Consider the following 52,998-nt stretch of genomic DNA (forward strand, 5'->3'; position numbering starts at 1 on the left):
TCTTCAACACCGACGAGTTCGTGCGTCACGGCGTGACAGCCGAATCGCTTGCTGGCCTGAAACCTGCTTTCTCGAAGGAAGGCACGGTGACGGCGGCCAATGCTTCGGGCCTGAACGACGGCGCGGCAGCGGTGCTGGTGATGTCGGCGCAGAAGGCCGAGGCGCTGGGCCTCACGCCGCTCGCGCGCATCAAGGCATATGCGACCGGCGGCGTGGATCCTAAGGTAATGGGCATGGGCCCGGTGCCGGCCTCGAAGCGCTGCCTCGAGCGCGCGGGTTGGTCGGTGGGCGACCTCGATCTCATGGAGATCAACGAAGCGTTCGCGGCGCAGGCGCTGGCCGTGAACAAGCAGATGGGCTGGGACACGTCGAAGATCAACGTGAACGGTGGGGCGATTGCAATCGGTCACCCGATCGGTGCATCGGGCTGCCGCATTTTGGTGACGCTGCTGCATGAAATGCACCGTCGCGATGCCAAGCGCGGTCTGGCCTCGCTGTGCATCGGCGGCGGCATGGGCGTGGCGCTCGCGCTTGAACGCGCCTGAATTCAGCCGGGTTCGGCTGTCCAGGTAGTACCAGGGCCCGTTCACGCGCCTGTTATTGACGTGAACAGGCCCTAAGGAAAAGCGGTTTGCCCGCGAGGCACGAAACGTGCGTTAGTGGGTGAGCCGAACAAGTTTCGCGCAAGACAAGACGGACACTATAAGCCGCGCGATCTTGCCCGAGCGGTCTTCGCCTCGCGTGCGAGGACGCCGGGTGATGCAAGAGGTGGTGCTCCAATCACGGCGTGCCACACGGTTCATTGAAATTTTATCTCGCGGATAGATAGCATGACTAAGCGTATTGCATTGGTAACGGGTGGTATGGGCGGTCTCGGTGAGGCAATCAGCGTACGGCTGTACGACGCAGGCTATCAGGTCGTCGTCACGCACTCGCCGGACAACGCAGGCGCAAAGGACTGGCTGGCCAGAATGAAGGAGACGGGCCGCGATTTCCACGCGTATTCCATTGACGTCGCCGACTACGATTCGTGCCAGCGCGGCTCGCAGAAGATCAAGAACGAAATCGGCCCTGTCGACATTCTGATCAACAATGCCGGCATCACGCGCGACATGACCTTCAAGAAGATGGACAAGGTCAATTGGGATGCGGTCCTGCGCACGAACCTGGACTCCATCTTCAACATCGCGAAGCCGCTGTGCGATAGCATGGTCGAGAACGGCTGGGGCCGCATCATCAATATTTCGTCGGTGAACGGCTCCAAGGGCGCCGTGGGCCAGACGAACTATGCGGCGGCAAAGGCCGGCATGCACGGCTTCACGAAATCGCTCGCACTAGAAGTCGCCCGTAAGGGTGTGACGGTGAACACGATTTCGCCGGGCTATCTCGCGACGAAGATGGTCACCGCCATTCCGCAGGAGATTCTCGATTCGAAGATCCTGCCGCAGATCCCGATGGGCCGTCTCGGCAATCCGGATGAAGTCGCCGCGCTCATCTTGTTCCTGTGCTCGGACGACGCGAGCTTCGTCACCGGCGCGAACATCCCCATCAACGGCGGTCAGCACATGCAGTAACGCGCTGCAGCGAGGGCCTGTTATGAGAGTGAGCCGGCCCTCACCTTGCTTCGCTGCAACCGGCGCCGGCTTTCATGGCCGGCGTCGTTCGTTGCGCGCGCCGCGCGGCGGTCTATGCAGCTCTGCGCTCGAGGCCGAACGCAAACAGCAGCACGCCTATCCCTAGCGCGGCGAGAATCGCGCCGACCCAGCCCGTAGCGACCCATCCGAATCCGGCGGCAATCACGAGCCCGCCCAACCATGCGCCCAATGCGTTGGCAATATTGAACGCGCTGTGATTGAGCGCTGCCGCCAGCGACTGCGCATCCCCCGCCACATCCATCAGCCGCGACTGGAACGCCGGCGTGCAGGCCGACCCCGCACCCACGCAAAAGAGAATCGCCAGCATCGCCCAGAGATGAGGCGCGGCCACCACGAACACCAGCAAGACCGCCGCCGTGAATGCGTACATGCCGAGCATGGTCCGCTTGAGCCAGCGGTCTGCAAGCCATCCGCAGGCCGTATTGCCGGCAATCATCCCGAGCCCGATCAGCGCCAATGCCCAGGGCACGTGATAACTGGCGATTTGCGTCACGTGGGTGAGTGTGGACGCGACATAGCTATAGACGGAAAAGATGCCGCCAAAGCCGACCGCCGAAGCGAGCAGCGTCAACAGCACCTGAGGGCGGCCGAGCGCGCCGAGCTCGGTGAGCGGGCTCGCCTTGCCCGAGATCGGCAGGCGCGGCACCGACCAGGCGATCATGCCCGCCGTGATCAGCGCAATGACGGCGACCGCCGCAAAGCAGGCTTGCCAGCCCAGTGCCTGGCCGAGCCACGTGGCCGCCGGCACGCCTATGACGTTGGCGACGCTCAAGCCCAGCATCACCTTGCCGATGGCGGCGCCGCGTTTGTGCGGAGGCACGAGCGCGGCCGCAGCGAGCGCCGCAAGCCCGAAATAGGCGCCATGCGGAAGCCCTGCGATGAAGCGGCTGGCAAGCGCAAACGTATAGCTGTGGAAGATCGCCGTCGCGCCATCGCCAATGGCGTAAAGCAGCATCAGGACGATCAGCAGCGCGCGCTTGGGCATTCTCGCGAGCGCAACCGTGATGAGCGGCGCGCCGACGACAACGCCGGCCGCATAGGCGCTGATCATGTGCCCCGCTTGCGGGATCGACACGTGGAGGTCGCCGGCCATCTCCGGCAGGATGCCCATGGCCGCGAATTCCGCGGTGCCGATGGCAAACCCGCCGAGCGCGAGGGACAGCTCGGCAAGAGCGAGTCCGTGCGGCGGCTCGACGAGGGGCGCCGCGACAGCAGCGTTGCGCGAAGCAGCATCGGGTGCGCGGCTTGCGGGGCGAATGGGAGATTCGACGGGTGCACTCATGTCTATCGTTCAAAAAACTGAGCCGCGAATCGCGCGGCGTGCTGGATGTTATCGGTAACAGGCTACGTGCATTCGTCACCCGCCGCGCCTGCGCCACGCGTATTGCGAGACGTGGCTCGCGGCGCATCGTCTATGCGTGTACGCACATGCGAGGCCGGTTGGTATCGGAAAGGGGCAAGCCGGTCTTTAAAGCAGGGCCCTGAGCGCACGCATGGCGTGCAAGGTTCGGAAAGGATCCGCACGGTGAGCCGCATGTTGAGCAAACCGGAGGCTGGCGGCGGCGGTATCGCAGGAATGCGTCGGCATCGAAACACGGATAGCGCACCCGACGCCGGACCGTCAGCTTGCGCATTCTAGATGATCTGACGTATTCGCGCCGGGCGGAGCGCAAATGATGGTTTGACCTCGTGCTTCTCGATCCCGGCGTCAACGCGCAATGGTTCGATCGGGACGAGTGCGCCATTGCAATTGTCCAGGGCGGCTGCTGTTCCTGAAATGACGTGTAATCATTCGCGCGCGCGAAAGCCAATCGTTTGCCCTTGCAATTGGCTAAAAGCACCACATGTCATTCGCCGAAGCTGGATTGTCTCGCGGCAAGCTCGACTTTTTCAAAGGTAGTATCGTGAATCTCAAATGTGCCGCGTGCGGACCGGGTTCCGGCAATCGCCCCGATCCGTGTCATCGAATGAAAGGATTCGGAAGAATTCGGCTTCGAAATCGTCGCGATTGATCTGCGAATGAGCGCGCTAATAGCCGCCAATTTGCATGTATTGCCGTTTTGCGTTCATAATTGTGTGTGGCATGACGGCATTGCCTAAATGGGCCAAGCCAAACTTCGACATGCAAACGAAGTTTAAACGGTTGCTTGGGGGTGAATTCCTGACAGGGAGAGTAAGTATGGTTACGTTGGACGCGATCACCCAAAAGATCGCAAAGCTGCAGAAACAGGCGGAAGCGATTGCCGAAAAGCAATCGTCCATCGGGCTCGCAAAAATTCGCGATCTGATGCACAAGCACGGTTTGAACCTTGCCGATATCGAGAGCTTCGTCGGGAAAAGGCGTGGCCGCAAGCCGGGCGCCAAGGCCGCAAATGGCGCAGCGAAAGCGCTGCATCCCAATGCGCATCCGGTCGCGCCGAAATACGCCGATCCGAAAACCGGCGCGACCTGGACCGGGCGCGGACGTGCGCCGGCCTGGATTCGCGACGTCAAGGACCGCTCGAAATTCCTGATCGAGGCAGGTGCGGCGCCCAAGGCTGCATCGGGTAAAACCGCCGGCGCGAAGAAGACCGCGGCTGCGAAAAAGGCCGGCGCAAAAACCGCCGCCGCGAAAAAGACGACGGCCGGCCGTGCCGCCACTCCCGTAGCCGCCAAGCGCGGTCGCAAGCAAGGCGCACTCGCGAAGAAGGCTGCTGCGCCGCGCAAGACGGCAGCACGAAAGCCACGTGCCGCCGCAGCGCCCGCCCCTGCTGCGCCAGCGGCAGCCGCAGCCGCAGCCTGATAGAAGTGTGTTCGATCCGGCGGCCCGATAAAGCCGCCTGGCCACAGCCGGCGTTGCGCTGACTCCCACGAGGAGCGGCGCAACGCCGGCTACGGTTCTCACCGCAAAGCATTCGCCTGCCGGCGTTTTTCATTGCAGCCGTTTAAGAATCCTCGCTTTACATTTTCCGCAATGGCGGGCCTGATTATTTCAGCCGGCCTTTCTGTCATTTCGAGGTGAGCCAGACACCGGTAATGATTGCGCCCACTCCCAGGACGCGCGTCATTTCGAGCGGGCGTGCGGTGGCGCCAAGCCAGCCGAAGTGATCGAGCATCACCGACACGGCAAACTGCGTGGCCACGATGATGGTAAACGCCGTTGTCAGCCCGAGCCGCGAAGCGGTATAGCCAATCGATCCTGCAATGACGAGGCCGAGCGCGCCAGCCGAAAGCGCATACCACGGCACCTCGGTCCATGCCTTGAGACTGCCGCCTTGAGCCGCGGCCAGCAGCACGATCGCCAGCACGGCGCCACTGATGTAATTCACGAAAATGCCGCCGGTCGTGCCAATGCTCTTTGCCATTAGTCCCATGAATTGCCCTTGCAGGGCGACCGCGCAGCCACCGAGCGCCGCTATGGCGCCAAGTCCTATTACGTTGTTTGCCATAATTCCTCCACTCTAAAAAACGCGTTGTTGTTCAAATACTGCCCGTAACAGTATCGATCTGCGCGGATCGAACGTGAAACGGTATATTTTCACGCGTGCCTTCAAAGGAATTCACAGCAAGGAGACGTGAAGTGCTGTCTATCGAGTCGCTCCAGCTCATCGAGCTGATCGCACGAACCGGCAGCTTTACCGCCGCAGCGAGGACGCTGCATCGGGTGCCCTCGGCCGTGAGCTACGCGGTCCGGAACATTGAAGAAGAACTGGGCGTCGTGTTGTTCCGGCGCTTGCATCGCAACGTGGTGCCCACCGAGGCCGGGCAGCATTTCGTGAACGAAGCGCGGGGCCTGCTGAACAAAATAGAGGAGATTCGCCGCGAAACGCTGCGCGTGGCCAACGGCTGGCAACCGAGTCTTTCGATTGCGTTAGACAATATCGTGTCGAGTCATCGCATCAATGCGTTGATGGCCGATTTTTATCGGCACTTCGACAACGTCGAGCTGATCGTGCGCATCGAGGTGTTCAACGGCGTGTGGGAGGCGCTCGCCACGGGGCGCGCCGACATTGCGATCGGTGCGACAACGGCGGTGCCGGTTGGCGGGGAATTCTGCTTTCGCGACATGGGCGCGATCGAGTGGGCGTTTCTCGTGAGTCCGAATCATCCGCTGGCTGCTGCCCAGTCGCCGCTGACCAATGAGGTGCTCGCCACGTTTCCGGCGATTTGTCTGGAAGATACCGCGCGAGAAATTCCGCGCCGCGACACCTGGCTGCTGCTCAACCAGCGGCGGCTCGTGGTGCCGGACTGGCAGCGCGCCATCAACTGCTTCGTGGAGGGGCTGGGCGTCGGCTATATGCCCGTGCATCTTGCGCGGCCTTTCGTCGAGTCCGGCCGCCTGATCGAGAAGCAGATCGCACACCCCAAGACGCCTAGCCCATGCTGCGTTGCATGGTACGGCCAGAAAACGCCGCCCGTGCTGCGCTGGGTGCTCGACTATCTAGGCGATAGCGACAAGCTGCACGCCGAATGGATTTCTTGACTGCAGACGGTGCGCGGCGTGAGCGGCGCACCGTCTGGCATCAGAACGTATAAGTGAGCTTGCCGAACGCTGTCCGGCCCAGCGTGTTGTAGCCGTAGACGGTCATGTATTGCCGGTTGAACAGATTCGAGATCGACGCGGACAGCATGAGGTGCGTATTCACCTTATACGAGGCTCGCAGGCTCACCGTCGTATACGACGGTAAATAGAGCGTATTGAACTGATCGTCGTAGGTCGAGCCGCCGTATAACAGCGAGACGCCGGTGCTCAACGCATGGAGGTGGAATTCGTCCCACGTGTGGTCGACGCTGAGGCTCACGGTCTGCCGCGGACGGCGGTTCAGCCAGGTCTGGTCGGTCACGTCCTGCGGATTGAGAATGCCGACCGCGAGACTCACGGGCGTGGACTGCCCGAGCGTGCCCTTGTACGAGAGGTCGATCCCCTGGATGTGCGCCCGCCCGACGTTGATCGGCAAAAAGGTCTGCGCATCGTAGGTGATGAGATCGTGCACGCGCGTGGCGTACACCGCCGCCGTGAAGGTGCCGAACGACGTGTTGGCGTCGAGCGCCGCCTCGACACTGTCGCTGCGCTCGGGCTGCAGGTTCGGGTTCGCGTAGCTGGGGTAGTAGAGGTCGTTGAATGTCGGCAGGCGGAATGCGTTGCCGTACGAAACGCGCGCCGTGTAGACCGGCGTGATCGCCCACGAGAGCGCGGCGTTACCGGTATTGACGCTCTGCCCCTGGACGATCTCGTGGCGCCCGGCGAGAAACAGCGTCACGTCGCCAAGCGTGGCCGACTGGTGCAGCGAGACGGCGGAGTCGTTGCGGGCGGGCAGGCCGCTCGGGACATCGACGGGCAGAAACGCCAGCTCGCGCGAGAAGTCGTAGGCGAGCTTGGTTTCGCCCGAAAGCGGCTGCCCGAACAGCGCGTGTCCGGTCTCCTGATGCGTGATCGAGCTCGAGGTGGAAAAGCGCGTCGAGTTGAATTCGTCAGTCGGTATCGTGGGATCGTTCGAGTAGATGAATTGCCGATCGGTCGCGTAGCCGACGGACTGGTCGAATTGCGTAAACGGCGTGATGTCGAGGTGGAACGCGACGCCGGTCGTCAATTGATAATCGGCCTGCCGGTCGTTGCCGCCCGCATTGTCGTAGGAAAGGTCGGAGCGGTGATACAGCGCGAACGTGGAAATCGACCAGTTGTCGCGCGCGTAGCCGAGCCGCCCGTTCACGTCCTGTGCGTGATACGGATTGCGGCCGTCCTCGTGGCCGTAGGCCCAGGGGCGTGTCGCGTCGATGCCCGCCGTGTTGTAGTCGTGCAGCCCGAGCGCGTACGTGAGGCCGCCTAGCGCCGCGAGCGGTCCGGTCGATGGCACGGTGCCGGAGGTGCGCAACTGCGTGTCGAAGGTCTTGTTGGACCCGCCGCCGAACGACACCGTCGTCTGATTCGGCAGGTTCGACGCGTGACGCGTGAAAAGCTGCACGACGCCGCCCACGGCGTCGGCGCCGAACGAGGCGGCGGCCGGCCCCGAGATCACCTCGACACGGTCGAACGCGGCAGTTGGCAGGTCGGCCCACTCGGCCTCGCCGGTCGTGACGGAGCCTACGCGGATGCCGTCGATGAAGACCGCGACCTGATTGCCCGCCGAGCCGCGAATGCTCACCGAGGTCAGCGAGCCCGGGCCGCCGCTTTGCGAGACGGTCACGCCCGGCAGCGTCGCGAGTGCTTCCGTGATGCTGGGGTCGGCGGGAGAGAGGCGGTCGAGGTCCTCGCGCGTGAGCACCTGCGTGCTCGCGTAGCGCTGGTCGAACGATTGCGGCAGATGCTGCGTGTCGCCCACCACGAGAATGTTCGGCAGCGTGGTGCCGGTGTCGTCTTCGGAAGCGGTGGAAGCTGCGGCGGGCGAAAGCGGCGCCGCTGGCGCGCCGTCGGCGGCGTACGCGCCGTGCCATGCGCATGCAGCGAAGGTGCAGGCGGCCGCGAGCGGGCGCAGCGTGGTCCGGCGGGCTTGCTGGTTGGCGGGGCCGGAAATCGGGCTCATGCCGGCGATGCGGCGGCGACGGGCTCCCTGCGCGGAAACCGTTTCAATCATGGTGGACATGCGACTGATCCTGAGGTCGGGCTGTCCATGCAACGGCGACCGCGTGCGTGCGGTGCTGGCGCTTCGGGACACCCCGCCCCTTGCGGCTGCTTGGACCTCGGTCGATGGCAGGTCTCCTGGCTCGCGGGTCGACGCCCCTTGCCGGCCTTCCCGGTTTCCCAGTGGCGCTTTTGGCATGGACTTGCCGCTCACAGTTGCGGGGGCAGCCGCAGACTCGTGGCGCGTGTGCGCCCACTGCGTTCCCTTTTGATCCCGTCGCCGGGAACCATCAGGGCGCAAGGGTAAGGGCCGCGCCTGGCAAGCGTCAACTCAATGCGCATCGGGCGTTGCGAAAACGCCCGTCGAGCCTGCGCGGCTCATCGCATGCCGGCATCGCGCGCGGCTACTGGCTGCCTTTCATTTCGCCGTCGCTGCGCACCTCGAGCTTGCTGGCGATCGTGCGTACGCCCTGCACGCCCTGGGCCACTGAAATCGCGAGCGCGATCTGATCCTGGTCGGCCACGACGCCGGTGAGCGTGATGGCGCCGTCGCGCGCATGCACGCGGATAAAGGTCGATTTCAATCCGCGCTTGCGCGTCGCGTGCAAGGCGTGGCGCACGGCGGCGGCGAGCTGGTGGTCGGTTGGCGCGGGCGAGCTTGCGGCGGGCGGCGCGGCGGCGGTTTGCGAGCTGGCCGTGGGCTTGCCGCCTTGCGCGAGAGCGCTGGCGCAGGCGCTCATCAGCAGCGCCATGGCGGCTATCCGGATGCCGATTCGATGCGACATGCTTTCTCCTCCTGGGGTTGGCCCAAAGTGTGGGCCTGATGTGTGGGCCTGATGTGCAGGTCCGAGGCTCAGAACTTGTGATACATGCCCACGAGCACGACGTGTGGCGAACGATAGTTCTGCATCACACCGCCTGGGCCCGTATAGGCGTTCCCGATGTTGTCGACGGTGGGCTGTTGCGTCGCCTCGTTGCCGTAGACCGGAGCGCTGCCGGTGTTGTGCACGAGCGAGCCGCGCACGTAGAGGGCCGTGCGCGCGGAGAGGTTGTAGTCGTAGCCGAGCGTGAGGCCGAGCGAGCGGTCGTTGAAGCCGCTCACCGTGCGGTACGCGAGCTCGACGCGAAAATCGTTGCGCTGCCGGTAGCGGTAGATCGCGCCGACCGAATAGACCGAGGCCGTGCGGTCGCCATCGAGCCGCGGCGCGAGAAAGCTGTAGCCCGCGGAGAGCACGTAGTGGCCGCCGTCGTAGAACACGCCGGCGGCGTAGTTGTCGGTGCGCACGTATTGCGAAGGCACGAGCGCGTTTTGGCCGTAATTGCCGATATAGGCGAGCGTGGCGAACAGGTGGCCGTCGAAATAATTGAGCGCGGCGCTGCGCGTCGCGAACGTGGGCGCCGCTGGCTGCGCGCCGTGCAGCACCACGGCGAACTGGGCGTTGAGCGGCCCGAACCATGGCGACGCGTAGCTGATCGCGCTCGGCAGGCGCCCCGGCTCGTAGCTCGCGCCCGGCCCGAGGTCGCTGGTCCACTGCAGCAGATAGCCCACGGCGGACACCGAGCCTACTTCGCCGAACACGTCGACGAAGAGCGGCACGCCCACGTCGTCCTGCAAGCCGAACTTGAGCTCGCCGGTGCGCTTGGAGCCGAGGCCGATCCACGCCTCGCGGTTGAACAGCGTGCCGGGACTGCCCTGTTGTCCGGTGGCCGTGTTGAAGCCGCTTTCGAGCGCGAAGCGCACCCAATAGCCGTCGCCCAGATCCTCGACGCCGTAGAGGCCGACCTTGGAGGTCCACTCGCCGCCGCTTTGCTGCACGAACGCGCTGTGCGCGCCCTTGGTGTAGCCGATGGAGTCGTCCACCACGCCGTAGAGCGTGACGCCCGGCGAGTAGGCGGCGCTCGTCGCGTAGGGCAGGCCTTGCAGGTAGTCGAACAGGAACAGGTTGCTCGTGTCGGCGCGCGCCGTGAAGCTGGCGGCGCCCAGCGTGACCGCGGCAACGGTGCAGGCAAGGTGCGCGGGGCGCAGGCCGGTGGAGAAGGTGCGGATGCGCGTACGGCCGGACTCCGGCGACCGTCGCATCGAAAGGCGGCTGGCTGACATTTATTGCTCTAGGGATGGGTCAGAAAGGTCGTAAGGGGCGAGCGCGGCGGCGGTTGAATTTGCGCGAGAAGAACTCGCCGCCGGCTTCGGGGCGCCGCGGCTATCCCTCGCCACGCGGCCCACGGGCGTGCGTGTGCATGAGCGGGAAAGACGGCAATGTCGAATTGGCCTGGTCGATCCAGTCGATATGGATTCCTGAGTAATGGTTGAGCGGTGTTCCTGTTTTGCGGCGGTTATGGGCGTTTTACCGGGCGGCGTACCAGCCGCCCGCGTGCCGCCCAGCTCACGCGCCGCATCGCGTTCAATGAACGATGCGGCGCGCCAGGGTTTAGCGGCGCGTCTCGCGCTCGAACGGCAGCGCGACGTCCTCCGGAATCGGGCAGACGTATGGCTTGCCGCCGCGCCGCTCGAGCAGTTCCTCCTTCGCCTGCGCCAGCGTGTCAGGCGCGCCAAGGAGTTCGATGGCGGTTGCGGCGAGCGTCTTGCTCGCGAGCAGCATGCCCTTGTGCGCGAGCGCGGTCTTGCCTTGCGCCACCCATTGCCACGAATGCGGCGGCGTGCCGAACGCATAGCAGGCGGTATGGCACTGCGCCGTGGGGGTGATCCAGCTCACGTCGCCCACGTCGGTCGAGCCGGCGATCGGGCGGCCCTTGTTCGGCACGTACGGATCGACGCGGTCGAACAGTGGCTTCGGATTGCGCCAAGCCTGGTTGAGCGAGCGCGCAGACGCTTCCACGTCTTCGGCGGACAAGGTCTCGTTCTGGTACACGCCGGCAAGAGCGAATTCTTCGGCCGTGAAGGGCGGCGTGCCGAGTCGCTCCAGGTGCTCGTACATCAGCTGGCTCAGCACCGCGTTCTCGAGCAGGTTGGAGCAGGCCTTGTCGAAGACGATTTCGACCGCGCAGCCGGTCATCTGCGCCGCGCCGCGCGCTACGTTCTTCACGCGCTCGAAGAGCTCGGCGGCCTGGTCGTTGCGCGGTGCGCGCACGAGATAGAGCACTTCGGCGTTGGCCTGCACGACGTTGGGCGAGAGGCCGCCCGTGTGGGTGACCGCATAGTGCACGCGCGCCTCGGGCAGCATGTGCTCGCGCAGATAGTTGACGCCCACGTTCATCAGCTCGACGGCGTCCAGCGCGCTACGGCCGAGGTGCGGGGCCGCTGCGGCGTGCGAGGCCTTGCCGGTAAAGCGGAAATAGGCCTGGATGTTGGCGAGCGAGCCGCCCGGGAAAATGCCCGTATAGACGTGCGGATGCCACGAAAGCGCAGCATCGAGGTCGTCGAACAGGCCCGCGCGCGCCATGAAGGTTTTGCCCGAGCCGCCTTCCTCGGCGGGGCAGCCGTAGAAGCGCACCGTGCCGGGCTGGCCGCTGTTCGCGAGATGATGGCTGACCGCGGCGGCGGCCAGGTGCGCGGCGCTGCCGAGCAGGTGGTGGCCGCAGCCGTGCCCGTTGCCGTTGGTGATTTCGCTGGAAGGCTGGCAGGTCAGCGCGCCGGCTTCCTGGCTCAAGCCCGAGAGGGCGTCGTATTCGCCGAGGATGCCGATCGTCGGGCCGCCTTGTCCTGCCTCGGCGACGAACGCGGTGGGAATGCCGGCCACGCCGCGCGTGACGCGAAAGCCGTTCGCTTCGAGCAGCTTCACGTGCAGGTCGGCGGAAGCATGCTCTTCGTAGCGCAGCTCGGCGAGATTCCAGATCTGGTCCGAGAGCGCGGTGAAGTTCGCGCTCTGGCGGTCGATGAATTCGAGTACGGGCGCAAGGGCTGTCATGATGTTCTCCGTGGGCATGAAGGGCCACGGGGCCGGGCGTATGCCCGGGACCCGCAGGCGAAGGGGGGCGGGCGCATGCGCAGCGCGCATGGCCGGGGTCAAGCGTGGGCCGTCTGGCCGAATATCTGGACTGCCAGGCAAATCGTCTGGTGGCGCAAAGAACGGACGCGCCGCGTGGGTCGAATCAGGCGCGCTGAGTGGGCGTCCCGGAAGGTCCGGGCGGTCCCGAGGGCGCGGCGCTGTCGCTCACGCGTTGTTCCGGGAAGCGCCAGAGCGCGAGCAGGCTCAGGGTGCCGCTTGCGAGCAGATACCAGGCGGGCGACATCGGGTCGCCGGTGCGATGCAGCAGCCAGGTGACGTTGAACTGGGCGAAGCCGCCAAAGAGGCTCACGCCCACGCTGTAGATCACGGCCAGCGCGGTCACGCGCACGCGTGCCGGGAAGGCTTCCATGACGAGCAGGAAGAACGCCAGCGAACCGAGGGTGGCCAGACCCATCACCACGGTGACGATGACGACCATCGTCGTGACCGAGGGCGCGGCGATCAGGATGCGAAAGGCCGGATAGACGCAGACGAGCGACGCGAGCGACGTCGCGGCAAACAGCGGCTTGCGCCGCGAGACGCGGTCGATGATCCAGCGGCCGGAGATGAGCGCCGCCACGATCATCGCGAGACCCGATGCGCAGCCCGCGAGAAACGAGGTCGCCATCGGCAGATGCAGCGTGCGCACCGCGTAGGCGGGCATGTAGAACACGAGGATATAGAGCATGGAGGTGCTGCCGACCAGCATCAGCGAGCCCAGCACGGTGCGGCCCAGATAGTGGTCGACGATCTCGCGGAACGCGCTGCCCTCGCGGCGTGACTCGACATGTGTCTCATCGAGCCGACGGCGGATATAGAAGCCCACCGGACCCAGCGCGAGCCCGAGCACGAAAGGCACGCGCCAGCCCCAGCTCGCGAGCGCATCGGGCGAGAGCGTCGCCGAGAGCACGGCGCCGCTGAGCGCGCCCAGCACGGCGGCGACGCCCTGGCTCACCGCCTGCCAGCTCACCATGTAGCCGCGCCGCGCGAGCGGGCCGGACTCCATCAGAAAGGTGGTGGAGGCGCCAATCTCGCCGCCCGCCGAGAGGCCCTGCAGCAGGCGGCCGATCACCACGAGCACGGGCGCCGCCACGCCGATCTGCGCATAGCCCGGCGTGAGCGCGATGGCGGCGGTGCCGATCATCATCAGCACGATGGTGAGCGTGAGCGCCGCGCGGCGGCCCGCGCGATCCGCGTAGTTGCCGATCAGCACGCCGCCGAGCGGGCGCATCACGAAGCCCACGCCGAAGGTCGCCATGGCGAGCAACAGTGGCCCCGCGCCCGAATCGACCGGAAAGAAGGTCTTGCCGATCAGCCCGGCGAAATAGCTGAACACGGTGAAGTCGAACATCTCCAGCGCGTTGCCCGCCGAAGTGGCGACGATCGTCCGGGTCTGGGCCGACGCGTGCCGCGCTTGCGGCAGGGCTTGGGCCAGCGGAGGGGCGGCTTCTTGCATCGAGGGTGTCTCCGGGTGGATATCGTTGTCGTGCGCCCGGCGAGGCGCCGGAGGGCCCGATCGATGCGAGCCCATTGCGGATGGCATGAATGGTAAAGTCGCGGCAATAAACGCGATACGCGTAAATTCTTATCCTGATAACGGGGGCTTATTGGGGTAATCACTTAAGCGGGCGGCGCTGCCGTCTCGCCGTCTGGTCAGGTACGCATGAAGCTCAATCAACTCCGCGCGCTGCTGGCTGTCGCGCAAGCCGGCAGCATTCACGAGGCAGCCCGCACGCTGCACCTGACCCAGCCCGCCGTGACGCGCGCGCTGCGCGATCTCGAAGACGAACTGGGCCTGACGCTGCTGGTGCGCAGCTCGTCGGGCGTGACGCTGACCGCACCCGGGCAGACGCTCTTGCAGCGCGCGGAACTGGTCGTGAACGAGATGGCGCGCACCGCCGAGGAAATGGCGCGGCTGCGCGACAACCGCCAGGGCCGTGTGGTGATCGGCATGACGCCGCTGGCGGGCATCACGGTGCTGCCGCGCGCCTACAACCATTTCCGGCGCGTCATGCCCGACGTGCAACTGGAATTCGCGGAGTTCAGCCCGTCGCAACTCATCGAGCGGTTGAAGAACGGCGCACTCGATTTCGCGTTGGGCGCGGCGGCGGACGCGCGCGATTTCGCCTCCGCGCGCTGTGTGCATCTCGCCACCTACCCGATGTGGTTCGCGGTGAGCCGCCACGGCGATCTGGCGGGCGCCACGCGCCTCGCCGATCTTCAGGATGCCGAATGGCTTCATACGGGGCCATCGGTGGAGTTTCGCGCCTTCCTTGACGATCTGTTCGGGCGCGCGGGACTGCCGGTGCCGCGCCGCGTGACGCGTTGCGCCTCGCAGACACTCTTCTACAGCCTCGCGGTCAATAGCAACGTGGTGACGTCATGGACGCATCTCGCCTTGCGCAGCGCAGGGCCGTCGACCGAGCTCAAGACGCTGGACCTGCTCGAGCAGCCGCCCGCGCGCAAGCTGTATCTGCTGCATCGCGAGGGTGCCGTGCTGACCGCGTCGGCGGAGCACTTCGTGCAGTGCATCGAGACCGTGGTGCAGGCCGAGCGCGAGGCGCTCGGCCTGCAGTCGGACGGCAGGACTTGAGCGTGGCGCCGTAAGCCCATGACGCGAGGGAAAATAACCCAAAGTCGCGCGGGTAGAAAAATACGCGGGACTGTATCGCTGAACGTCGCAAGACGAATCACACTCTTCTTTGTTCGAAAAGCTCTAGTTCGCTGAAAATAGGCACGCCATGTATTGATTCGGATTACTCCGATCCTGCTGGAACAGGCCTCAACCTAACATCGCGCTTCAGTCAACTCCAGGAGCGTGATTGATGAAGCGAACAATGAGACCCTCCGGCGGGGCACGGCAAGCGCTGCGCTTTTCGCTTTGCGCGTTGTCCGCCGCCGTTCTGGCGGCGTGCGGCGGCGGCTCGAACGACACCTCGAATGCGGGCACCACACCCGGTGTCACGGGCAAAATCTCCTACGACTACGTTCCAACCGCCTATACGGTCCAAGCGGACGGCACGGCCACCGGAGGCCTGGATTACGCGAAGACCGAAAAGCGTCCGGTGCGCCATGCGCTCGTCGAGCTCGTCTCCGAAGACGGCACGACCGTGCTCGGCAAGACCACCACGGACGACTACGGCGCATATTCCATCGAGGCACCGGCCGGCAAGCGCGCTTACGTGCGCGTCACGGCGCAGGCTTCGCAGGGGGCGGACAACGCGCCCGACTATTCGGTGAAGATTCGCGACAACACTTCGCCCGAATACAAGCGCGCGCCCGATACCGCAGCGCTCTACTCGATGCGTGGCAGTGCCTTCTCGACCACATCGGCCTCCATGAAGCTCGATTTGAACGCCGGCTCCGGCTGGACCGGCGCGGGCTACGGCGCACCGCGCACGGCTGCGCCTTTCGCGATTCTCGATCAGATCGTGAATGCCGCGCAGCAACTGCATGCTGCCGCACCGAGCGTGCTGCTGCCCGAGCTGAATGTGTACTGGAGCGTCAATAACCGGCCGACTGGGGGGGATCAGAGCAGCGGTTTCATCTGGACGAGCCACTACGAGAACGTGGCCCCGAGCAAGGGTCTGTATATTCTGGGCGCGGAAAACGTGGATACCGACGAATACGACACCAGCGTGATCGTGCACGAGTTCGGACACTATGTGGAGGCGAACGTCTCGCGCTCCGATAGCATCGGCGGAAATCACTCGTCCACCGATGTGCTCGACATGCGGCTTGCGTTCGGGGAGGCCTGGGGCAACGCGTTTTCTTCGATGATGCGAGGCACCCCCGTCTACACGGACACCTTTGGCCCCAGGCAGGCGCAGATCGCGATCTACATGCGCCTCGACCAGGTGCCGCCGGACGAAGCCCCGACGTGGTTCAATGAAGCGGCGGTCGGCAATTTCCTGTATTCGCTCCAGCAGTCGCCCGACATTGGTTTCACGCAGCTGTATCGGACCATGCTCACGGGCGAGAAAACCACGCCTGCGCTGACCAGTGTTTTCTCGTTCGCGACAGCGCTGCGGCCCGGCCTCACCGATGCGGGCAAGCGCAAGCTGGACACGTCGCTCGGTGCCATCCACGTGCAGGGAGGCAATCTGCTGGACGCATGGGGAACCCAGACGAAGTACACGGGCGATCCGGCCGCCGCGAATCCTGCGGTGTTCCCGATCTACGTGCCGCTGCGCGTCGGCCAGACCGTGACGGCATGCTCGACCACGCAGTTCGGCGGCGGCAACAAGCTCGGCAACAGGCGGCATTTGCGTGTCACGGTGCCGGCCGCCGGTCAATACCGGCTTACGATCGCGCCCGTGGCAGCCGGGAGCACTGCGAACGATTACGCTATGGAGGCATACGTCGTGGGTCAAGCGGTGCCGGACCAGGATGCAGGCAATGGCGTCACGACCGTCGCCTTCCCGGCCGCCGGCGATTTCCCCGTTGACGTGGCGTCGGCTGCCGACCTCGATCCTTCAGCACCGATCGGCACGGCGCCGCACTGCGCCACCGTATCGCTGCAATCGGCCAACCCATAATTAGGAGCACACAATGAAAACGACTTCGCTCATGATGCTTGGCGCCGCATTGTTGCTGGGCGCGCAAGTGAGCTCGGCCTGCGCCGTGGAGAAAAACGCGTCGCAAAACGCGTCCGGAACCTCTGTCTCCAGCGAGCAAAAGAACTATAGCGGCGTTGCCATCCAGGCCACGGCCGCGCGCGGAGCAGCGGGCAGCCCGATCAGCGTGGAGGTTCGATATAAGGGCCTGCCGGTGTCGGGCGCGGCCGAGGTGACTTACACGACGGAAGGGGCGCTGCAGCTCTTCGGCTCGGCCCAGAAGGCGCTCACGCCCGATCGCAAGGGCGCCAGCCAGGATACGGTTGTCGTGCAGGCCGCATCCGATGGTGCGTACTTCCTGAATGTGTTCGTCAGCACGGTGTCCGGAACCAGTGTGGTTTCGATTCCGGTGACCGTCGGGACCGCGGCGTTCAAGCCGCGTGCCGCGGCGGCATCCACGGTATCCGCGCCGGGCGGGCAGCGTGTGATCGAAATGCCGGCGCAGGAAACGCGGCACTGAGTATCGATCGAATGTAGAACGGGAGCGCCGGGCGCTCCCGTTTTACTTTTATACCTCTTTATGTCCTCACGGCCCGCCTAGTTCCAGTCCAGCGCGCCGCCCGTCTGATACTCCGTCACGCGCGTTTCGAAGAAATTCTTCTCCTTGCGCAGATTCGCCTGTTCGTCGAGCCACGGCAGCACGTTCTCCGCGCCGGGAAACGGTGCGGGCATCCCCAGTTGGCCCGCGCGCCGGTTCGCGATGTGGCGGAACTGGGCGCAGTGCAGCTCGGCCGAGTAGCCCAATATCGGCTCGCGCAGGATGTAGCCCGCGTAGGCCGCTTCGGCCGCATCGGCTTCCTCCCAGATCTGCTGCACGGCGCGCGGATCGAGCTGCAGATTTTCCTCTTCCAGCAATTGCCGGATGACGCGGATACCGAAGCCGCAATGCAGCACCTCGTCGCGCATGATGTACTGGAACTGCTGCGCGGTCGCTTTCATCAAGCCCCGTCTCTGGAGCGCGAATACCGGCGTGAAGCCGTTGTAGAACCAGCAGCCCTCGAACACGGCCGCGAAGAACAGGTAGGCAAGCGCGAATTCGTGAAGCGTGTCGCGGTCCGTGAGGTCGAGGCCGGGAGCCATGATGCGTTCCAGCCGCCTGTTTGCCATCGCGATCTTCGCGTGGATTTCCGGCACGACGCGATAGCGGTTATAGATCTCCTGCTGGTCCAGCCCGAGGGTTTCGATGCAGTGCTGGTAAGTCCAGGTGTGCAACGCCTCTTCGTAGACCTGGCGCGCCTGGTAGATCTGCAATTCGGGCGCGGTCATCTTCTCCATCACCGCGAGCCCGATATTGCGCATGGCCAGAATGTCGGACGTGGTGAGGTAGGCGAGCACGTTTTCGAAAACGTGCCGCTCCGTGGCGGTGAGGTGCTGCTGGTAGTCGTGCACGTCGTCGCTCATGGAAATCTCGAGCGGCGTCCAGTGATTGCGGTTCGCGCTCAGAAAGCATTCCCATGCCCACGGATAGCGGAATGGCGCGAGCTGGTTGATATCCCCGCGGCCGTTCACGACGCGCTTGTCTTCGGCGCGCGTGGCGTGTTGTTGCGAATCCGTCTTGCAGGCGATCATCGCTTAGAGCCCTCCCGCCAGGTAAGCGGCAACGCCTCGCTTGAAGGGGCGCAGATGCTCGCCCGCGCGCAACAGGACGTCGCGGGCCAGCCGCGCCGGCAGATGATCGCGCGTATAGATCGAGGCGATCATGCCGGTCAGCAGATAGAGCGGTCGCGTGGTCAGCCGGTGCTTGTGCTCGTAGCGCCGCAAGAGCGCATCGGACGCATAGTCGCGCCCGGCGAGGCAGGCTTCGCGAATGGAGCCGCTGAGACTGTCCACACCCGACAGCCCGAAGTTGAAGCCGTGCGCGGTGACCGGATGCATGCCCACCGCCGCATCGCCTACCGCCGCGAACCGCTTTGCCACGAAGCGCTCTGGATAGACCGCGACCAGCGGATACGCGTGACGCGTCGTGACCAGTTCCATGCTGCCAAGCCGATGGTCGAAGCGGCGCTCGATCTCGTCGGCGAACGTGCGCGCGTCCACCTGCTTGAGCCGCTCGATCTCGCGGCCCGTGAGCGTGAGCACCACGGAAGAACGGAATGCGCCGGACTCGGGGTGCGGATTCATCGGCAGCAACGCCAGCGTCTGGCCATAGCCGAACCATTCCCACGCGGCGTGATGATGCGGCTGTTCGTGCGTCATGCCGCAAACCAGCATGGTCTTGCCGAAGTCGCGCATCTGGGCGGAGATGCCCATCATCCGCCGGGTCGCCGAGAATCGGCTATCGGCGGCAACGATCAGGCGCGTGGCGATGGACTGTCCGCTTTCGAGCTCCACGCTGGCGCAGTCGTCGTCGGACTTGACGCCGACAACGCGCTCGGATGCCAGAATTTCGATGTCGACGCCGTCTTCTCTCGCGCATTGCACCGCTTCAAAGGCAGCCTTGCGAATATGGTGATTGGAGACCAGCCAGCCGAGTTCATCATGCGGGCTCAGTTCGCGCCCGATTTCGAGTGCATACGACGACTTCCCGTTGTAAATCCGGGCGTCGAGCAGACGCGACTTCGACGGGCTCTCGATCCGGTCCCAAAGGCCCAGCCGTTTCAGTATTCCAACGGATTTATGCGTGAGTGCAATTTCGCGGCCGTCAAATTCAGGATTGCGAATTTCATCCGTGCCCTGCTGGTCCACGACGACGACTTTCAGGCCCGTTCCAGCGAGTGAACGGGCGAAGCACAGACCCGCCGGGCCCGCACCCACAACGACGATATCGGCTTTCACCGGGATTTCCTTGATCGATAGTCACTTCACCAACGTTGCTTCCGCTGCCGTGCGCGAACGTCATGCGGCGAGCGGCGAACGTCACCATGCCCTCATGCGGGTCCGGTCGTAACGGTTGCGACGGCCGCAAATGCGGGCACGCAGACCTTAGAGAGCGCCCGCGCCGCTGTCCATCCCGCGTGAGGAGGGGACGAGGGCGCGTGTTTGCTTCTTTTGGACTAGTCCTTCTTGCGTATTCCAGCTGCAAGCGGATGCGGCTTGGGGCGTGCGGCGGATGCTCCCGACCGCCATGCCGCCATGCCGCCACACGGCCACACCGCCACACAGCTGCGGCCAGGCGCTGCCGCCACGCTCGATGCCCGCATGGGCGACCGGCAATCTATCCCCGAAAGCCACACGTCCGCCAGCGACCGATTGCCCTGTTTCCCCGGGGTTCCAGGCATGGCGCGCGTCTCGATTATTCACGATTCGTGTTCAATGCCTCCACGCCTCGGGGGCTTATTTCCGGCGTCCTTTGAGGCATCCTTGCAGTCATCGAGAGCGCGCCAATCCAGGCGTGCGAGGCAACGGAGAACGAGACATGAGCAAGACCTTCAAGATCGCGGCGATCCCCGGTGACGGCATCGGCCTGGAAGTGATGCCCGAGGGCGTGCGCGTGGTGGAGGCGGCGGCAGCGAAGTTCGGCCTGAAGATCGAATTCACGCATTTCGACTGGGCGAGCTGCGACTACTACCTCGAACACGGCAAGATGATGCCCGACGACTGGTTCGCCACGCTCAAGGGCTTCGACGCCATTTACTTCGGCGCCGTGGGCTGGCCCGACAAGGTGCCCGATCACATCTCGCTGTGGGGGTCGCTCCTCAAGTTCCGCCGCGAATTCGACCAGTACGTGAACCTGCGCCCGGTGCGCCTGTTGCCCGGCGTGCCGTGCCCGCTCGCCAACCGCAAGCCCGGCGACATCGACTTCTTCGTGGTGCGCGAGAACACCGAAGGCGAGTACAGCTCGGTGGGCGGCAAGATGTTCGAGGGCACCGAGCGCGAGTTCGTGCTGCAAGAGTCGGTGTTCACGCGTCATGGCGTGGACCGCATCCTGAAATACGCGTTCGAGCTCGCGAACCAGCGTGGCCGCAAGAAGCTCACGGCGGCCACCAAGTCCAACGGCATCTCGATCAGCATGCCGTACTGGGACGAGCGCGTGGCCGCGATGGGCGAAGCCTACCCGGACGTGAAGTGGGACAAGCAGCACATCGACATCCTGTGCGCGCGCTTCGTGCTGCAGCCGGACCGCTTCGACGTGGTGGTGGCATCGAACCTGTTCGGTGACATTCTTTCCGACCTCGGCCCCGCCTGCACGGGCACGATCGGCCTCGCGGCATCGGCGAACCTGAACCCGGAGCGCAAGTTCCCGTCGCTGTTCGAGCCGGTGCACGGCTCGGCGCCCGACATCTTCGGCAAGGAGATCGCCAACCCGATCGCGATGATCTGGTCGGGCGCGATGATGCTCGAGTTCCTCGGCAACGGCGACGCGCAGTTCAAGGCCGCCCACGACGCGATCATGCAGGCGATCGAGAAGGTGCTCGTGGAAGGCCCGCGCACGCCGGACATGGGCGGTGCGGCGAAGACCGCGGACGTGGGCAAGGCCGTGGCCGCCGCGCTGTGAGGCGAATTTGAGCCTGACTTGAGCGGGTGTTGAGCGCAAGTCAGCGCGCTTGACGCACGTTTTTGAAGGTGCCGAGGCGCCCGGTGTTCCGAAAAGGAACCCGGGCGTTTTTTTACGAATGGCTTACCTGGGATAAACCCTTGTCTCAATGAAAACGAATTTTCAGATGGGGTTTGGCGTGTAATTATATTTACATCGTTATGCTGACACGCCCAGGTTCCACATGGCCGCACGGTCGCCCAATCCGCTTACATCCGAGACGTCCGCTTCACCCGATGCCGAGATCGTCGCCCGCCTGAACGCGGCGATGCCGGACCTCACGCCTGGCCATCGGCGCATGGCCGAGTATGTGCTCGCGAATCTGTTCCAGTCGGCCACCATGCGCATCGACGAGCTGGCGCACGCCGTGGGCGCGTCGGTGGCAACGGCCAACCGCTTTGCGCGCGCGCTGGGCTTCGACGGCTATCCCGCGTTTCGCGAAGCGCTCGTGCGCGGCTTCGAGGCCACGCTCGCGCCGGTCGAGCGGCTGCGCACGGCGCAGGAATCGCCCACGAGCGGCGCCGAGCTGTTCGGCGCCTCGCTGGAGCAGGCCGAAGTCAACCTCCGTGCTTCGCGCCAGTCGATCGACAGCGCGGCGGCGGCCGCCGCCGTCGACGCCATCATGAAGGCGCGGCGCGTCTTTATCGTGGGCTCCGGCACGAGCGCGTTTCTGGCGGGGCTCATGGAGCTCGCGCTGCTGCCTTATCTCGACAACGTGCAGACACTCTCCACCATCGGCGGCCCGACGCACGCCGCGCGCCGGCTCTTTGGCGCGGGCAGCGAAGACCTGCTGATCGGCATTGCCTTTCCCCGTTACGTCGACGACACCATCAAGCTCTCGCGCCGCGCAGCGCATCTCGGCGTGCGCGTGCTCGCGCTCACCGACAGCAGCGATTCGCCGCTCGCGCGCTTTGCCGATCTGACGCTGCTGGTGCGCGCGGAACGCCGGCTTGCGGCGAACTCGGAGGCCGCGGTGCTGGCCGTGATCGAAGCGCTGTGCGACGCCGTGGCGTTGCGCGCGAAACATTCCGTCGAGGCGGCGGCCAGCATCACCGAGTCGGTGCTGCCCTGGCTAACGCCGGAGTCCGCCGTGTCGGCGGCCGCGAGCCTGCCGGCAGCGGCGCCTTCGAACTCATCCTCCCGCGAATCTTCCCGTCCCAAGAGCAAGTCATGAATTCCAGCGCAGTCATTGCCATTCACGGCGGAGCGGGCACGATCCTGCGTGCCGCGATGGCTCCCGAAGTCGAAGCCCAATACCTCGCCGCGCTGAGCCGCATTCTGGAGGCGGGGCAACAGATTCTCGCCGAGGGCGGCAGCGCGCTCGACGCGGTCACCGAAGCCGTGCGCCTGCTCGAGGACTGCCCGCTCTTCAACGCGGGCCACGGCTCGGTATTCACGGCGGCGGGCACGCACGAGCTGGACGCGTCGATCATGGACGGCCGCACGCTCGAAGCCGGCGCGGTGTGCTGCGTGAAGCGCGTGCGCAATCCCGTGCTTGCCGCGCGCCGCGTGCTCGAGCACAGCGAGCACGTGCTGTTCACGGGCGAGGGCGCGGAAGCGTTCGCCGCGGCGCAGGGGCTCGAATGCGTCGAGCCGGGCTACTTTCATACCGATGCGCGCCACCGTCAGTGGCTGCTCGCGCGCGGCGAGCAGCGCGCGATGCTCGACCATGACGGCGCGACGCTCGCGGCTGGGGTGGACAAAGCGGCGGACCACGCCACGAACAAGGCCACGGACCCGGCGGTCGGCGAGGCCAACGCCGGCGAAGGCGCCCTGCCGCACGAGCCGATCGATCCGAACCGCAAGCACGGCACGGTGGGCGCGGTCGCGCTCGACGCCCACGGGCATCTCGCCGCCGCCACCTCGACGGGCGGCATCACCAACAAGCAGCCCGGCCGCGTGGGCGACTCGCCGCTGATCGGCGCGGGCTGCTATGCCGATGACGCCACCTGCGCCGTTTCCACGACCGGCTCGGGCGAGATGTTCATGCGCATGGTCGCGGCCTACGACGTTGCCGCGCAGATGCGCTATGGCGGCGCGACACTCGCCGACGCCGCGGCCAACGTCGTGATGGAGCGGCTCCCGCGCATCGATGGCCGGGGCGGTTTGATCGCGGTCGATGTACGCGGCAATGTCACGCTGCCCTTCAATACCGAGGGCATGTATCGTGGCTATGCCCGCGTGGGAGACGCGCCCGTCGTGGCGATTTATCGATAAAGCCGCGGCTGGAGTGGCAATCGAGGTAGCAGCGGTTCTTGCGCCGTAAAGGAAGGAGTCCAAATCGTGCAGATGCATTCAGGCGCTGAGGCGAGCGTGCGTGCCAGCGCTGAGGCAGGTATCGCCTTGCCGTCCGGCCGCGTGATCGAGGTCCGCGATCTCAACGTGGCCTTCAGGCGCGGCGCGGGCACGTTCAACGCCGTGCGCAACCTGTCGTTCCATGTCGACCGCGGCGAGACGCTGGCCATTGTCGGTGAATCGGGGTCGGGCAAGTCGGTGACTTCGCTCGCGCTCATGCGCCTCGTCGAGCATGGCGGCGGCCGCGACATCTTCAGCCGCGTCGTCGCGGGCACGCGCATTTCGCTCGCGGCGGGCTTTCTTTCGGTGGCGCTGGGCGCCGTGGTGGGCACGTTCTTCGGCCTGCTGGCGGGCTACTACGAAGGCTGGTGGGACCGCATCACGATGCGTATCGCCGACGTGCTGTTCGCATTCCCAGGCATTCTGCTCGCGATCGGCGTGGTGGCCATCCTCGGCAATGGCATGATCAACGTGATCTGCGCAGTGGCGGTCTTCAGCATTCCCGCGTTCGCGCGCCTCGTGCGCGGCAACACGCTGATGCTCAAGCACCTCACGTATGTGGAGGCGGCACGCAGCATTGGCGCGTCGGACTGGGTCATCATCATGCGGCACATTCTGCCCGGCACGGTTTCCTCGGTGGTGGTCTATCTGACGATGCGCATCGGCACTTCGATCATCACCGCAGCGAGCCTCTCGTTTCTGGGCCTCGGCGCGCAGCCGCCCACGCCCGAGTGGGGTGCGATGCTCAACGAGGCGCGCGCCGACATGGTGAGCTCGCCGCACATCGCGCTGTTCCCGAGCCTCGCCATCTTCTTCACGGTGCTGGCGTTCAACCTGCTCGGCGACGGCCTGCGCGACGCGCTCGATCCGAAACTGGACCGCCCATGAGCACGACGCACCCGGCCGATCCGCCGCATATCGGCACATTGAATAGCGGCGCTACCGGCACGATTGCCGATGTGGCCGGCGTGCGCGTGGGCCATTGCACGCTCGACGCGGGCCCGGTGCAAACCGGTGTGACCGTCGTGATGCCACATGCGGGCGATCCGTATCGCGAGAAGGTGCCCGCCGCGGTGGCGGTGATCAATGGCTTCGGTAAGAGCATTGGGCTCACGCAGGTCGATGAGTTGGGCGTGCTCGAAACGCCCATTGCGCTCACCAACACGTTCGGCGTGGCTGCGCTCGCGCAGGCGCAGATCCGTGAGGCAATCGCCGCCAATCCACGCATCGGGCGCGAATGGCCGACCGTCAATCCGCTCGTGTTCGAATGCAACGACGGCTATTTGAACGATATTCAGGCGCTGGCCGTCACGGGCGAGCACTACCGCGCCGCCTGCGATGCGGCGAGCCATACGTTCGCGCGTGGCAGCGTGGGGGCGGGGCGCGGCATGTCGAGCTTCGACCTCAAGGGTGGCATAGGCACGGCCTCGCGAGTCGTCGACGTAGCGGGCATGCGCTGCACGGTGGGCGCGCTCGTGCTTGCCAACTTCGGCCGCCTGCCCACGCTCACCGTGGCGGGCGTGCCGCTTGGGCGCATGCTGGCGGAGCGTCACACGAGCGGCGGCAGGCAACCCGAGCCTGAGAAAGGATCGATCATCATGCTGATCGCGCTCGACGTGCCGCTGGATGCGCGGCAGTTGCGCCGCGTAGCGATGCGTGCCGCCGCCGGGTTCGCGCGCACGGGGTCCAGCTATGGCCACGGCAGCGGCGACATTGCCATGGCGTTCAGCACGGCTTACACGTTGCCGCACGAGGCGTCCGTGTTCCGCCTGCCGCCGCTTCTCGCAGACGCCCATCTCGATCCGCTGTTCCAGGCAAGCGCCGACTGCGTCGAGCAGGCAATCCTCGACGCCTTATGGCAAGCCACGACGGTGCATGGCCGCAACGGCCACGTCCGTCTCGCGTTGCGCGACGCGGCTCCGTAAGACGGATTGCGACGCCTGGAATAGGCGTCATGGGGCGTCTTTCCACTACAAAGCGCTGAACAGGTGGAGGCGGCATTGAAAGATGCGCGCCAATAGTGACACACGCCATTTTTATCTCACCCGAGTTGCGCGGCGCCAGTGAGCCATCAAAACGCAATTGACACCGCGTGCGTGCGTCGTATATCAAATGTGCTGTTCCGCAAGCACCAGCCGGGGCTCTATCAGGCTGGGTAGCATGGCGTGTACGTCGAGTTCTGACAGGACGCGTGCGCAAATCCGCTCGGTGGCGCGGTGAATCCGTTCAATATCTGGATAAATCAGCAGGAGTTATATCAGGGAGACATCAATGCTGGGTATTACATTGGAAGGTGCGTTGGGGCTCGGTGATCAGTTGCAGTTTTCATCATTTCCTGAGAATCATTATCGAAACACGGGGCAGAAAATTGTCGATGTCGATCGCGCCTGGATATTCGACCATAATCCCTACGTGGTCAGAAACGAGCAATCGGAGAGGGTGCTGAACCTTTGGTCGAAACAATGGCCATGGGCAGAACTCGTACCGGCGCCGGAATACGAAAAGAAGCCCGTATATTCATCCATAGCAGAGCGGACCGGCACGATTTTCGGTCACGTTGCCTATTTGCGGCACCCGAGACTTTACCGGTTCGAAGAGCTTCCGACGCTTGAGAGACGAATCGTCATTCATACGACGGGTAAGCGCGTTCCGGTTCAGTCCGCGTATGGTGAGGATCACGCGCGCTGTTTATCCGAGGAAATTATCGATCACATCCGCAAGACCTACGCTGGGTATGAAATCATCCAGGTGGGTTCATTGGACGATATTGATGCACAGGTTGTTGACTGCCGGGGTATCGGGGATATCTGGGAGGTTGTTCGCCTGATCGCACAAGCGCGCATATATATCGGTGTCGATAGTGGGCCGTACTGGATTGCTTCATGTTTCCCGAAAATTTTCAGGAAGAAGGTGTTGATGCAGTACCCCCCGGAATTCTTGCGAGACGGTTTTGTTCCGATGCACGCTCTAAATGCACACACGCATTGGCACGATCACTCCTGTTTATATTTTAATAGGACGGTCGATGACGCAGGCATCACATACGGGTATCTAAAGCTCTAGCGGGCGGTTGCGGTGTTCACGCTGCCGGTTTCCGTGACGAGCTTGCCCACCTGCAGGCGGACGTATTCAGTGCTGGAATTGAAGTTTGATCTGGGCTTGGTTGTGTTCGCCCGGGCCAGTGCGCGCCATCAAAACAGAATCGACACCGCCCGCGCGTGCTGCGGATATTGCGGAAAGCTAAAGGAATGTGTCCTTTTGAGACGCTTGGCGGGCCTTTGCGGTTAGCGTTGCCCCACGCGCACCCGATTAAAAATACGATCGCGCGCGCCGGCCGGGGAACCTATCGAGAACGCCTGCCATCCCCGGCCTCGAGGCAGGTACTCGAATGGAGACCAGCATGCGTGAGAAAGGGGAGGTCGCTGCACGCTTGATCGATGTGATGCAAGAGGGGACCTGCGGTACGGCAACGGAACTGGCGATGCGGGTCAAGGCCGATGCCCGTAGCGTGCGCGCGGTTCTGCGCCTCTGGCTTGAAGCGGGGATTGTTCACGTGGCCGAGGAGATCGTGCCCGGCCGCGCGCGCGTATTTCGCTATGGCAGCACATCGTCGCCGCCCGCCGGCCTGGCCGGCGCAATGCCCCACAAGCCTCGCCGCGGTCCTGCGGTTCCCGTGGATCGATGGCCGCAGCTCGATTCCGACCTTGCGGCTGCGGTTGACGCAATGGTCCGCGTACGGGTGCGCGAGCCTGTGCGAGCTCGTTGAGCATCGTCGCCGGGAGCGCTTCGTGCGAAGCGCTCCTTAGGGCCGCTCGCGACGGGTATTCGTTAAGGCGTCCGACCGATCGCTAATCGTTAACTTTCGGCGGCCGGCTGCGCCGCCGCCGTCGCGCTCGGCGCCATATCGGCGGGCTGCGCCGCGCGGCACAGCGCCGTGAGCCATACGTCTTCGCCGTGCGGCGCCACGCGCGCGTGGCCTTGCTCCACCACGAGCCGCCATGTGTCGTCGGGCAGCGAGGCGCGATACAGCACGCGATAGTCCGTGCGGCGCGCGAGCGCATCGTTCACGGCCGCCTCGCGCGCCGCGCGGTCGTCGGGATGGATATGCTGCGAGAGCTCGACGTAATGGCGCGGCGCCTGCGCCGGATCGACGCCGAACAGACGGCACCACTCGTCCGACACAATCAGCTCGTCTTGCGCGCGCAGCCAGCGCCATGCGCCGAAGCCCGCGATGCGCGCGGCGTCGTTGAGCAGTTGCAAATTCCGCTGCAGCACGAACTCCTCCTGCTTGCGCGCGCTGATGTCGATGGTGGTGCCCACCACGCGCACGGGGCGCCCCGCGTCGTCGAGCAGCGTGGCGACGCGCGATTCGATCCAGCGGATGTGCCCGTCCGGCAAAATGATGCGGAAGTCCCACACGCGCGGGGCCTTGCTGGCGACCAGTTCCTTGAGGGCCTCGTCGTTCAGCCAGATCGAGTCTTCGGGGTGCAGGATCTCCCAGAATTCCTCGTTGCTGCGGATCTCGCGGCCGTAGACTTGCGCGCAATTGCTCGAGTAGATCAGCTCGTCGGCCACGAGATTCCATTCCCATGTGACGATGCCGGCCGACTCCTGGGCGTGCTTCATGCGCGCTTCGTTCGACATGATCTCGGCCGTGTAGCGGCGGCGCAGGTCGGTCATGGGCAGCTCGGTCGTGCCCGCGAGGCCGAGGTCCTTCACGGCATCGTCGCCGTAGCGCAGCCAGACCCAGTTCACGTCGAGGAACGCCGCGAGGCGGCGCAGGTTCGAATAGTCGATCTCGCCGCCGCGCGTCCACTTGTGCACGGCGGGGCGCGAAATACCGACGGCATCGGCCACTTGCTGCAGGCTCAGCTTCTTGTGCTCGAGCAGCACTTTAAGGCGGAACGCGAACGTATCCTCGGACATCCATTTCCCTCTATGACGAATCGCGCGGTTGAACGGATTGATCGGTTCAAGCGGTTCAAGCGGATCGATCGGTTCAAGCGGATCAAAAGAAAACGGCGGCATATGCCCCAAGCCGCAGATCGGGCAGGGCATATGCCGCCGGTGATCTCCTGGGCGCGCGGCCCGAATGTCGTTCATCGAGCCGCGTATCAGCCGCTAGTTTAACGGATCGGGGCCATCGCCGTGACGCAGGGCACGCTCGCGGCCTCGCGTCGCGGGAGGCCGTTGCGCCGGGCTCGATTTACAGGTCGATCACGAGGCGCGGCGTGCGCGAGCGCGACACGCACAGCAGGATGGTCTTTTGCGCGGCCTTTTCGTCGTCGTCGAGATACTGGTCGCGATGGTCGGCCTCGCCTTCGAGGATTGCCACCTCGCAGGTGCCGCACACGCCTTCGCGGCACAGCGACTCCACGGTCACGCCAGCGCGCTCGATGGCTTTGAGAATGGTCTCGTCCTCGCCCACTTCGAGTTCGATGCCCGACTTCGCGAGCACGACGGTGAAGGCCTTGCCGGCCGTGTCGGTGGCGGCGAACTGCTCCGAGTGCAGCTGCGCCTTCGGCCAGCCGAGCAGCGCGGCATTCGCATAGACGGCGTCGTTCAGGCCCTGCGGGCCGCACACGTAGACGTGCGCATCGGCGGGCAGGTTCTTGAAGAGCTTGAGCAGGTCGAGGCGCTGGCCCTCGCTGTCCACATAGCAGTGCACGTTGGCCGCGTGCGGGCCGGCCTTCAGTTCTTCGACGAAGGCGCCGTGCTCGGGGCTGCGGTACGCGTAATGGAGCTCGAGCTCGAGATGCTCGGGGCGATGCTCGGCGAGCTGCGCGAGAAACGGCGTGATGCCGATGCCGCCCGCGATGAACACGTGACGCTTCGCGCCCGCCGCAAGCTCGAACAGATTGGCGGGCGAGCCGATGGCGAGGCGCGTGCCGGCCGCCACCTTCTCGTGCATGAACGCTGAGCCGCCGCGCGAAGCCTCTTCGCGGCGCACGGCAATCTGGTACTGGCGCGTGTCGTGCGGCGAGCTCAACAGCGAGTACGCGTTGTGGTGCCACGCATCGCCTTCCTGCATCGAGACGAGCACGTGGGCGCCGCCGTTGAACGAGGGCAGCGGCGCGCCATCGGGCAGCGCGAGCGTGAAGCGCTTGATGAGCGGAGTGAGTTGCTCGACGGCGACTACGTCGACAGTGATCGATTCGCGGGCGTTCATGGTGCCTTCCTTTACCGCAGGCCGCGCTCTTGCCTTGAGGGCCGGCGCGCGCCTGGGGATGCTTCGTTATTGCCCGTACGGGTATTTCGGGCGGTTGATTCTGAATCCGGAAAAAAGAGCGGATGCGGCGCGGACCGCATCCGCCCGAACGTCAGCGCGCTTTAGCGCGCCACGCCTGCCATGCAGAGGTACTTGATCGACAGAAAGTCTTCGATGCCGTACTTCGAGCCTTCGCGGCCAATGCCCGACTGCTTCACGCCGCCGAACGGCGCGACTTCGTTCGAGATCAGCCCCGTGTTGATGCCGACGATGCCGTACTCGAGCTGCTCGGCCACGCGCCAGATGCGGCCGATGTCGCGGCTGTAGAAGTACGCCGCGAGCCCGTAGATCGAATCGTTCGCGAATTGCACGACTTCGGCGTCGCTCGAAAAGCGCACGATGGGCGCGACCGGCCCGAAGATTTCTTCGGAGAGCACGGCCATGCCGGGCTTCGCGTCGGCGAGCACGGTGGGCGCGTAGAAGTTGCCGCCGCGTGCGTGCGGCGCGCCGCCCGTGACCACGCGTGCGCCTTGTTTGACCGCGTCGCGCACGAGGCCGTCGACCTTGTCGCGTGCCGCTTCGGTGATGAGCGGCCCGATGTTCACGCCGTCGGCGAAGCCGTCGTCGACCTTGAAGGCGGACACGCGCTCGGCGAAGCGGCGGCAGAACTCGTCATAGACCGAGTCGTGCACATAGAAGCGGTTCGCGCAGACGCAGGTCTGCCCTGCGTTGCGGTACTTCGAGAGCAGCGCGCCTTCGATGGCGGCGTCCAGATCCGCGTCGTCGAACACGATGAACGGCGCGTTGCCGCCGAGCTCCAGCGAGACCTTCTTGACCGTGTCCGAGCACTGGCGCATCAGGAGGCGGCCCACTTCGGTCGAGCCCGTGAACGTGAGCTTCTTGACGAGCGGGCTCGACGTCATTTCGAGGCCGATCTCGCGCGACTTGCCCGTGACGACGTTGATCACGCCAGCGGGAATGCCGGCCTGCTCGGCGAGCGCCGCGAGCGCGAATGCGGAAAACGGCGTCTCGTTGGCCGGCTTGATGACGATGGTGCAGCCGGCGGCCAGCGCCGGTGCGGCCTTGCGGGTGATCATCGCGGCCGGGAAGTTCCACGGCGTGATGGCGGCGACGACGCCCACCGGCTCCTTCGTCACGACGAGGCGCTGGTCGGGGTTCGGGCTCGGGATCACATCGCCGTCGATGCGCTTGCCCTGCTCGGCGAACCACTCGATGAACGAGGCGGCATAGCCGATCTCGCCGCGCGCCTCGGCGAGCGGCTTGCCTTGCTCGCGCGTCATCAGCTCGGCCAGCGCGTCCTGGTTCGCCATGATGAGCTCGAACCAGTTGCGCAGCAGGCGCGCGCGCTCCTTGGCGGTGGTGGCGCGCCAGGCGGGGAACGCGCGGTTAGCGGCTTCGATGGCGGCGCGCGCTTCGGGCGCGCCCATGTTCGGCACGCTCGCGATGCGCTCGCCCGTGGAGGGGTTGTGGACGTCGAGCGTGGCGCCGTCGTTGGCGTCGCGCCACTGGCCGTCGATATAAGCCTGTTGGCGGAACAGGCCGGGATTCTGCAGGGAATTCATGGGTGTCTCCTGTCGACCAGAGTTAGCGCTTTAGCTGTCGGCTGGAGTTAGTGCTTCAGCACTTACTCCAGCCCCATGCAAAGCTCTTACTCTGGTCCCATGCAAAGCTGTTGGCCGAAGTTAGTGGGTTAGTACTCACTCCGGCCCGATGCCAAACGCCGCGCTGCGGCTTCAGTCCTGGTACTGCTGCGCGAGCAGGTTATGGAAGTGCGCAATGCCGTGCTCGCTGATGCCGCTGCGCTGCTTGTCGACCATGATGCGGCCCTGGCCGCGATAGCCGCGCGACTTCAGGCCCTTCTGCACGCTTTCCACGAGGCGAATGTCTTCCGGACGGAACACGGTGCGATACCACTCGATCAGCTTTTGCTGCTCTTCGGTCGGCTCGTCGTTCAGGAAGTAGATGTCGTAGTGCTGGAGCGTGACTTCGGCGCTCATCGGGAATTCATAGATGACCGTCATGAAGTCGCTGCCCGGCGGCACGTTGAACATCGTGCACGGCCACGCCCAGTAGCCGCTGAAGCTCGGGTCCTTCACCGACGGATCGAGCTTGAACGAGCGCTCCGACGACTGCGCGTGACCGAACTGCACCGTCCAGTTGCCGTGCAGCGTGTGCGTGTACTGGTCGATCTTCACGGAGTCCGAGAAGCCGGGGTGGGCCGGGCCGCAGTGGTAGCACTCGAGATAGTTGTCGACGATCGACTTCCAGTTGGCGGGCGTCTCGGTCACGAAGCGCGCGGCCAGCTTGAGGTCGTCGATGACCGGGCAGGCCTTGCGCAGGCTTGCTTCGAGGCCGGGCAGTTGCGCTTCCACGCCTTCTGCTTGCGGGTTCAGGTTGATGAACACGAAGCCCGCGTATTCCTCCACGCGCACCGGCACGAGCGTCGAATTCTCCTTGTCGAACGATTCCACGTGGTCGCAGTTATTGGCGTGCGCGAGCGCGCCGTCGAGCTTGAACGCCCAGGCGTGGTAGGGGCAGGTGATGACGTTCTTCGCCTTGCCGCTGCCTTCGAGCAACTGGTGGCCACGGTGCGGGCAGACGTTATAGAAGGCGCGCAGCACCTTGTCCTTGCCGCGCACGAGCAGGATGCTCTCGCCCACCACCTCGCGGGTCACGTAGGCGTTCGCCTCGGCCAGCTCGCTGCGGTGCGCGACGCAGATCCACGCGTTTTCGAAAATCTTCTTCTCTTCCGCCTTGTAGACCGCCTCGGAGTTGTAGTAGCTCGCCGGGATGGTCCAGGCGAGTTCCGGGTTGGAGCAGAAGTCGGCCGGCAACTTCGGCAGTTCAGGTTTCTTGTGGAATTCGATCGGGAGGTAGGTCATGGGGTCCGCCGCACTGGAAGTGATTAACTGACAGTTACAACAAAACTATGGGTTAACGAAACTATAGGAGAAATCTCACCTGCGGTGGATCAGGGTTATCCCTCGATGCGGTCCCAAAAAATACTGTTTTGATGCAAAACGCCTATTCTTACCGTTTGAAATCAATAAGGATTGACTTGGCGCATTGCAAATAGATTTCTCGGCGGACGTCAATAGGAGGATCCGATAGTGAGACGAAACCGCTCAGGCTGCGTACCATTGTTAACCAGTAGTTTGATGTTAACCGTAGGATAACCGCGCCGTGTCAGGACACTGGAACTTCTGGTACCGGGACCGGCGTGGGAGGCGGAGCCGCGTCACGCGTGCCTGCCCGAGCCACCCCACTACTGGAGGAGACATGTCTCAAGACGCAATAGCCGACGCGCTGGCCGGCGAGCCCCCGCGCACCAAGTCGCGGATCGAATCGCGTTCGATCGATTATGTGCCGCTTGCCGAGCGCAAGGGCAAGGCCTGGCACCTGTGGCCCGTGTGGTTCACGGGTGACGCGAACCTCGCGACCATCGCGGCGGGCGCCATCGGCATCAGCATGGGGGGCAACCTGTTGTGGAGCGCGATCGCCATCGTGCTCGGCAACGTGCTGGGCACCTTCTTCATGGCGTTCCATTCGAGCCAGGGACCGCAGCTCGGGCTGCCGCAGATGATCCAGTCGCGCCCGCAGTTCGGCTACATGGGCGCGCTGCTCGTGTGGGTGGTCGCACTGGTCACCTATATCGGCTACAACTCGTTCAACCAGCTTATGGCCGGGCAGACCGCGCATCACCTGCTCGGCACCGAGCCGCATGTGAGCTACATCGTCTTCACGGTGGTGTCGGTTGCGCTTGCGGTGTTCGGCTATGACCTGATCCACAAGGCGCAGCGCTGGCTCGCCTTCGCGCTGCTTGCCGCGCTCACGATCTTCAGCATCGGCATGTGCGTGAAGGTGCAGTTCCCCGCGGGTCAGCTGAGCCTCGCCGGCTTCAAGACCACGCCGTTCCTCGTGCAGCTCTTCTCGGCGGCGGCCTATCAGCTCTCGTGGTCGATCTACGTTTCGGACTACTCACGCTACCTGCCGCCCAAGACCGGCGTGCGCGCCACCTTCTGGTGGACCTTCCTTGGCGCGCTCATTGGCGGTATCTGGATGATGCTGGTGGGCACGGCGGCCGCAGCGCTGAACTCGCAGATCGAGATCTCGGATGCGGTCCAGCGTGCGGGCGACATGATCTTTCCGGGCTTCGGCACGGTCACGCTGCTGCTCTCGCTGCTGGGGCTGCTCGCCATCACGGGCCTGAACTTCTACGGCGCGTCGCTCACGCTGCTCAGCATCACCGACTCGTTCAAGCCGCTCAAGTCCAATGCCACCAAGCGCATCGTGAGCCTGGTCGTGGTGGCGGTGGTGGCGACTTCGCTCGCGTTCGCGGCCTCGGACAACTTCATGGGCAAGTTCGGCGACTTCCTCGGCATCCTGGGCTATCTGTTCACGCCGTGGACCGCGATCAACCTCATCGACTTCTTCGTCGTGCGCCACTCGCACTACTCGGTGCGCGAGATCTTCAACCCGCGCGGCATTTACGGGCGCTGGAACTGGCGCGGCCTGACCGCTTACGCGGTGGGCTTCGTCGCGATGATTCCGTTCTTCAAGACCGACATGTACACCGGTCCGGTCGCCCGCGCGCTGGGCGGCACCGACATCGCGATGCTCGTGGGCCTGCCCGTGGCCGCGCTGGTCTACCTGTGGACCTGCCGCTCGCTCGACATCGAAAAGGAACGCGAGCTCGTGCGTGAAGCCGACCGTGGCCTGAACTGATCCCGCTTACGATTAAAACATCATGAATTCGACGCACAAAATGCGTAATACAGTACTCCTAACAGCATTGCAGGCGGCCATGCTCACGTTCGCGGCGCTGCCGATGTCCGCCGCGCACGCGCAAAGTAGTGTCACGTTGTACGGGATCATCGACGCCGGCGTCACCTACGTCTCGAACGCAGGCGGCTCGCACCAGGCGAAGTTCGACGACGGTGTCTCGTACGGCAACCGCTGGGGCGTGAAGGGCACCGAAGACCTGGGTGGCGGGCTGAAGGCCGTGTTCACGCTGGAAAGCGGCTTTCACGTGGGCAACGGGCAGATCTCGAACGGCGGCTCGCTGTTTGGCCGCCAGGCTTTTGTCGGTTTGCAGAGCGACTGGGGCACGCTCACCTTCGGCAACCAGATCGACATGACGCAGGAGTTTGTCTACCTGTACAACGTCTCCGCATGGGCGAGCGGCTACGCCATCAACCAGGGCGACTTCGACCGCATGAACGGCGACCATCTGCAGAATGCCGTGAAGTTCATGTCGAACACCTACGGCGGCTTCCAGTTCGGCGGCATGTACTCGTTCAGCAATACGCCGGGCGAGTTCCACACGGGCAGCGCGTGGAGCGTGGGCGCGCAGTATCAGCACGGCGCGTTTGCGATGGGCACGGCGTACACGCAGTTGAACAACCCGTCGGGCATCTATGCGTTCGACCCGTACGCGATGATCGGCACGCATACGTTCTTCGGCCGTCCCACCGTGAGCGTCGATCCTGCCTCGGGCGCGATCACGGACCTCTACGCGAACACGCCGTTCCCGGTGGACAAGCAGGGCGCGTTCGGCGTGGGCGCGAGCTACGCGATCGGCACGGTCACGCTGATGGGCGACTTCACCTACACGCAGATCAAGGCGTTCGGTCAAAGCGAGCACATGCAGGTGGGCGAAGGCGGCGCGAACTGGCAGATCACGCCGGCGACGAGTCTGGTTGGCGGCTACCAGTACACGCACTTCGACGGGCACCATTGGAACCAGCTTTCGGCGGGCCTGCACTATCTGCTCTCGAAGAGCACGGATGTCTACATCTCGGGCGACTGGTTGAAGGCGTCGCAAGGCGTGGACGCGGTGATCGGCTATAGTTTCACGCCATCCACCACGACCACGCAGGCTGACGTGCGCATTGGCATGCGCCACTCGTTCTGATGCCACAGTGAAGCGGGCGGGGCCGCCGCGCCCCGCTTCGCGCTCACGCTCGCGCGTTTGCCTGCGTGTTTGCCCGAATCCCTGCCATGAAACTTCCCGGCTCTCCCGAACTCGACGACCTGCGTGTGTTCTGCATGGTCGCCCGCAAGTCCAGCTTCAGCGCGGCGGCCGAGGCGCTTGCCGCGTCGGCCGCCTATGTGAGCAAGCGCGTGGGCGTGCTCGAGGCGAGCCTCGGCACGCGTTTGCTGCACCGCTCGACGCGCCGCGTGGCGATGACAGCGGCGGGCGAGCGCGTGTTCGCGTGGGCCGAAAAAATCCTCGACGACGTGGACCAGCTCGTCGAAGACGTCTCCAGCACGCGGCGCATGCCGCGCGGCACGCTGCGCGTGTCGAGCAGCTTCGGCTTCGGCCGCAAGTTCGTCGCGCCCGCGCTGGCGGACTTGCAGGACCAGTATCCGCAGCTGAACGTGCGGCTCGATCTGTTCGATCGCGTCGTCGACGTGGCGGGCGAGGGCTTCGACCTGGACGTGCGCATCGGCGACGAGATCGCGGGACATCTGATCGCAAGGCGTCTCGCGACCAACTATCGGGTGCTGTGCGCCGCGCCCGCGTACATCGAGGCGCACGGCGCGCCGCAGAGCATCGCGGATCTGGAGTCGCACGCGTGCCTCGCGATCAAGGAGCGCGACCATCCGTTCGGCGTCTGGCGGCTCGATACCGGCGGCGAGACGGTCGGCGTGAAGGTGACGGGGCCGCTCTCGACGAACCACGGCGAGGCTGCGGTGCAATGGGCGCTGGCGGGGCGCGGCATCGTGCTGCGCTCGATCTGGGACGTGCAGCCCTTGCTCGACGAGGGGCGGCTGCAGCGCGTGCTGCCCGAGGTGACGCAACCGGCCAATGTGTGGGCGGTGTTTCCGGAGCGCCTCGCGCAATCGGCCAAGGTGAAGGTGTGCGTGGACTTTCTCGCCGAAGCGTTTGCGCAGGCCGGGTTGCCGGTGTCAGCAGGCGACGCCGGTTCCATGAAGCGCGACACGGCGGCAAGGGAGCGCAACATCGAATCCGATTGAAAAGGAGGAGCTTTCCGTGATTGATTTTGCCCAGGTCCGTTCGTTGCTCGAGGCGCGCCGCTCAGGCTATAGCCTCGCAGGGGACTTCTATACGGCCCCCGCGATGCACGAACTCGACATCGAGGCGGTGTTCTCGAACGAATGGCTGTTCGCCTGCAACGTGGCCGAGATCCCGCGAGCGGGCGACTACGTCACGCTCGATATCGGCAAGACTTCGGTGGTGGTGCTGCGCGGCAAGGATGGCGGCGTCAACGCGTTCTTCAACACTTGCCGCCATCGCGGCTCGCTCCTGTGCACCGAGCCGCAAGGGCATGCGAAGCGGCTCGTCTGCCCCTATCACCAATGGGTCTATGAGCTCGACGGCAGCTTGCTGAGCGCGCGTCAGATGCCCGCCGGCTTCGACCGTAGCGAGCACGGATTGCGCCCGGTCCACGTCGAAGTGATCTGCGGCATGGTCTATATCTGCATCGCCGACAATCCGCCCGATATTGCGCGCTTCAAGGCGGCGGTCACGCCGTATATCGCGCCGCACCGTCCCGAGCGCACCAAGGTCGCCTATTCGGAGACCCTCGTGGAGGACGCGAACTGGAAGCTCGTGATCGAGAATAACCGCGAGTGCTATCACTGCGTGGGGAATCATCCGGAACTGCTGGCCACGCTGATCGAATTCGCGCTGCCCGACGACCCGCGCGCGAACCGCGATTTCCAGCTATTGATGCAGGAAAAGACGGCGCTCTGGGACCGCCTCGGCTTGCCGCATCTGCCCGCGGACGGCGGCACGGAGTTTCGCTGCATCCGCCTGCCGTTCCATCGCGGCGCGCTGTCGTTTACCCCGGATGGGCGCCCTGCATGCAAGAAGCTGCTCGGCGATTTCACCGAGCCCGATATCGGCTCCGTGCGGATGTTCAGGGTTCCGAACAACTGGAATCACTTTCTCTCGGACCATATCATCCACTTCCGCGTGCTGCCGCTCTCGGCCACGCAGACGGCGCTCAAGACGACCTGGCTCGTGCATGAAGACGCCGTTGAAGGCGTGGATTACGACATCGAGACGCTCACGCAAGTCTGGCGCGCGACCAACGATCAGGACGCCACGCTGGTGGCGCACAACCAGCGCGGCGTGAGTTCGAAGGGGTATCGGCCGGGGCCTTATGCGCCTTCGGAGTTCATGCTGACCAACTTCACCGACTGGTATGCGGGGAAGCTGGCGGGATATCTCGAAGGTCTGCCGTCGCGCCATGCGCCGATCCGGCTCGCGGTGGCGCAGGCGTGAGGCGAGTGCTGTGCGCGGGCGGCTGCATGAGCCATTGCGCGAGCCTTGCGTGCACCGCGGCACGCGTGAAGATCTCGAAGTGATTCGTGTCGGGGAGAATCGTGAACGCGCTCGCCGGCGATTCCCGCTCGAACAGCGCCCGCAGGCGTTGCGCGTCGACGGCCTCGTCATGCTCGCCGATCAGCACCGCGGCCCGGTCCGCCAGTTTTTGCACGTCGGCGGCGTAACGAGTGCGCGGTTGATAAGAGACGCAGAGCCGGTGGGAATAGGCCAGAGTTTCCGAGCCGTCCCGGAATCGCGCGGGCTTGTTGAATTCGATGACCGGTAGCGCGTTGAAGCCGCGAATGCCAAACGCATTCAGAATGCTCAATCCAATGATGCGCGCGAGGCTGACCTGCGCCCAGCCGCCCGCCGACCGGCCTCTGAGCGTGGTGGAGGTTGGAATGACGGGGCTCAGCATCAGGAAGCGCGAGGCGAGCCTGGCGTAGGCACCACCGGCAAAGCGGATCACGAGCCCGGCGCCGCTGGAATGTCCTCCAAGCACGACCGGTCCATCGAAATGTTGTCCGCGCAACTCGGCGATCAGATCGGCGATATCGTCTTCGAGCTGGCCGACGTAGTCGACGTCTCCACGGCGGCGGCCGGACAGAAAGTGGCCGCGCAGGTTCGGCAGGACGACCTTGGCCGCGCCGGCAGCGGCAATCGCGGCGGCCAGATGATGGTAGGAGCGTCCATGAGCGGACGATCCGTGGATGAACACCAGTATCTGGTCCGCCGCCGAATCATAAAGCCGCCAGGCGAGCCGCTCGCCATCTCTGGCCGTGTATCGGCGCAGCGCCGGCAAATCGGCTTCCGGCGTCCGGGGCAAGGCATCGAAGCCGAACACGTCGCTTTCCTCATCCTCGTCGTGCGCCGGGCGTGGGGCAATGGCCGCCAGCGCGATCGCAACGGCGATAACCGCCAGCGCCGCCACAAGCAGGTGCAGCATCCCAAACAATATGACCACGGGTGTCTCCGCTATCGATGGGTATTGATTGCGCCGCCACGGGTTCGCGGCGGCGCTTCCTGCCGGTCACACGAGGGGGAGGTAGATATCGGTTTGCCACTGGTCGTGAGGCGTTTCCGGCCAGGCGCTCAGGTAATGAAAGAACAGCGGGTGGTCGCGCAGCTCTTCGCCGCTCGAGGGCAGCCAGTCGCGATAAATCGGATAGATGCTTTCGCCAACGTGGTCGGTCGATCCGATATGCCGGACCACCGCGCAGCGTCCGCCCGGAATGACGAGCTCGCGCACACCGTAGGCATTCGGGGCAACGGGCCCGTCGACCTCGCCGCAAATATCGAAGCGGAAGTCGTCGGCCGGCGTAGTGTCCGGGTTGCTGCGCGGGATGCCGAACGTGCGGCTGGTTTCGATCGGCGATTGGCCGCTTTGCTTGCGCCAGTCGATGAATTTGCGCACGCTCTCGTTCACGAGCCCGATCGGGCCGCTGTGTTCGAGCGCGGCGACGCGCGTTTCGGAAAAGTCGACAATTCGAACTTGCATGGTGAGCTTCCTGGTCAGATAGGGGACGACGAAGGTTGCACTCCAGACCTGCCAGTTCGGATGCTGCCGGAACGCGCTCGGCGCCATGCCGAACGCGCGCTTGAATGCGCGGCTGAAGGCTTCAGGGCTGTCGAAGCCGGCGTCGAGCGCGGCATCGAGCACCGTGCACGAGTCGTGCGCTGCGAGCCGATGGGCCGCGCGGCGCAAACGCATCAGTTGCACGTAGCGCGCAACCGGCACGCCCACGTAGGCGGCAAACTGGCGGTGGAAATGGAACCTGGAGAAGTGAGCGATCTGGCTCAGCGTGTCCACCGACAGGTCGCCTTCGAGGTTCGCGTCGATGTGTGCGAGTACGGCGTCGAACCGTTTCGTGTAGGCGCGGGTGGCGTCGGTGTGGGCTTGCATGGGCTGGAGCGATCAAAGCTGCGATGGACGTATGATCGCCCAGGTTCGCCGCTTCGCACCTAGCCGCGCTTGCTCTATTGAGCGGATTGCCCGAGGGGCGTTGCGGGGCCGGGGAGCGCCGCATGCTTCAGATGTGCGGTGCCGCCCCGGCCCGGTGAAGGGAAGCAGGAGCCGGCATCGCTCAGATACTGGCCTGGTTCACGCGCTTCGTCAGTTCCTCCGCGCTTTCCTTGCGCTCGCTGTACCGGTCTACGAGATACGGACCGATATCGCGGGTCAGCAACGTGAACTTGACCAGTTCCTCCATCACGTCCACGACGCGGTCGAAATAAGCCGATGGCTTCATGCGGCCGGCTTCGTCGAATTCCATGAACGCCTTGGCCACCGACGACTGGTTGGGGATGGTCAGCATGCGCATCCAGCGTCCGAGCACGCGCATCTGGTTCACGGCGTTAAACGACTGCGAGCCGCCGCTCACCTGCATCACGGCGAGGGTCTTGCCCTGGGTCGGCCGGACCGCGCCGACCGAAAGCGGAATCCAGTCGATCTGCGACTTCATGATGCCGGTCATCGCGCCGTGCCGTTCGGGCGAGCACCAGACCATGCCTTCCGACCACAGCACCAACTCCCGCAACTCGGCCACTTTGGGATGGCTGTCCGGCGCATCGTCGGGCAGCGGCAGGCCGCTCGGGTTGAAGGTGCGGACCTCGGCGCCCATGGCCGTGAGCAGTCGCGCGGCTTCTTCGGTGAGCAAGCGGCTGAACGAGCGCGCTCTGAGCGAGCCATAAAGCAGCAGGATGCGCGGCGGATGTGGCGACGCTTTCGCGGGCTGCAAGCGGGCGATATCGGGAACGCGGAACAGTGCGGGGTCGACTTGCGGCAGGTCAGTGGTGTTTTCAGTCATGTTGTTGTTCCGTAGTCCTCAGGTGCATTCGTACCAGTCTTTTGAGCGGTTGACGATGCGCACCACCAGCAGCATGACCGGCACCTCGATCAGCACGCCCACGACCGTGGCCAGCGCGGCGCCCGACTGGAAACCGAACAGGCCGATCGCGGTGGCGACAGCCAGCTCGAAGAAGTTCGACGCGCCGATCAATGCCGACGGGCAAGCGATATTGTGCTTTTCGCCGACCGCGCGATTGAGCCCGTACGCCAGCGCCGAATTGAAGAACACCTGGATCAGGATCGGCACGGCGAGCAGCACGATGACCAGCGGCTGCTTCAGGATTGCCTCGCCCTGGAACGCGAACAGCAGCACCAGCGTCGCGAGCAGTGCCGTGATGGACCAGGGCCCGATCTTCGCCATGGCCGAGTCGAAGGCCGCCTGCCCTTTGCTGAGCAGCACCTTGCGCAGGATTTGCGCGAGGATCACGGGGATCACGATGTAGAGCACGACCGAGGTGAGCAGCGTCGCCCACGGCACCGTGATGGCGGAGATGCCGAGCAAGAGGCCAACGAGGGGCGCAAAAGCGACCACCATGATGCTGTCATTGAGCGCGACCTGCGAGAGCGTGAACAGCGGATCGCCGCCGGTCAGCCGGCTCCAGACGAACACCATCGCCGTGCAGGGCGCCGCGGCCAGCAGGATGAGGCCCGCGACATAGCTGTCGAGCTGCGCGGCAGGCAGCATCGGCGCGAAGAGGTGCTTGATGAAGAGCCAGGCAAGCAACGCCATCGAGAACGGCTTCACCAGCCAGTTCACAACGAGCGTCACGCCGATCCCCTTGATGTGCTGGTGGACTTCATGCAACGAGCCAAAGTCGACCTTGACGAGCATCGGGATGATCATCACCCAGATCAGCAGGCCGACCGGGAGATTGACCTGAGCGTATTCCATCCGGCCTATCGTCTGGAAGACGCCTGGCAGAAGCTGGCCGAGCAGGATGCCGGCGACGATGCACAGTGCGACCCAGACGCTCAGGTAGCGCTCGAAGAAGCTGATGGCCGGCTTCGCGGCGGTCTTGCTCGCAGCGGCAACATTTGGGGTGTTCATGGGGCGACTCAGTGGAGGAGGGCTCAGCTTTGCAGGATGTCGTTCAGCGCTTGCTGAAGCTCGGCATTGCTGAGACGGTCCAGCGGAAGCTCGAGCAATTGCAGCATGCGATAGCCGATCGCCTGGCGCGTGAGCTCGAACGCCTGCCGCTTGCCTTCGTCGCCGCCTGGCGCGTTCGACGGGTCGGCGTAGCCCCAGTGGACCTTGACCGGGCTGCCCGGCCAGAACGGGCATTGCTCGGCCGCCGCGCTGTCGCAGACCGTGATGACGATGCGCATTTGGGGAGCGCCGTCTTGCGCGAATTCATCCCAGCTTTTGCTGCGATAGCCTTCGGTGTCGACACCCGCGTTCGTCAGCGCTTCGAGCGCGAACGGATTGATGCGGCCGCTCGGGGCACTGCCTGCGCTATACGCGCGGACGTCCCTGCCGAGCTTCTGGGCCCAATGGTTCAGCATGCCCTCGGAGAGCACGCTGCGCGCGGAATTGTGCGTGCAGAGAATGAGTACGTTCGTGGTCATGTCAGTAGGTGCTTATTGTTTGCCGATATCGTGGACAGGCTTGCCGCGCGGAGCGCAGCAAGCCGATGCCGCTGTCGACGGCAATGCCTGCCGGCTTTCGCCATAGACCTGCGCGCGATCGAGCGTGTGGAAATGTTCCCAGGCGATGCCCTGCGGATCGACAACCCAGTGCTTGTCGCTGCGCGCATAGCAGCAGGTGGTTTCGCCCTGGTCGAGCAGGGCGATGTCCGCGGCCTTCGCTCGCTCCGAGAGCTCGGCCAGCTCCGCTTCGTTATCCACCTGGAAGCCCAGGTGGTCCACGCCGGCTTTCGTGCCCCGCGTCGAAATCGCAAAATTCACGCGAGGATCGTCCAGCATCCATTTCGCGTAATCGGCCTCGACGCGCGCCGGCTCCGTGGCGAATAGCTTCGTGTAGAACGCGACACTGGCCGCAAGATCGTCAACGTGGACGTGGATGTGAAAGCGCTTCATGGAGGTTCTCCATCAGCATTTGCATGAGTCCGCACCCGGCTCGAGGCAAGCCTGGCCCTGGCAGCAGTTTTCGGTCAGATAGCCCAGCAGCGCATTCATCTGCTCGAAGGCGGTCCGATAGATCAGGCTGCGCCCGTCGCGCTCCTGCGTGATCAGCCCCGCGTGCGTCAGCTCTTTCAGATGAAAGGACAGCGTCGCGTTGGGAATATCGAGTTGCTCGGCGATGGCGCCAGGCGTCAGCCCTGAGGGACCGGCCACGACCAGCATCCGGAACACACGCAGGCGAAGCCCGTGAGCAAGCGCCGCAAGGGCGCGGATGACATCGTTCTCTTCCATATTTCCAATATATTCGAAATGAAGCTCGGAAGCAAGCAGGTCTCCAAGCCGATGACTGAGCAAACGCCTCGACGGATCCCACTAGCGGGGCGTTTTCATCGAGATTGAGGGTCGCAATCGTTGTACGCGCACTAAATACGCGAAATCGATGCGAACTGGGAAATGCGCCGGGCGGCGGGGAGGGAGGGCGCGCACTGTCGTGTGAAGCAAGACAGCGGCGCCTTTCTAGATGCGCTGGCGCAAGCTGCGCCAGGCGGAGCCGGAGCCGGGCGGCGCAGTGGCCACCCAGCCCCGGTGAAGGCTTACTCGGCGGTCGCGAGCTGGCCTTGCTTGGCTGCAGCGCCTTCAGCGTGATCATGGCTTTGCTGGTGCGCGCGCGAGAGGCGGCCCATCAGCGGCAGCAACAGGATCGCGAGCAGCGCGCCGGCGGCCGCAAGCCAGCCGAGGCCGTTGAAGAGCTTCTCGTAGAGCGGCAGCGATTCGAGCGGCGAGAGGCTGCCTTCGGGCATCTTCGCGTAGGTGGCGACCACGCTGCCGAGGTATTGCGACACGCCCGTGGCCACGAAGTACGCGCCCATCATGAAGCCGCTCATGCGTGCGGGCACGTAGCGCGCGATCATCGCGAGGCCGAGGCCGCTCACGAGCAGCTCGCCGAGCGAGTAGAGGCCGTAGCCCGCCACCATGAACCACGACGAGACGCGGCCTTCCACGGCGTAGCGGCCGCTCGCCGCGAACACGAAGAAGCCCGCTGCCACCACGACGAAGCCGAGCGCGTATTTGGCTGCGACCGGCACGTCGCCGCCGCGGCGCGCGAGGCCCGAGTAGATGGCCGCGAGGATCGGGCTCATCACCATGATCCAGATGGGGTTCAGCGCCTGGAATTGCGCGGCGCTCCAGCTAAAGAGCGTCGTGCCGAACAGGTTGAACGCGGGGTCGACGTTGTGCACGGCGAACAGCGTGAGCGAGGTCGACATCTGCTGGTAGAACACGAAGAACAGGATCACCTGCAGCGTGAGGATCAGTGCGGCAGTCAGGCCCGCGCGCTCCTGGCGTTCGCAGGTGACGAGCATCCAGCCGAAGATCGCGAGAATGGCCGCGGCCGCCGTGTAGACGCACGCCACGGCGAGCTTCTTGTCCTTGAGCACGAAGAGCGTGGCCACGCCGAGCGCGACGGCGCCGAGCAGGACCCACGCGAGGCGCTTCCACTGCACGGGCTCGGCGTCCGGCGCCGAGCCGATATGTGCGAGCGTGCGGTGCATGAGGAAGAAGTTGGCGATACCGAGCGCCATGCCGCCGCAGCAGACCGCGAACGCGGTATGCCAGCCCCAATGGTCCTTGATCCACGGCGTGAGCAGCATCGAGAACGTCGAGCCGATGTTGACCGCCATGTAGTAAATCGTGAACGCGGCGTCGATGCGCGACTCATCGCCTTCATAGATGCGGCGCACGAGGTTGGCTGCATTGGACTTGAAGAGGCCATTGCCGACCACGATCACGCCGAGCGCGGCGTACATGAGCGTGAGCCCGTCGTCGGGCAGCGCCAGCAGGAGATAGCCAGCGAGCAGAATGACCGCGCCGATCAACATCGAGCGGCGCGCGCCGAGCACACGGTCGCCGATCCAGCCGCCGATCGCCGGCGAGGCATAGACGAGCGCGGCGAATGCGCCCCAGGTGAGGGTCGCATGCTCTTCCGTGAAGCCGACCCGTTGAACCATGAAAAGAACGAGCAGCGCCGCCATGCCGTAGTAGCCGAAGCGCTCCCACATCTCGATCAGGAAAATTGTCGAGAACGATTTCGACCTGGAAACCGATGAATTCATTGTGACCTCAATTTGCTGCGAAGGTGGCGAAGACACGCGTTTTGCGTGTGAAGCGCGCGGCAACTTACGCCAGACGTTGCGCGGCTTGCGTTGACGGCGCTTATGGCGCCCCTTGATTTCATGCCTCCTCCTCGACCGGTCTGCGGATCACGCAGGCACCGGCTTACAATTTCATATTTCTTACGTTAGTCCGACAGTGGCGCTTGCGGGTCTCGCTGGCGCACTTTTCCGGTGCCGGATCATATAAGTGAAAATCCGGCAAGGCGCAAGGGTATCAAAACAGGTTTACTCTTATCAAACAAATTTTCACGATTATTTGCGCTCCTGATCTGGTTTCTGCATGGGCAAATCAGGATCCGGCCGCGCTGGGGCTTGGGGGGAAATCCGCGCCCAGCGCCAGCCGCTGAGCCAGACGCTCGATCAGACGAAACGAGACGAAACGAGACGAGCGGCATCTATCTCGTGAACTCGATGGGCGTGGGCGACAACGCGCAGCACGAGAAGTCGTCCCGGGCGCGCTAGAGGTTCTACGGAACATATGCAGGACTCCCAGGCCTGCAAGCCACGTTCTGGCTACGATTCGGACCCGGGCAACATGGCGTGCCGGCTCGGTGTGAACGTGCCGCTCAAGGTGTTCTGATCGACGCGGCGGTGGCGCCGGTCAGTGCCGGTCAGTGCCGCTCAGTAGCGCGCGGCGACTGCCGGGCCGGCGCTTCATGCGCTTTTTTTGGCTGGCATTTTCGCTGGCGTTTTCGCCCGCGCGCTCGCCGGCGCTTTCTTCGTCTTCTTGAGCTGGTTGAATTCGATGGCCGCGCGAATGAGCGCCTTCAGGGCGCGCGCATTGACCTTGTCGCCCTCGAAGAAGTCGATCGCGCGCCGCGCATTGCCGTCGAGCCCGGCGTTGAACAGCTTGTCGGGGTCGGGGAGGCTCGCGCCGTACTGGAACGTGAGCTTCACCTTGCCCTTATGCGCATCGGCGACCGCGATGATGCCGTCGCGATACCACACGGGGCTGCCCATCCACTTCCATTCCTCGACGATCTCCTTGTCCGCTTCGAGGATGGTCTTGCGCACGGCGGCGAACGTTGCGCCGCGCCAGTCGGCGATGCCAGCGATCAACGCGTCGATTTGCTCGGATGGGGTCATGGGCGCTCCCTGTCTTGTGGTCGGAATGGCAGCCGGAACCGGATGTGCCGCTGCCGGCGGCGGGCGGAGGCGCCATTATCCAACGTGGCGCCATTGCCCGCATTTTGGCGGGAGGGCAACAGGCGCGCTAGTCCGCGGATTCGAGCAGCCCGAGCATGAGCGCTCGGCGCACGGCGTGCTTGCGCGAACTCGCGTCGAGCTTGCCGAACAGATTCTTCAGATGCCACTTGATGGTTTCTTCGCCCACGCCCATCGCCAGCGCGATTTCCTTGTTCGACAGCGTGCGCCCGAGCAGTTCGAGGATCTCGCACTCCTTGGGGGTGAGGACGACGCCCGACACCGCGCGCGTTTGCGGCGCCGCGCGAATCACGGAGGATGCGGCGATCGCGTTCGGGCCGCGCGCGGCGGCGCCGGGCGTGCTTTCGAGCGTGCGCCGTGCCCAGTCCACCACGGCGGGGTGCAGATCGGAGAGCGTGCGGGCGAGATGGAAGGTCTGCGCGAGGTCGATGGCCTCGATGAGCAGCGCGCGGCCGCTTGCGCCAGTCTGCTCCAGCGCGTAGGCGCGCAGCGCCATGATCGCGATGCCGTCGCACCGGCGCTTCATGGCGTCGGCCAGCTGTGCCGCCTCGCCGAGCGCGTCGAGCGCCTGCTGCCAGCGCCGCGCGGCGATGGCGGCGCACGCCTGGGCGAGTGCCTGCAGCAGCAAGATTTGGCGGCGCCATAGCGGCCGTTCTGGCGCGGTTTCGTTGAGCACGAGTTCGTTGATGCGCTGCATGAGCGCCTCGCAGGTTTGCAAGCGATAGCAGTTCGCGTGCAGGCGCACCTGTTCGGCGAGGCTCGCCATGGACAGGCGCGGCAGCCGCCGCGTCACGCCGAGTGCATGCAGCGATTCGAGCAGATCGAGCGCCCGGTGTTCGGCGCCGCGTGCCGCGGCGATGCGCGCCGCCGTGCGCCAGGCAAGGATCACGGTGTCCGGGGTTCCGCTGCGCTCCAGAACGTCGAGCCGGTTGGCGAGCAGGGCGGCCGCTTCATCGACGCTGTCGGTTTCGTAGGCAAGCGTCGCGCACAACGTGGCCAGCATGCAGCTAAGCGGATGGCGGCGGCCGAGATCCGCATCGGCGCTGGCGAGCGCCGGCATCAGCACGGTCCTGGCTAGTTGAAGCTGGCCCTCCCAGAGGTAGCTGAGCCCGACCACAAAGGCACCCCAGCGCCCGACGTAGTTTGGCTTCCCGGGTTGCCGCGGCGCGCGCGGCTGGAACTGCCGGGCCTGGGCCGGCTCGCCCAGCGCGAGCGCACGCGAGCCAAGCCGGTTCGCGTGCACTTGGGCAAGCCACGGCTGAGCGCCCGGTGTCGCGTCCACCCACGGCTCGAACAGGGCGATGCAGCGATCGATATCGTCCGCGAAGTAAGCGGCGGCGCTCAGGATCAGCGCGCATTCGTAGCGCAATTCGGCATCCACGCCCGGCCCCGCGAGCACGCGCTCGACTTGCCGCCCGGCCTCGGGGTGGCGCTCGCCGAGCGCAAGCGCCCATGCCGCGGCAAGCCGCAGGCGCGGGCGCGCTTCGAGTTCGGCCTCGGGCAGCAGTTCGAGCCACTCCAGCGTGGCGGACAGATGCCCCTGGCGCACCGCGTCCAGCAGGCTGCGCTCCGCCAGCTCGAACGCCAGCCGGTGTTGCCCCGCCGCATGCGCATGGCGCGCCGCGCGTTCCGTCATGCCTTGCTCCGCGAGCCAGGCAGCGGCGCGCGCGTGCAATTGCACCTGAGTGTGTGCCGGCGTTGGTGTCAGGGGCTGTGTCAGGGGTTGCGCCTGAAATCCCACGCCCTCGGCCTGCGGCCATTGCGCGAGGCGCGCGCGCAGCACGTCGCGCACGAGCGCATGGAGCTGGAGCCATTCGTTGCCGTCCGCTGCCGTGAAAATCGGCGTGTCGCGCGCGAGACGCGCGAGTTGCTCCGCCGCGTGCGGCTCGCCGGTCAGGGCCGCGCACAGTGCCGGATGGAGCGTGTCGACGATGCTGATGCGCGTGAGGAAGTCGACGTCGGCGGGCGCGAGTCGGGCGATCAGCGCCTGCACCAGGCGCTCGCGCAGCTCGCCGGACACGCCTTCGAGCGGCTCGACGATTCGGCGCGGATCGCTCGCGCGCTCCATGGCGGCCAGCGCCAGTTGCAGGCCCAGCGGCCAGCCTTCGCAGAGTTCGAAGAGGCGCGCGCTGACGTCGGCGTCGATGCGCTCGCCAAAGCGCGCGGCCGCGAGCGCGATGGTTTCGTCGACCCTGAAACGCAGTGCGTCGGCGTCCACCAGCGCGCACTGGCCGTAGGCGAGCAGATCGGCGAGCGGGGCGTCCAGCCCGTGCCGCGCCGCCACAATCGTGCGCAGGTTCGGCGGCGCGTTGTGCAGGATATAGGCGAGCGCATGCACGCCCGAGGCGGGCAGCCGTTCCGCTTCGTCGACGATCAGCACCAGCTCGAACGAAAGCTGCGCCACCTCCGCGAGCCATGCCGTCACGCCCTCCAGTTCGTGCGCCGCGCCCACCGGGCCGTGGGCCAGATGGCGCGCGAAGGCCGGGCGCGCGCAGGCCGTGCGTACCGCCTGCACGAGTGCGGGCACGAGACGCTGCGCTTCGTCGCGCTCATCGGCCGAGAGCCATGCAACGGCGGTGCCGTGGGCGAGATGTTCGCGCCGCCAGAGCGCCAGCAGCGAGGTCTTGCCGAACCCCGCCGGCGCCTGCACCAGCACCGCCGGGCGCTCGCGCACGGCGGCGTTCGCGGCGCCCAGCCGCGCGCGCGTGAACAGGTGTGCCGGCTCGCGCGGCGCGATGGTTTTCAGGACGAACTCGCTGGCGGCGCGCTCGGCGCCCGGGGCGCCTGGGGCGGTGGGAGGCACTGAAGGGGGCGCTGAGGGGGGCACTGACGGGGGCACTGAGGGGGGCATCGGGCAGGCAGGATCGAATCGGTCGACCAGCCTTGCGGGCTGGCTGGTGCAGGGGGGCGGCATGAAAGCATCGGCTGGACAGGCGGCCCGCGTCAAGCCCCCCCGCGTCGAGGGGGGCGGTCGTGCGCCGCGCCGCTACCATGTTTTCAAGGCCGACGAGGCCGCATGCGACGCACGCCGCCTGCCCACCCGACGGGGCCGGCACCAGATGGGGCCGCAAGCAGGGCCGCAAGCAGGGCCGACGCGGCAAACGCGCGGCCCGCATCCTTTGCCCACCGGATTTGTGTGAGCTTGAACCCATGTATCGCCATTTCGTCGTTCTCGTGGATGACTCCGACGCCGGCATCGACACCGTGACTCATGCGGTTGCGCTGGCACGCTCGGTTGGCGCGCGCGTGACGTTCGTGCACGTCGTGCGCGAGCCGCAGTACGGTGCGGGGGCAGCATCCGGGCGCCGGCTCGACGACTGCGTGCGCGAGATGGTCGCCGCGAAGGCCGAGGCGGCGGCGCGGGCGCTGGGCGTGCCGTGCGAGTCGATGCGCGTGACCGGCGCCGCCGCGCAGCGTGCACGAGCGAGCGACGCCGGCGCTTGGCGCTGCGACCTCGTTTGCGTTGCGGCGCGGGCGGTTGCGGCGCGAGATGGCGTGGGCGAGGCGGTCGACGTCGATGCCGGCTGCGCGGCAGGCTCGCTTGCCGCGCAGTTCGCGGCCGCAAACGTGCCGGTGCTGAGCTGCGCCGTGCGGCGCAGCCCGGCGGCAGCGCGTGTGGTGGCGGCGCTCTACCGCGCTCATCGCGCCACGGGCGTCGCGCTGTGCGAGCGCTTGGCCCATAGCGGGTTGGCCCATGCAGGGCGCGCGGCCGTGCGCGGCGCGGCGGCGAGCGAAGTTGCGTGCGAAGTGGCCAGCGACGTGGCGTGCGACGCAAGCGGAGCCCATCCCGGGCTCGACGCCTTGCGCATCCCGCGCCTCGGCCCCGCAGACGCGTGCCGGATTTCCTCGCTGCTGCGCGTGCGCACGAGCGTGGTCGATGCCGAGCTGGGCGAGCTCGAGCGACAGCATCAGCGTGGCACGGCGCTTTTCGAGGAGCTTGTGCGCGTCGTCGCCGCCAGCTCCGCCGGCGTCGCGCCGCCCGCGCGCGTTGAAGAGGCGTTGCACGGGTATGCGCAGTTTGTCTGGGAATATTTCGGGCGCAAGGAAGGCGTGATCGTGCCCGCCGCGCAGCGCTATTTGCGCGAAGACGACTGGCGCGAGATCGAGGCGGCTTTCGCCACTACCGCCTCGATTGCCGGCACAGGTACGCCGTAGCCCAAGGAGACGACTCGTGGGCCGCAGGGCCGGTGAGCCAGAAAAAACGAATATCGGAGGAGACAGAGTTGCATACGCATACCATCGAGGCCGGCTTGCACGCGCAAGGCGCGGCCGATTCATCCCCGCGAGCCTATGCGTGGGTTGTGTTCGCGCTGACGTTCGCGCTATTGCTGTCCGACTACATGTCGCGCCAGGTGCTCAATGCGGTCTTCCCGCTCCTCAAGGTCACATGGGGGCTGTCCGACACGCGCCTCGGCTCGTTGAGCAGCATCGTCGCGCTCATGGTCGGCGTGCTGACGTTTCCGCTTTCCGTGTTCGCCGATCGCTGGGGCCGCGTGCGGAGCATCGTCCTCATGGCGGCGCTCTGGAGCCTCGCCACGCTCGGCTGCGCCGCCGCGGCCAGCTATGGCGAGATGCTGCTCGCGCGCGCCTTCGTGGGGGTGGGCGAGGCGGCGTATGGGAGCGTCGGCGTCGCGCTGATCCTCAGCATCTTCCCGGCGCGCCTGCGCTCGACGCTCACCGGCGCCTTCATGGCCGGCGGCGCGTTCGGGTCGGTGCTGGGCATGGCGGCGGGCGGCATGCTCGCCGTGCACATGGGCTGGCGGGCCGCGTTCGGCGTGATGGCGTGCCTTGGCTTCGTGCTCGTGATCGCGTTTCGCCTGGTCGTCACCGAAGCGCGCATTGCGCAGGACCGCGGAGCGCGCCCCCATGCGCGCGGCGTGGTGAATAACACCGGACGCCCTGGCCTGCGCAACGTGTTCGCGGGGCTGTTCTCTTCGGTCTCGGTGATCTGCGCCTATCTCGGCAGCGGCTTGCAGCTCTTCATCATGGGCGCCGTGGTGGCCTGGATGCCGAGCTTCCTGAACCGCTACTACGGCATGCCGCCCGACCGCGCGGCGGTGGCGGCGGCGGTATTCGTGCTGCTTGGCGGGACCGGCATGATCGCGTGCGGCGCGCTGACCGACCGCGTGAGCCGTCACGCACCCGAGCGCAAGTGGGCGATGGCGATTGCGTTCTCGCTGCTGTCGTTCGCATTGCTCGGCAGCGGCTTCTACGCGAGCCCCGGCCCGCTGCAACTCGCGTTGCTTGGCGGCGGCATCTTCGTCGTGGCCGGCACGTCGGGGCCGGCCGGCGCGATGGTCGCCAATCTCACGCCCGAGTCGATTCACTCGCCGGCGTTCGCCACGCTCACGCTCGTGAACAACCTGGTCGGGCTCGCGCCGGGGCCGCTTGTGACGGGCTTTATCGCGGACCGGATCGGTCTGCTCGGCGCGTTGCAGGCCGCTCCGCTCGTGGCGCTCGTGGCGACGCTCGCCTTCGCGCTCGGCAAGCGCCGCTATGGCGCGGGGTTGCAGGCCGTGCGCCAACGCTATCCGGCGACCGCGTTTCAATGAATATGCTGTGGAGCATCCATCGATGAATACCCCGCTTTCTCCCGCACGGGAGCTGCGCGTCGAGTTTTATTTCGACTTCGTATGCCCGTGGTGCCTGATCGGCAAGCGCAACCTCGAAGCTGCGATTGCCGAGCTTAAAGCGCGCGAGCCTCGCGTGAACGTGCAGATCGTATGGCGCCCGGTCGAGCTGCTCCCTCATACGCCCTTGGGCGGCGTGCCTTACGAGGCGTTCTATCTGGCGCGTCTCGGCAGCGCGCAGGCCGTGGCGCAGCGGCGCGCGCAGGTGAGGCAGGCGGCGCGCAGCGCGGGCGTCGAGCTTGCGTTCGAGCGCATTCGCGTGTTTCCCAATACCGCGGCGGCGCATGAACTGGTTGCTCGCGCAACACATGTGGCCAGTGAGCGCTGCGGCGGCCAGCAGGCCGAGTTAATCGAGCGCCTCTTCACTGCGTATTTTTGCGAGGGCGAAGACATTGGCGACGCGGTCACGCTCGCGCGGATCGCGCGCGCGCACGGCATCGGCGATGCGGCGCCCGCGCCGCGTATGGATGGTGCTTCGGTGCGTGTGGAAGGCGTGCCTTACTTTGTGTTCGGTGGCCGCTATGCCGTGTCGGGCGCACAGCCGCCACACGTGTTGCTCGATGCGATGCTGCGCGCGGCGGATCTGGTGGAGGCACAGCCCCATGGCGCATGAAATTGCAATTGGCGGTGCGGACAGCCTCGCAGAGGGGCAGCGCAAGCTCGTGTTTGTTGGTGGTGGCCGCAGTGTGGTGGTTTTTAATGTGGCAGGCCGCCTGCGCGCGATTGAGAATAGTTGCCCGCACAACGGTGCGTCGTTGGCCAATGGGCGTCTCGATGGTAGCGTGCTCACGTGCCCGGCGCATGGGCTGCGTTTCGATCTGGATGCAGGCTGCACGCCGGGGGCGGGGAAATTGTGTCTGGATTTCTTGCCAATAAGGACGGTGGACGGGCAACTGATGATCACGATTGACGTGCAATGAGTGAGTGTGATGCATTGGTGTTGCACTGAGATTGGGTTAGTTTCGGGGCGGTGTTTTTCTGTTGTTGTGGGGTGTTGGCATTTCCTTGTTTTCATGTAGGTATATTTGTGTTGCCCCTGTGCGGGGCGGCACC

At 65.3% G+C, this 52,998-nt stretch carries 44 protein-coding genes, 2 pseudogenes and 1 riboswitch; of the genes and pseudogenes, 23 read left to right on the plus strand and 23 right to left on the minus strand.

Annotated features, from left to right (window positions below; all coding sequences use genetic code 11):
* Positions 1 to 545, plus strand: a 545-nt coding sequence (locus EYW47_RS41855) for an acetyl-CoA C-acyltransferase (RefSeq protein WP_240763716.1), incomplete at its 5' end; no start/stop codon positions are given.
* Between the two features lie 285 nt (positions 546 to 830).
* On the plus strand, positions 831 to 1,574 hold the full coding sequence (phbB, locus tag EYW47_RS15755; protein WP_133195741.1) for an acetoacetyl-CoA reductase: 744 nt from the start codon (positions 831 to 833) through the stop codon (positions 1,572 to 1,574).
* Between the two features lie 112 nt (positions 1,575 to 1,686).
* Here phbB and EYW47_RS15760 read toward each other — a convergent pair whose 3' ends face one another.
* Positions 1,687 to 2,937: an MFS transporter gene (locus tag EYW47_RS15760; protein WP_133195742.1), complete on the minus strand. Its 1,251-nt coding sequence runs from the start codon at positions 2,935 to 2,937 to the stop codon at positions 1,687 to 1,689.
* 801 nt (positions 2,938 to 3,738) lie between these two features.
* On the opposite strand from EYW47_RS15760, the gene EYW47_RS42435 reads away from it, so the two are divergent.
* Positions 3,739 to 4,437 carry an H-NS histone family protein gene (locus EYW47_RS42435; protein ID WP_276322949.1) on the plus strand — a complete coding sequence of 233 codons (699 nt, stop codon included), beginning with the start codon at positions 3,739 to 3,741 and terminating at the stop codon, positions 4,435 to 4,437.
* A gap of 205 nt (positions 4,438 to 4,642) precedes the next feature.
* Here the strand turns inward: EYW47_RS42435 and EYW47_RS15770 are convergent, their stop codons facing one another.
* Positions 4,643 to 5,083 (minus strand): DMT family transporter, encoded by a 441-nt coding sequence (locus EYW47_RS15770; protein ID WP_133195743.1) that lies wholly within the window; start codon positions 5,081 to 5,083, stop codon positions 4,643 to 4,645.
* Between the two features lie 131 nt (positions 5,084 to 5,214).
* Between EYW47_RS15770 and punR the strand changes: the two genes are divergently transcribed.
* On the plus strand, positions 5,215 to 6,117 hold the full coding sequence (gene punR / locus EYW47_RS15775; RefSeq protein WP_133195744.1) for a DNA-binding transcriptional activator PunR: 903 nt from the start codon (positions 5,215 to 5,217) through the stop codon (positions 6,115 to 6,117).
* A 40-nt stretch (positions 6,118 to 6,157) separates the two neighbouring features.
* Here the strand turns inward: punR and EYW47_RS15780 are convergent, their stop codons facing one another.
* From EYW47_RS15780 to EYW47_RS15800, 5 genes are all read right to left on the minus strand, one after another.
* Positions 6,158 to 8,155: a TonB-dependent receptor domain-containing protein gene (locus EYW47_RS15780; RefSeq protein ID WP_377785012.1), complete on the minus strand. Its 1,998-nt coding sequence runs from the start codon at positions 8,153 to 8,155 to the stop codon at positions 6,158 to 6,160.
* Positions 8,156 to 8,304: 149 nt separating this feature from the next.
* Positions 8,305 to 8,500: riboswitch (cobalamin riboswitch) on the minus strand.
* Positions 8,501 to 8,597: 97 nt separating this feature from the next.
* Positions 8,598 to 8,978 (minus strand): BON domain-containing protein, encoded by a 381-nt coding sequence (locus EYW47_RS15785; protein ID WP_133195745.1) that lies wholly within the window; start codon positions 8,976 to 8,978, stop codon positions 8,598 to 8,600.
* A gap of 68 nt (positions 8,979 to 9,046) precedes the next feature.
* Positions 9,047 to 10,294, minus strand: a complete 1,248-nt coding sequence (locus tag EYW47_RS15790) for a porin (RefSeq protein ID WP_133195746.1) — start codon at positions 10,292 to 10,294, stop codon at positions 9,047 to 9,049.
* 328 nt (positions 10,295 to 10,622) lie between these two features.
* A complete protein-coding gene (locus tag EYW47_RS15795; protein ID WP_133195747.1) occupies positions 10,623 to 12,059 on the minus strand; it encodes a M20 family metallopeptidase in 1,437 nt (478 codons plus the stop codon).
* Between the two features lie 184 nt (positions 12,060 to 12,243).
* Positions 12,244 to 13,596 (minus strand): MFS transporter, encoded by a 1,353-nt coding sequence (locus EYW47_RS15800; RefSeq protein ID WP_240763718.1) that lies wholly within the window; start codon positions 13,594 to 13,596, stop codon positions 12,244 to 12,246.
* 207 nt (positions 13,597 to 13,803) lie between these two features.
* Here EYW47_RS15800 and EYW47_RS15805 point away from each other — a divergent pair, with 207 nt between their 5' ends.
* The 3 genes from EYW47_RS15805 to EYW47_RS15815 all read left to right on the plus strand — a co-directional run bounded on the left by EYW47_RS15805 (position 13,804) and on the right by EYW47_RS15815 (position 17,216).
* On the plus strand, positions 13,804 to 14,733 hold the full coding sequence (locus EYW47_RS15805) for a LysR family transcriptional regulator (RefSeq protein ID WP_133195749.1): 930 nt from the start codon (positions 13,804 to 13,806) through the stop codon (positions 14,731 to 14,733).
* Positions 14,734 to 14,965: 232 nt separating this feature from the next.
* The gene (locus EYW47_RS15810) at positions 14,966 to 16,678 is read left to right on the plus strand and encodes a hypothetical protein (protein ID WP_133195750.1); all 1,713 of its coding nucleotides are present in this window, start codon (positions 14,966 to 14,968) and stop codon (positions 16,676 to 16,678) included.
* Between the two features lie 13 nt (positions 16,679 to 16,691).
* Positions 16,692 to 17,216, plus strand: coding sequence for a hypothetical protein (locus EYW47_RS15815; RefSeq protein WP_133195751.1), 525 nt, complete (start codon positions 16,692 to 16,694; stop codon positions 17,214 to 17,216).
* Positions 17,217 to 17,293: 77 nt separating this feature from the next.
* Here EYW47_RS15815 and EYW47_RS15820 read toward each other — a convergent pair whose 3' ends face one another.
* Positions 17,294 to 18,325 carry a ribonucleotide-diphosphate reductase subunit beta gene (locus tag EYW47_RS15820; RefSeq protein ID WP_133195752.1) on the minus strand — a complete coding sequence of 344 codons (1,032 nt, stop codon included), beginning with the start codon at positions 18,323 to 18,325 and terminating at the stop codon, positions 17,294 to 17,296.
* Between the two features lie 3 nt (positions 18,326 to 18,328).
* Positions 18,329 to 19,531, minus strand: a complete 1,203-nt coding sequence (ubiM, locus tag EYW47_RS15825) for a 5-demethoxyubiquinol-8 5-hydroxylase UbiM (RefSeq protein ID WP_133195753.1) — start codon at positions 19,529 to 19,531, stop codon at positions 18,329 to 18,331.
* A 580-nt stretch (positions 19,532 to 20,111) separates the two neighbouring features.
* On the opposite strand from ubiM, the gene EYW47_RS15830 reads away from it, so the two are divergent.
* From EYW47_RS15830 to EYW47_RS15860, 8 genes and pseudogenes are all read left to right on the plus strand, one after another.
* Positions 20,112 to 21,191, plus strand: a complete 1,080-nt coding sequence (locus tag EYW47_RS15830; RefSeq protein ID WP_133195754.1) for a tartrate dehydrogenase — start codon at positions 20,112 to 20,114, stop codon at positions 21,189 to 21,191.
* A gap of 223 nt (positions 21,192 to 21,414) precedes the next feature.
* Complete coding sequence (locus EYW47_RS15835) at positions 21,415 to 22,404, plus strand: MurR/RpiR family transcriptional regulator (RefSeq protein WP_133195755.1); 990 nt, start codon at positions 21,415 to 21,417, stop codon at positions 22,402 to 22,404.
* Positions 22,401 to 23,447 (plus strand): isoaspartyl peptidase/L-asparaginase family protein, encoded by a 1,047-nt coding sequence (locus EYW47_RS15840; RefSeq protein ID WP_133195756.1) that lies wholly within the window; start codon positions 22,401 to 22,403, stop codon positions 23,445 to 23,447. The genes EYW47_RS15835 and EYW47_RS15840 overlap by 4 nt, the downstream gene beginning before the upstream one ends.
* A 72-nt stretch (positions 23,448 to 23,519) precedes the next feature.
* A pseudogene (locus EYW47_RS42440) lies at positions 23,520 to 23,756 on the plus strand (ATP-binding cassette domain-containing protein); the annotation flags it as partial.
* Between the two features lie 9 nt (positions 23,757 to 23,765).
* Positions 23,766 to 24,413, plus strand: a pseudogene (locus EYW47_RS15845) (ABC transporter permease subunit); the annotation flags it as partial.
* Positions 24,410 to 25,450, plus strand: a complete 1,041-nt coding sequence (locus EYW47_RS15850; protein ID WP_133195757.1) for a DmpA family aminopeptidase — start codon at positions 24,410 to 24,412, stop codon at positions 25,448 to 25,450. The pseudogene EYW47_RS15845 and the gene EYW47_RS15850, both read left to right, overlap by 4 nt.
* Before the next feature lie 346 nt (positions 25,451 to 25,796).
* Positions 25,797 to 26,588, plus strand: a complete 792-nt coding sequence (locus tag EYW47_RS15855) for a glycosyltransferase family 9 protein (RefSeq protein ID WP_133195758.1) — start codon at positions 25,797 to 25,799, stop codon at positions 26,586 to 26,588.
* Between the two features lie 337 nt (positions 26,589 to 26,925).
* A complete protein-coding gene (locus EYW47_RS15860) occupies positions 26,926 to 27,291 on the plus strand; it encodes a hypothetical protein (RefSeq protein ID WP_133195759.1) in 366 nt (121 codons plus the stop codon).
* Between the two features lie 89 nt (positions 27,292 to 27,380).
* Here EYW47_RS15860 and EYW47_RS15865 read toward each other — a convergent pair whose 3' ends face one another.
* The 4 genes from EYW47_RS15865 to EYW47_RS15880 all read right to left on the minus strand — a co-directional run bounded on the left by EYW47_RS15865 (position 27,381) and on the right by EYW47_RS15880 (position 32,636).
* The gene (locus EYW47_RS15865; RefSeq protein WP_133195760.1) at positions 27,381 to 28,451 is read right to left on the minus strand and encodes a helix-turn-helix domain-containing protein; all 1,071 of its coding nucleotides are present in this window, start codon (positions 28,449 to 28,451) and stop codon (positions 27,381 to 27,383) included.
* Between the two features lie 280 nt (positions 28,452 to 28,731).
* Positions 28,732 to 29,694 carry a PDR/VanB family oxidoreductase gene (locus EYW47_RS15870; RefSeq protein ID WP_133195761.1) on the minus strand — a complete coding sequence of 321 codons (963 nt, stop codon included), beginning with the start codon at positions 29,692 to 29,694 and terminating at the stop codon, positions 28,732 to 28,734.
* A gap of 161 nt (positions 29,695 to 29,855) precedes the next feature.
* Positions 29,856 to 31,316: an NAD-dependent succinate-semialdehyde dehydrogenase gene (locus EYW47_RS15875; RefSeq protein ID WP_133195762.1), complete on the minus strand. Its 1,461-nt coding sequence runs from the start codon at positions 31,314 to 31,316 to the stop codon at positions 29,856 to 29,858.
* A gap of 171 nt (positions 31,317 to 31,487) precedes the next feature.
* Positions 31,488 to 32,636, minus strand: coding sequence for an aromatic ring-hydroxylating oxygenase subunit alpha (locus EYW47_RS15880; protein WP_133195763.1), 1,149 nt, complete (start codon positions 32,634 to 32,636; stop codon positions 31,488 to 31,490).
* Between the two features lie 397 nt (positions 32,637 to 33,033).
* Here EYW47_RS15880 and EYW47_RS15885 point away from each other — a divergent pair, with 397 nt between their 5' ends.
* The 4 genes from EYW47_RS15885 (at position 33,034) to EYW47_RS15900 (ending at position 38,008) form a co-directional block, all read left to right on the plus strand.
* Entirely contained in the window at positions 33,034 to 34,479 is a 1,446-nt protein-coding gene (locus tag EYW47_RS15885; protein ID WP_133195764.1) for a purine-cytosine permease family protein, read from the plus strand.
* A gap of 79 nt (positions 34,480 to 34,558) precedes the next feature.
* Positions 34,559 to 35,668 carry a porin gene (locus EYW47_RS15890; protein ID WP_377784974.1) on the plus strand — a complete coding sequence of 370 codons (1,110 nt, stop codon included), beginning with the start codon at positions 34,559 to 34,561 and terminating at the stop codon, positions 35,666 to 35,668.
* A gap of 86 nt (positions 35,669 to 35,754) precedes the next feature.
* The gene (locus tag EYW47_RS15895) at positions 35,755 to 36,735 is read left to right on the plus strand and encodes a LysR substrate-binding domain-containing protein (protein WP_133195766.1); all 981 of its coding nucleotides are present in this window, start codon (positions 35,755 to 35,757) and stop codon (positions 36,733 to 36,735) included.
* Positions 36,736 to 36,751: 16 nt separating this feature from the next.
* Positions 36,752 to 38,008 carry an aromatic ring-hydroxylating oxygenase subunit alpha gene (locus EYW47_RS15900; protein WP_205710078.1) on the plus strand — a complete coding sequence of 419 codons (1,257 nt, stop codon included), beginning with the start codon at positions 36,752 to 36,754 and terminating at the stop codon, positions 38,006 to 38,008.
* Here EYW47_RS15900 and EYW47_RS15905 read toward each other — a convergent pair.
* From EYW47_RS15905 to EYW47_RS15955, 10 genes are all read right to left on the minus strand, one after another.
* Positions 37,917 to 39,014 carry an alpha/beta hydrolase gene (locus EYW47_RS15905; protein WP_133195767.1) on the minus strand — a complete coding sequence of 366 codons (1,098 nt, stop codon included), beginning with the start codon at positions 39,012 to 39,014 and terminating at the stop codon, positions 37,917 to 37,919. The genes EYW47_RS15900 and EYW47_RS15905 overlap by 92 nt on opposite strands.
* A 66-nt stretch (positions 39,015 to 39,080) precedes the next feature.
* Positions 39,081 to 39,953, minus strand: coding sequence for an AraC family transcriptional regulator (locus tag EYW47_RS15910; RefSeq protein ID WP_133195768.1), 873 nt, complete (start codon positions 39,951 to 39,953; stop codon positions 39,081 to 39,083).
* 181 nt (positions 39,954 to 40,134) lie between these two features.
* A complete protein-coding gene (arsH, locus tag EYW47_RS15915; RefSeq protein ID WP_133195769.1) occupies positions 40,135 to 40,857 on the minus strand; it encodes an arsenical resistance protein ArsH in 723 nt (240 codons plus the stop codon).
* A gap of 18 nt (positions 40,858 to 40,875) precedes the next feature.
* Positions 40,876 to 41,946: an ACR3 family arsenite efflux transporter gene (arsB, locus tag EYW47_RS15920; protein WP_133195770.1), complete on the minus strand. Its 1,071-nt coding sequence runs from the start codon at positions 41,944 to 41,946 to the stop codon at positions 40,876 to 40,878.
* A 23-nt stretch (positions 41,947 to 41,969) separates the two neighbouring features.
* Entirely contained in the window at positions 41,970 to 42,464 is a 495-nt protein-coding gene (locus EYW47_RS15925) for an arsenate reductase ArsC (protein WP_133195771.1), read from the minus strand.
* Positions 42,465 to 42,476: 12 nt separating this feature from the next.
* Positions 42,477 to 42,935: an ArsI/CadI family heavy metal resistance metalloenzyme gene (locus EYW47_RS15930; RefSeq protein ID WP_133195772.1), complete on the minus strand. Its 459-nt coding sequence runs from the start codon at positions 42,933 to 42,935 to the stop codon at positions 42,477 to 42,479.
* 12 nt (positions 42,936 to 42,947) lie between these two features.
* Complete coding sequence (locus EYW47_RS15935; protein ID WP_133195816.1) at positions 42,948 to 43,271, minus strand: ArsR/SmtB family transcription factor; 324 nt, start codon at positions 43,269 to 43,271, stop codon at positions 42,948 to 42,950.
* Between the two features lie 302 nt (positions 43,272 to 43,573).
* The gene (locus tag EYW47_RS15940) at positions 43,574 to 45,091 is read right to left on the minus strand and encodes a peptide MFS transporter (protein WP_133195773.1); all 1,518 of its coding nucleotides are present in this window, start codon (positions 45,089 to 45,091) and stop codon (positions 43,574 to 43,576) included.
* A gap of 714 nt (positions 45,092 to 45,805) precedes the next feature.
* Entirely contained in the window at positions 45,806 to 46,237 is a 432-nt protein-coding gene (locus EYW47_RS15950) for a DUF1801 domain-containing protein (RefSeq protein ID WP_133195775.1), read from the minus strand.
* Between the two features lie 127 nt (positions 46,238 to 46,364).
* On the minus strand, positions 46,365 to 49,166 hold the full coding sequence (locus EYW47_RS15955; protein ID WP_133195817.1) for a winged helix-turn-helix domain-containing protein: 2,802 nt from the start codon (positions 49,164 to 49,166) through the stop codon (positions 46,365 to 46,367).
* A gap of 299 nt (positions 49,167 to 49,465) precedes the next feature.
* Here EYW47_RS15955 and EYW47_RS15960 point away from each other — a divergent pair, with 299 nt between their 5' ends.
* The 4 genes from EYW47_RS15960 to EYW47_RS15975 all read left to right on the plus strand — a co-directional run bounded on the left by EYW47_RS15960 (position 49,466) and on the right by EYW47_RS15975 (position 52,865).
* Complete coding sequence (locus EYW47_RS15960) at positions 49,466 to 50,470, plus strand: universal stress protein (protein WP_133195776.1); 1,005 nt, start codon at positions 49,466 to 49,468, stop codon at positions 50,468 to 50,470.
* Positions 50,471 to 50,538: 68 nt separating this feature from the next.
* A complete protein-coding gene (locus tag EYW47_RS15965) occupies positions 50,539 to 51,867 on the plus strand; it encodes an MFS transporter (protein WP_377784971.1) in 1,329 nt (442 codons plus the stop codon).
* A 22-nt stretch (positions 51,868 to 51,889) separates the two neighbouring features.
* Entirely contained in the window at positions 51,890 to 52,558 is a 669-nt protein-coding gene (locus EYW47_RS15970; protein WP_133195777.1) for a DsbA family oxidoreductase, read from the plus strand.
* Positions 52,548 to 52,865 (plus strand): Rieske (2Fe-2S) protein, encoded by a 318-nt coding sequence (locus tag EYW47_RS15975; RefSeq protein ID WP_133195778.1) that lies wholly within the window; start codon positions 52,548 to 52,550, stop codon positions 52,863 to 52,865. The genes EYW47_RS15970 and EYW47_RS15975 overlap by 11 nt, the downstream gene beginning before the upstream one ends.
* The last annotated feature ends 133 nt before the right edge of the window (positions 52,866 to 52,998 follow it).

It is taken from the genome of Paraburkholderia silviterrae, from assembly GCF_004353915.1.
Lineage (GTDB): Bacteria > Pseudomonadota > Gammaproteobacteria > Burkholderiales > Burkholderiaceae > Paraburkholderia > Paraburkholderia silviterrae.

Coding starts and splice junctions, on each gene's coding strand:
- EYW47_RS15890 (WP_377784974.1), top strand. CDS start 34,559: ATGCTCACGTTCGCGGCGCTGCCGATGTCCGCCGCGCACGCGCAAAGT.
- arsB (WP_133195770.1), bottom strand. CDS start 41,946: ATGAACACCCCAAATGTTGCCGCTGCGAGCAAGACCGCCGCGAAGCCG.
- EYW47_RS15880 (WP_133195763.1), bottom strand. CDS start 32,636: ATGACCTACCTCCCGATCGAATTCCACAAGAAACCTGAACTGCCGAAG.
- EYW47_RS15830 (WP_133195754.1), top strand. CDS start 20,112: ATGAGCAAGACCTTCAAGATCGCGGCGATCCCCGGTGACGGCATCGGC.
- EYW47_RS15770 (WP_133195743.1), bottom strand. CDS start 5,083: ATGGCAAACAACGTAATAGGACTTGGCGCCATAGCGGCGCTCGGTGGC.
- EYW47_RS15820 (WP_133195752.1), bottom strand. CDS start 18,325: ATGATCGCCTGCAAGACGGATTCGCAACAACACGCCACGCGCGCCGAA.
- EYW47_RS15970 (WP_133195777.1), top strand. CDS start 51,890: ATGAATACCCCGCTTTCTCCCGCACGGGAGCTGCGCGTCGAGTTTTAT.
- EYW47_RS15935 (WP_133195816.1), bottom strand. CDS start 43,271: ATGGAAGAGAACGATGTCATCCGCGCCCTTGCGGCGCTTGCTCACGGG.
- EYW47_RS15855 (WP_133195758.1), top strand. CDS start 25,797: ATGCTGGGTATTACATTGGAAGGTGCGTTGGGGCTCGGTGATCAGTTG.
- EYW47_RS15925 (WP_133195771.1), bottom strand. CDS start 42,464: ATGACCACGAACGTACTCATTCTCTGCACGCACAATTCCGCGCGCAGC.
- EYW47_RS15810 (WP_133195750.1), top strand. CDS start 14,966: ATGAAGCGAACAATGAGACCCTCCGGCGGGGCACGGCAAGCGCTGCGC.
- EYW47_RS15840 (WP_133195756.1), top strand. CDS start 22,401: ATGAATTCCAGCGCAGTCATTGCCATTCACGGCGGAGCGGGCACGATC.
- EYW47_RS15780 (WP_377785012.1), bottom strand. CDS start 8,155: ATGAGCCCGATTTCCGGCCCCGCCAACCAGCAAGCCCGCCGGACCACG.
- EYW47_RS15960 (WP_133195776.1), top strand. CDS start 49,466: ATGTATCGCCATTTCGTCGTTCTCGTGGATGACTCCGACGCCGGCATC.
- EYW47_RS15955 (WP_133195817.1), bottom strand. CDS start 49,166: ATGCCCCCCTCAGTGCCCCCGTCAGTGCCCCCCTCAGCGCCCCCTTCA.
- EYW47_RS15975 (WP_133195778.1), top strand. CDS start 52,548: ATGGCGCATGAAATTGCAATTGGCGGTGCGGACAGCCTCGCAGAGGGG.
- EYW47_RS15870 (WP_133195761.1), bottom strand. CDS start 29,694: ATGAACGCCCGCGAATCGATCACTGTCGACGTAGTCGCCGTCGAGCAA.
- EYW47_RS15875 (WP_133195762.1), bottom strand. CDS start 31,316: ATGAATTCCCTGCAGAATCCCGGCCTGTTCCGCCAACAGGCTTATATC.
- phbB (WP_133195741.1), top strand. CDS start 831: ATGACTAAGCGTATTGCATTGGTAACGGGTGGTATGGGCGGTCTCGGT.
- EYW47_RS15940 (WP_133195773.1), bottom strand. CDS start 45,091: ATGAATTCATCGGTTTCCAGGTCGAAATCGTTCTCGACAATTTTCCTG.
- EYW47_RS15930 (WP_133195772.1), bottom strand. CDS start 42,935: ATGAAGCGCTTTCACATCCACGTCCACGTTGACGATCTTGCGGCCAGT.
- EYW47_RS15950 (WP_133195775.1), bottom strand. CDS start 46,237: ATGACCCCATCCGAGCAAATCGACGCGTTGATCGCTGGCATCGCCGAC.
- EYW47_RS15860 (WP_133195759.1), top strand. CDS start 26,926: ATGCGTGAGAAAGGGGAGGTCGCTGCACGCTTGATCGATGTGATGCAA.
- EYW47_RS15815 (WP_133195751.1), top strand. CDS start 16,692: ATGAAAACGACTTCGCTCATGATGCTTGGCGCCGCATTGTTGCTGGGC.
- EYW47_RS15835 (WP_133195755.1), top strand. CDS start 21,415: ATGGCCGCACGGTCGCCCAATCCGCTTACATCCGAGACGTCCGCTTCA.
- EYW47_RS15785 (WP_133195745.1), bottom strand. CDS start 8,978: ATGTCGCATCGAATCGGCATCCGGATAGCCGCCATGGCGCTGCTGATG.
- EYW47_RS15790 (WP_133195746.1), bottom strand. CDS start 10,294: ATGTCAGCCAGCCGCCTTTCGATGCGACGGTCGCCGGAGTCCGGCCGT.
- EYW47_RS15800 (WP_240763718.1), bottom strand. CDS start 13,596: ATGCAAGAAGCCGCCCCTCCGCTGGCCCAAGCCCTGCCGCAAGCGCGG.
- EYW47_RS15805 (WP_133195749.1), top strand. CDS start 13,804: ATGAAGCTCAATCAACTCCGCGCGCTGCTGGCTGTCGCGCAAGCCGGC.
- EYW47_RS15850 (WP_133195757.1), top strand. CDS start 24,410: ATGAGCACGACGCACCCGGCCGATCCGCCGCATATCGGCACATTGAAT.
- EYW47_RS15885 (WP_133195764.1), top strand. CDS start 33,034: ATGTCTCAAGACGCAATAGCCGACGCGCTGGCCGGCGAGCCCCCGCGC.
- EYW47_RS15795 (WP_133195747.1), bottom strand. CDS start 12,059: ATGACAGCCCTTGCGCCCGTACTCGAATTCATCGACCGCCAGAGCGCG.
- EYW47_RS15760 (WP_133195742.1), bottom strand. CDS start 2,937: ATGAGTGCACCCGTCGAATCTCCCATTCGCCCCGCAAGCCGCGCACCC.
- EYW47_RS15865 (WP_133195760.1), bottom strand. CDS start 28,451: ATGTCCGAGGATACGTTCGCGTTCCGCCTTAAAGTGCTGCTCGAGCAC.
- EYW47_RS42435 (WP_276322949.1), top strand. CDS start 3,739: ATGACGGCATTGCCTAAATGGGCCAAGCCAAACTTCGACATGCAAACG.
- arsH (WP_133195769.1), bottom strand. CDS start 40,857: ATGACTGAAAACACCACTGACCTGCCGCAAGTCGACCCCGCACTGTTC.
- EYW47_RS15895 (WP_133195766.1), top strand. CDS start 35,755: ATGAAACTTCCCGGCTCTCCCGAACTCGACGACCTGCGTGTGTTCTGC.
- EYW47_RS15910 (WP_133195768.1), bottom strand. CDS start 39,953: ATGCAAGCCCACACCGACGCCACCCGCGCCTACACGAAACGGTTCGAC.